Origin of the sequence: Rhodococcus sp. NBC_00294, assembly GCF_036163995.1 — a bacterium.
Taxonomy (GTDB): domain Bacteria; phylum Actinomycetota; class Actinomycetes; order Mycobacteriales; family Mycobacteriaceae; genus Rhodococcoides.
Genome location: NZ_CP108043.1, coordinates 2,927,890 through 2,983,385 on the forward strand (window position 1 = coordinate 2,927,890; position 55,496 = coordinate 2,983,385).

The 55,496-nt window shown below is 68.4% G+C and carries 54 protein-coding genes and 1 pseudogene (2 of these 55 only partly in view); 27 read left to right on the forward strand and 28 right to left on the reverse strand.

All coding sequences use genetic code 11. The features are described from left to right. The 3 genes in view from OHB23_RS13735 to OHB23_RS13745 are tightly spaced (at most 49 nt apart) and all read right to left on the reverse strand, a layout consistent with a single transcriptional unit that may run on beyond the window. Positions 1-331: the 5' end (the start) of a PTS fructose transporter subunit IIABC gene (locus tag OHB23_RS13735; protein ID WP_222649157.1), read on the reverse strand. 1,706 nt of this gene lie to the left of the window's left edge; the window shows 331 of its 2,037 coding nt (coding positions 1-331); its start codon is at positions 329-331; its stop codon lies off the left edge, out of view. A gap of 49 nt (positions 332-380) precedes the next feature. Continuing rightward, positions 381-1,364 (reverse strand): 1-phosphofructokinase family hexose kinase, encoded by a 984-nt coding sequence (locus OHB23_RS13740; RefSeq protein WP_222649155.1) that lies wholly within the window; start codon positions 1,362-1,364, stop codon positions 381-383. Further along, entirely contained in the window at positions 1,361-2,128 is a 768-nt protein-coding gene (locus tag OHB23_RS13745; protein ID WP_027505139.1) for a DeoR/GlpR family DNA-binding transcription regulator, read from the reverse strand. Before OHB23_RS13745 ends, OHB23_RS13740 begins: the two co-directional genes overlap by 4 nt. Positions 2,129-2,309: 181 nt before the next feature. Here OHB23_RS13745 and OHB23_RS13750 point away from each other — a divergent pair, with 181 nt between their 5' ends. From OHB23_RS13750 to OHB23_RS13770, 5 genes are all read left to right on the forward strand, one after another. Continuing rightward, entirely contained in the window at positions 2,310-4,004 is a 1,695-nt protein-coding gene (locus OHB23_RS13750) for a phosphoenolpyruvate--protein phosphotransferase (protein ID WP_222637651.1), read from the forward strand. A 211-nt stretch (positions 4,005-4,215) separates the two neighbouring features. Beyond that, positions 4,216-5,436, forward strand: coding sequence for a uracil-xanthine permease family protein (locus tag OHB23_RS13755; RefSeq protein ID WP_328809719.1), 1,221 nt, complete (start codon positions 4,216-4,218; stop codon positions 5,434-5,436). A gap of 23 nt (positions 5,437-5,459) precedes the next feature. Further along, positions 5,460-5,894: a hypothetical protein gene (locus OHB23_RS13760; RefSeq protein ID WP_328809720.1), complete on the forward strand. Its 435-nt coding sequence runs from the start codon at positions 5,460-5,462 to the stop codon at positions 5,892-5,894. A gap of 9 nt (positions 5,895-5,903) precedes the next feature. Next, a complete protein-coding gene (locus tag OHB23_RS13765) occupies positions 5,904-6,527 on the forward strand; it encodes an IMPACT family protein (RefSeq protein ID WP_328809721.1) in 624 nt (207 codons plus the stop codon). A gap of 158 nt (positions 6,528-6,685) precedes the next feature. Further along, positions 6,686-7,828 (forward strand): acyl-CoA dehydrogenase family protein, encoded by a 1,143-nt coding sequence (locus OHB23_RS13770; protein ID WP_027505144.1) that lies wholly within the window; start codon positions 6,686-6,688, stop codon positions 7,826-7,828. Positions 7,829-7,889: 61 nt separating this feature from the next. Here OHB23_RS13770 and lexA read toward each other — a convergent pair whose 3' ends face one another. Further along, positions 7,890-8,672 (reverse strand): transcriptional repressor LexA, encoded by a 783-nt coding sequence (gene lexA, locus OHB23_RS13775; protein WP_027505145.1) that lies wholly within the window; start codon positions 8,670-8,672, stop codon positions 7,890-7,892. 263 nt (positions 8,673-8,935) lie between these two features. On the opposite strand from lexA, the gene OHB23_RS13780 reads away from it, so the two are divergent. Both OHB23_RS13780 and nrdR read left to right on the forward strand, forming a co-directional pair. After that, complete coding sequence (locus OHB23_RS13780) at positions 8,936-9,352, forward strand: hypothetical protein (RefSeq protein WP_328809722.1); 417 nt, start codon at positions 8,936-8,938, stop codon at positions 9,350-9,352. A 112-nt stretch (positions 9,353-9,464) separates the two neighbouring features. After that, positions 9,465-9,962, forward strand: coding sequence for a transcriptional regulator NrdR (gene nrdR / locus OHB23_RS13785; RefSeq protein WP_027505147.1), 498 nt, complete (start codon positions 9,465-9,467; stop codon positions 9,960-9,962). 1 nt (position 9,963) lies between these two features. Here the strand turns inward: nrdR and hrpA are convergent, their stop codons facing one another. Both hrpA and map read right to left on the reverse strand, forming a co-directional pair. After that, a complete protein-coding gene (gene hrpA, locus OHB23_RS13790) occupies positions 9,964-13,890 on the reverse strand; it encodes an ATP-dependent RNA helicase HrpA (RefSeq protein ID WP_328809723.1) in 3,927 nt (1,308 codons plus the stop codon). 20 nt (positions 13,891-13,910) lie between these two features. Beyond that, on the reverse strand, positions 13,911-14,678 hold the full coding sequence (gene map / locus OHB23_RS13795) for a type I methionyl aminopeptidase (protein ID WP_328809724.1): 768 nt from the start codon (positions 14,676-14,678) through the stop codon (positions 13,911-13,913). A gap of 79 nt (positions 14,679-14,757) precedes the next feature. Here map and OHB23_RS13800 point away from each other — a divergent pair, with 79 nt between their 5' ends. From OHB23_RS13800 to OHB23_RS13815, 4 genes and pseudogenes are all read left to right on the forward strand, one after another. Further along, a complete protein-coding gene (locus OHB23_RS13800; RefSeq protein WP_027505150.1) occupies positions 14,758-15,024 on the forward strand; it encodes a helix-turn-helix domain-containing protein in 267 nt (88 codons plus the stop codon). A gap of 48 nt (positions 15,025-15,072) precedes the next feature. After that, a pseudogene (locus tag OHB23_RS13805) lies at positions 15,073-15,728 on the forward strand (Pr6Pr family membrane protein). A 57-nt stretch (positions 15,729-15,785) separates the two neighbouring features. After that, positions 15,786-16,991, forward strand: coding sequence for an aminotransferase family protein (locus OHB23_RS13810; RefSeq protein ID WP_328811643.1), 1,206 nt, complete (start codon positions 15,786-15,788; stop codon positions 16,989-16,991). A 5-nt stretch (positions 16,992-16,996) separates the two neighbouring features. Further along, positions 16,997-17,338, forward strand: coding sequence for a hypothetical protein (locus OHB23_RS13815; RefSeq protein ID WP_328809726.1), 342 nt, complete (start codon positions 16,997-16,999; stop codon positions 17,336-17,338). A gap of 74 nt (positions 17,339-17,412) precedes the next feature. Here the strand turns inward: OHB23_RS13815 and zapE are convergent, their stop codons facing one another. From zapE to OHB23_RS13830, 3 genes are all read right to left on the reverse strand, one after another. Then, positions 17,413-18,408, reverse strand: a complete 996-nt coding sequence (gene zapE, locus OHB23_RS13820; RefSeq protein WP_328809727.1) for a cell division protein ZapE — start codon at positions 18,406-18,408, stop codon at positions 17,413-17,415. 243 nt (positions 18,409-18,651) lie between these two features. After that, the gene (locus OHB23_RS13825; RefSeq protein WP_328809728.1) at positions 18,652-20,094 is read right to left on the reverse strand and encodes a P-loop ATPase, Sll1717 family; all 1,443 of its coding nucleotides are present in this window, start codon (positions 20,092-20,094) and stop codon (positions 18,652-18,654) included. A gap of 449 nt (positions 20,095-20,543) precedes the next feature. After that, the gene (locus tag OHB23_RS13830; RefSeq protein ID WP_037185345.1) at positions 20,544-20,735 is read right to left on the reverse strand and encodes a hypothetical protein; all 192 of its coding nucleotides are present in this window, start codon (positions 20,733-20,735) and stop codon (positions 20,544-20,546) included. 37 nt (positions 20,736-20,772) lie between these two features. Here OHB23_RS13830 and OHB23_RS13835 point away from each other — a divergent pair, with 37 nt between their 5' ends. Next, entirely contained in the window at positions 20,773-21,471 is a 699-nt protein-coding gene (locus OHB23_RS13835; RefSeq protein WP_328809729.1) for a hypothetical protein, read from the forward strand. On the opposite strand, the gene OHB23_RS13840 is transcribed toward OHB23_RS13835, so the two are convergent. From OHB23_RS13840 to sthA, 5 genes are all read right to left on the reverse strand, one after another. Next, the gene (locus OHB23_RS13840; protein ID WP_328809730.1) at positions 21,468-22,148 is read right to left on the reverse strand and encodes a PhzF family phenazine biosynthesis protein; all 681 of its coding nucleotides are present in this window, start codon (positions 22,146-22,148) and stop codon (positions 21,468-21,470) included. The genes OHB23_RS13835 and OHB23_RS13840 overlap by 4 nt on opposite strands. 10 nt (positions 22,149-22,158) lie before the next feature. Next, positions 22,159-24,657 carry a DEAD/DEAH box helicase gene (locus OHB23_RS13845; protein WP_204867689.1) on the reverse strand — a complete coding sequence of 833 codons (2,499 nt, stop codon included), beginning with the start codon at positions 24,655-24,657 and terminating at the stop codon, positions 22,159-22,161. 9 nt (positions 24,658-24,666) lie between these two features. Beyond that, the gene (locus tag OHB23_RS13850) at positions 24,667-25,704 is read right to left on the reverse strand and encodes an alpha/beta fold hydrolase (RefSeq protein WP_027505158.1); all 1,038 of its coding nucleotides are present in this window, start codon (positions 25,702-25,704) and stop codon (positions 24,667-24,669) included. Between the two features lie 109 nt (positions 25,705-25,813). After that, complete coding sequence (locus tag OHB23_RS13855; protein WP_328809731.1) at positions 25,814-26,782, reverse strand: proteasome assembly chaperone family protein; 969 nt, start codon at positions 26,780-26,782, stop codon at positions 25,814-25,816. A gap of 149 nt (positions 26,783-26,931) precedes the next feature. Beyond that, a complete protein-coding gene (gene sthA / locus OHB23_RS13860) occupies positions 26,932-28,347 on the reverse strand; it encodes a Si-specific NAD(P)(+) transhydrogenase (RefSeq protein ID WP_027505160.1) in 1,416 nt (471 codons plus the stop codon). Between the two features lie 153 nt (positions 28,348-28,500). Between sthA and OHB23_RS13865 the strand changes: the two genes are divergently transcribed. From OHB23_RS13865 to OHB23_RS13880, 4 genes are all read left to right on the forward strand, one after another. Then, complete coding sequence (locus tag OHB23_RS13865; RefSeq protein ID WP_027505161.1) at positions 28,501-29,586, forward strand: S-(hydroxymethyl)mycothiol dehydrogenase; 1,086 nt, start codon at positions 28,501-28,503, stop codon at positions 29,584-29,586. Beyond that, a complete protein-coding gene (locus OHB23_RS13870; protein ID WP_328809732.1) occupies positions 29,583-30,221 on the forward strand; it encodes an MBL fold metallo-hydrolase in 639 nt (212 codons plus the stop codon). Before OHB23_RS13865 ends, OHB23_RS13870 begins: the two co-directional genes overlap by 4 nt. Before the next feature lie 125 nt (positions 30,222-30,346). After that, positions 30,347-31,156 (forward strand): sensor domain-containing protein, encoded by an 810-nt coding sequence (locus OHB23_RS13875; protein ID WP_307108805.1) that lies wholly within the window; start codon positions 30,347-30,349, stop codon positions 31,154-31,156. Positions 31,157-31,159: 3 nt separating this feature from the next. Further along, on the forward strand, positions 31,160-31,810 hold the full coding sequence (locus tag OHB23_RS13880) for a trimeric intracellular cation channel family protein (protein WP_328809733.1): 651 nt from the start codon (positions 31,160-31,162) through the stop codon (positions 31,808-31,810). A 1-nt stretch (position 31,811) separates the two neighbouring features. Here OHB23_RS13880 and dtd read toward each other — a convergent pair whose 3' ends face one another. Continuing rightward, complete coding sequence (gene dtd, locus OHB23_RS13885; protein ID WP_328809734.1) at positions 31,812-32,243, reverse strand: D-aminoacyl-tRNA deacylase; 432 nt, start codon at positions 32,241-32,243, stop codon at positions 31,812-31,814. A 138-nt stretch (positions 32,244-32,381) separates the two neighbouring features. Here dtd and OHB23_RS13890 point away from each other — a divergent pair, with 138 nt between their 5' ends. Continuing rightward, entirely contained in the window at positions 32,382-33,452 is a 1,071-nt protein-coding gene (locus OHB23_RS13890) for a DUF4192 domain-containing protein (protein WP_328809735.1), read from the forward strand. Between the two features lie 9 nt (positions 33,453-33,461). Here the strand turns inward: OHB23_RS13890 and galE are convergent, their stop codons facing one another. Together galE and OHB23_RS13900 are read right to left on the reverse strand one after the other, a co-directional pair. After that, the gene (gene galE / locus OHB23_RS13895) at positions 33,462-34,445 is read right to left on the reverse strand and encodes a UDP-glucose 4-epimerase GalE (protein WP_222637636.1); all 984 of its coding nucleotides are present in this window, start codon (positions 34,443-34,445) and stop codon (positions 33,462-33,464) included. A 48-nt stretch (positions 34,446-34,493) separates the two neighbouring features. Beyond that, positions 34,494-35,180 carry a metal-dependent transcriptional regulator gene (locus tag OHB23_RS13900; protein ID WP_027505168.1) on the reverse strand — a complete coding sequence of 229 codons (687 nt, stop codon included), beginning with the start codon at positions 35,178-35,180 and terminating at the stop codon, positions 34,494-34,496. Positions 35,181-35,342: 162 nt separating this feature from the next. On the opposite strand from OHB23_RS13900, the gene OHB23_RS13905 reads away from it, so the two are divergent. Continuing rightward, positions 35,343-36,608: an acetoin utilization protein AcuC gene (locus OHB23_RS13905; protein ID WP_027505169.1), complete on the forward strand. Its 1,266-nt coding sequence runs from the start codon at positions 35,343-35,345 to the stop codon at positions 36,606-36,608. A 121-nt stretch (positions 36,609-36,729) separates the two neighbouring features. Continuing rightward, positions 36,730-39,336, forward strand: a complete 2,607-nt coding sequence (locus OHB23_RS13910) for a bifunctional acetate--CoA ligase family protein/GNAT family N-acetyltransferase (protein ID WP_235578938.1) — start codon at positions 36,730-36,732, stop codon at positions 39,334-39,336. Between the two features lie 63 nt (positions 39,337-39,399). Here OHB23_RS13910 and OHB23_RS13915 read toward each other — a convergent pair whose 3' ends face one another. The 3 genes from OHB23_RS13915 to OHB23_RS13925 all read right to left on the reverse strand — a co-directional run bounded on the left by OHB23_RS13915 (position 39,400) and on the right by OHB23_RS13925 (position 42,495). Beyond that, positions 39,400-40,368, reverse strand: a complete 969-nt coding sequence (locus OHB23_RS13915; protein WP_027505171.1) for a sigma-70 family RNA polymerase sigma factor — start codon at positions 40,366-40,368, stop codon at positions 39,400-39,402. 147 nt (positions 40,369-40,515) lie between these two features. After that, the gene (locus OHB23_RS13920; protein WP_328811644.1) at positions 40,516-42,006 is read right to left on the reverse strand and encodes a class I SAM-dependent methyltransferase; all 1,491 of its coding nucleotides are present in this window, start codon (positions 42,004-42,006) and stop codon (positions 40,516-40,518) included. A gap of 87 nt (positions 42,007-42,093) precedes the next feature. Continuing rightward, entirely contained in the window at positions 42,094-42,495 is a 402-nt protein-coding gene (locus OHB23_RS13925; RefSeq protein ID WP_056444840.1) for a DUF3099 domain-containing protein, read from the reverse strand. Between the two features lie 94 nt (positions 42,496-42,589). Between OHB23_RS13925 and OHB23_RS13930 the strand changes: the two genes are divergently transcribed. Next, positions 42,590-42,826 carry a DUF3039 domain-containing protein gene (locus tag OHB23_RS13930; RefSeq protein WP_027505173.1) on the forward strand — a complete coding sequence of 79 codons (237 nt, stop codon included), beginning with the start codon at positions 42,590-42,592 and terminating at the stop codon, positions 42,824-42,826. Here the strand turns inward: OHB23_RS13930 and OHB23_RS13935 are convergent. Continuing rightward, positions 42,799-43,941, reverse strand: a complete 1,143-nt coding sequence (locus OHB23_RS13935; RefSeq protein WP_081821180.1) for a YihY/virulence factor BrkB family protein — start codon at positions 43,939-43,941, stop codon at positions 42,799-42,801. The two genes, OHB23_RS13930 and OHB23_RS13935, sit on opposite strands and share 28 nt — an antisense overlap. Next, positions 43,938-44,111 (reverse strand): hypothetical protein, encoded by a 174-nt coding sequence (locus OHB23_RS13940; protein ID WP_328809736.1) that lies wholly within the window; start codon positions 44,109-44,111, stop codon positions 43,938-43,940. Before OHB23_RS13940 ends, OHB23_RS13935 begins: the two co-directional genes overlap by 4 nt. Positions 44,112-44,163: 52 nt before the next feature. Here OHB23_RS13940 and OHB23_RS13945 point away from each other — a divergent pair, with 52 nt between their 5' ends. Beyond that, the gene (locus tag OHB23_RS13945; RefSeq protein ID WP_328809737.1) at positions 44,164-45,927 is read left to right on the forward strand and encodes a DEAD/DEAH box helicase; all 1,764 of its coding nucleotides are present in this window, start codon (positions 44,164-44,166) and stop codon (positions 45,925-45,927) included. 113 nt (positions 45,928-46,040) lie between these two features. Here the strand turns inward: OHB23_RS13945 and OHB23_RS13950 are convergent, their stop codons facing one another. Beyond that, positions 46,041-46,241: a DUF7455 domain-containing protein gene (locus OHB23_RS13950; RefSeq protein WP_027505176.1), complete on the reverse strand. Its 201-nt coding sequence runs from the start codon at positions 46,239-46,241 to the stop codon at positions 46,041-46,043. Between the two features lie 242 nt (positions 46,242-46,483). Between OHB23_RS13950 and OHB23_RS13955 the strand changes: the two genes are divergently transcribed. Further along, a complete protein-coding gene (locus tag OHB23_RS13955; RefSeq protein ID WP_328809738.1) occupies positions 46,484-47,431 on the forward strand; it encodes an EamA family transporter in 948 nt (315 codons plus the stop codon). Beyond that, positions 47,428-47,775: a DUF952 domain-containing protein gene (locus OHB23_RS13960; RefSeq protein WP_328809739.1), complete on the forward strand. Its 348-nt coding sequence runs from the start codon at positions 47,428-47,430 to the stop codon at positions 47,773-47,775. Before OHB23_RS13955 ends, OHB23_RS13960 begins: the two co-directional genes overlap by 4 nt. 12 nt (positions 47,776-47,787) lie before the next feature. On the opposite strand, the gene OHB23_RS13965 is transcribed toward OHB23_RS13960, so the two are convergent. Both OHB23_RS13965 and ppgK read right to left on the reverse strand, forming a co-directional pair. Further along, positions 47,788-49,164: an RNA polymerase sigma factor gene (locus OHB23_RS13965; RefSeq protein ID WP_056444837.1), complete on the reverse strand. Its 1,377-nt coding sequence runs from the start codon at positions 49,162-49,164 to the stop codon at positions 47,788-47,790. A 247-nt stretch (positions 49,165-49,411) separates the two neighbouring features. Continuing rightward, on the reverse strand, positions 49,412-50,224 hold the full coding sequence (gene ppgK, locus OHB23_RS13970; RefSeq protein WP_081821182.1) for a polyphosphate--glucose phosphotransferase: 813 nt from the start codon (positions 50,222-50,224) through the stop codon (positions 49,412-49,414). A gap of 146 nt (positions 50,225-50,370) precedes the next feature. On the opposite strand from ppgK, the gene OHB23_RS13975 reads away from it, so the two are divergent. Beyond that, positions 50,371-51,282, forward strand: a complete 912-nt coding sequence (locus OHB23_RS13975; RefSeq protein ID WP_037185531.1) for an inositol monophosphatase family protein — start codon at positions 50,371-50,373, stop codon at positions 51,280-51,282. 6 nt (positions 51,283-51,288) lie between these two features. On the opposite strand, the gene cei is transcribed toward OHB23_RS13975, so the two are convergent. Further along, entirely contained in the window at positions 51,289-51,969 is a 681-nt protein-coding gene (cei, locus tag OHB23_RS13980) for an envelope integrity protein Cei (protein ID WP_027505181.1), read from the reverse strand. A gap of 628 nt (positions 51,970-52,597) precedes the next feature. Between cei and OHB23_RS13985 the strand changes: the two genes are divergently transcribed. Then, complete coding sequence (locus OHB23_RS13985) at positions 52,598-52,900, forward strand: DUF4193 domain-containing protein (RefSeq protein ID WP_027505182.1); 303 nt, start codon at positions 52,598-52,600, stop codon at positions 52,898-52,900. Positions 52,901-52,915: 15 nt separating this feature from the next. Here OHB23_RS13985 and OHB23_RS13990 read toward each other — a convergent pair whose 3' ends face one another. Continuing rightward, positions 52,916-53,461 carry a DUF3093 domain-containing protein gene (locus OHB23_RS13990; RefSeq protein ID WP_268788562.1) on the reverse strand — a complete coding sequence of 182 codons (546 nt, stop codon included), beginning with the start codon at positions 53,459-53,461 and terminating at the stop codon, positions 52,916-52,918. 141 nt (positions 53,462-53,602) lie between these two features. Between OHB23_RS13990 and dut the strand changes: the two genes are divergently transcribed. After that, positions 53,603-54,070: a dUTP diphosphatase gene (dut, locus tag OHB23_RS13995; protein WP_027505183.1), complete on the forward strand. Its 468-nt coding sequence runs from the start codon at positions 53,603-53,605 to the stop codon at positions 54,068-54,070. A 2-nt stretch (positions 54,071-54,072) separates the two neighbouring features. Then, positions 54,073-54,912 (forward strand): DUF3710 domain-containing protein, encoded by an 840-nt coding sequence (locus OHB23_RS14000; RefSeq protein WP_328809740.1) that lies wholly within the window; start codon positions 54,073-54,075, stop codon positions 54,910-54,912. Positions 54,913-54,936: 24 nt separating this feature from the next. Here the strand turns inward: OHB23_RS14000 and OHB23_RS14005 are convergent, their stop codons facing one another. Next, positions 54,937-55,496, reverse strand: partial view of an alpha/beta fold hydrolase gene (locus OHB23_RS14005; protein ID WP_328809741.1) — the 3' portion only. It continues 145 nt past the right edge of the window; 560 of the gene's 705 nt are visible here — the last part of the coding sequence; its start codon lies off the right edge, out of view; the stop codon is at positions 54,937-54,939.

Genomic DNA, 55,496 nt, shown 5'->3' on the forward strand with positions numbered 1-55,496 from the left:
TGAGGAAGACCAGGTCCGCGTCGCCGTCGGGTGCGCCGAACTCGACCTTCGGGTTCAGGCGAGCGAATCCGAGCGATGCCGTCGTGACCGCGGCGGAGCGGCAGTGTGGAATCGCGATGCCGCCGGGCAGGCCGGTGGCCGACTGGGCTTCACGCGCCATCGCGGCGTCGCGGAGTGCATCGGCATCGGATGCGCGGCCCGCGTCGGTGAGGACGCGAGCGAGGCGGGCGATGACGTCGTCCTTCGTCGAGCCGAGATCGGCGTCGAGCAGGATGAGGTCCTCGGCGATGATGCCGGGCTTGGCATCGTGAGCCGTGGTGGGACTGGACATGTCGTTTCCTCTGGGAGTGGAGTGGAGCTGGGAGATCAGGACTGGGGTTTCAGGACTGGGGTACGGCGGGTGACGAGTCGAGGGTGTGGACGGGGACGGCAGTGACGTCGACGTCGGACGGCGTCGGCAACCGGGTGCCCGGTAGGGCGGCGGCTGCGGATCCGTAGGCGACGGCCCGGGCGAGTCGACCGGCACCGTCCTCGCCGTCGAGATCGGCCAGGATGTATCCGGCCAACGACGAGTCGCCCGCGCCGACGGTGCTTCGCGGGGTGATCGGGGGAGGGGTGGCGAACCACGACCCTGTCGCGGTGACCAGGACGGCCCCGGACCCACCGAGTGTCGCCAGGACGGCAGCCACTCCGCGGTCGACGAGAACGCGCGCGGCCTCGACCGTGGGATACGGGTCACCCTGTGCGGCACTGGCTTCGAGAGCCGCGCCGTCGTGTCCGGTGAGGTGTGCGAGTTCTTCCGCGTTCGGCTTGATCAGGTCCGGTGCCGTGGCGGGGAAGCCCGCGGCGAGCGCCGAGAGGGGATCGTCGGAGGTGTCCACGGCAACCTTGGCCGACACCTCGTGCAGCGCGGTGACGAGGCGGCCGTACCAGGTGGCGTCGATTCCGGGCGGGATCGATCCGGACAGGACGACCCAGTCGGCGCGCTGCGCGAGTTCCAGGACGGACGCCATCAGGGCGTCGACCGTCTCGGGCGCGAGTCCGGCCCCGGGCTCGTTGATCTTGGTCGTCGTGCCGTCGGACTCGCTGATGGTCAGGTTCGTGCGCGCGACACCCGACGTGGGTACGGCGTGGTACCGGACTCCGAGGGTGCCGAGCGCGCTGAGCAGCGGATCGGAACCGCTGCACGGGAGCACCGCTGTGGCGGTCCGTCCGGCGGAGGTGACGACGCGTGCGACGTTGACCCCCTTGCCGCCGGGCTCCGTCGTGGTCAGTGCGCTGCGATGCACCGATCCGCGCACCAACGGCACGTCGAGGGAGACCGTGCGATCCATGCTGGGGTTGGCCGTCAGGGTGAGGATCATGCGACCACCACCTCCAATCCGTGTTGCTGCAGACGGGTGCAGTCGGTGTCGGTGATGCCGTCGTCGGTGACGAGGACGTCCACACAGTCGAGTGCGGCGAAGGACATGAAGAACTGCAGGCCGATCTTGGCCGAGTCCGCGACGACGATCACGCGGTCCGCCGCGCTCACCATCGCGCGCTTGACGGCGGCCTCGTCGGTGTCGGGAGTCGAGAGACCGTGGCCGACGCTGATCGCGTTGGTGCCCATGAACGTCACGTCGACACGCACGGTCCCGAGCACTCGCAGGGTGTCCTCGCCGACGGTCGCCTGCGTGACACCGCGGACGCGGCCACCGAGCAGGTGGAGATCGAGGGACGGAACCGCGGCGAGACGCGTCGCGATGGGAAGCGAGTTGGTCACCACCGTCAGATCCGACTCGACGGGGATCAGCGCGGCGAGGCGACCGGTGGTGGTGCCGGCATCGAGCGCGATGGATCCGCCGGGTGCAGGCAGGTAGGCAAGGGCGGCAGCGGCGATGCGGTCCTTCTCCTTCGCGCGGGTGTGTTCGCGCTCGGCCATCCCTGGCTCCACCGCGGTGACCGACGTGGCGGGCACTGCGCCACCGTGGACTCGGCGCACGACGCCCATACGGTCGAGCGAGGCCAGGTCACGGCGCACGGTCTCGGTGGTGACACCGAACGTGTCGGCCAGGTCGGCGACGGAGACGCGACCGCGCTGTCCGATGAGGCCGGCGATGGCGTTCTGCCGCTCTTCCGCGTACATCGTGTTCACCGCCCCTCCGTCCGATCCGTTGTTTCACTGTTGGTTTATGTTGTTTTACGCCCGTCTCTGTTGACATGTCAAGGGGTTCGAGTAATCTGAGTCACAAGAGCCATCGCGGGAGACGCGATGCACAGCGGGTAGGCGAGATGCCCCCGCACCACCGCGCAGCAGGAGGAAGCAGATGACGGGATCGCTCACCGCGAACGAGGCACAGCCGACGGCCCACGCGGTGCAGGGCACGCCGGTGGTGCCCGGCGTCGGCTACGGCCCCGCGATCCGCCCGGCGCCGCGCCCCTCACGTCCCGACACGGCCGTCGAGATCGCCGAGGACGCGCGCGATGCAGAGAAGGAGCGCTTCCGCGCCGCGGCGGCCGAGGTCGGTCGACGTCTGCAGGCCCGTGCCGCACTGGCAACCGGCTCCGCGTCCGAGGTGCTCGCCGCCAACGCCGCGATGGCCGAGGACCGCGGGTGGATCGGCGCCGGCGTCAAGGCCATCGGCAAGGGTTCCGACGCCGCGTACGCCGCCGTCACCGCGACGGACCAGTTCGTCGCCATGTTCGCCAAGCTCGGCGGACGCATGGCCGAGCGCATCACCGACCTCATGGACATCTGCGACCGCGTGATCGCCGAGCTGTCCGATCTCCCGGAGCCCGGCGTGCCCACCCCGTCGGAGCCCTCGGTTCTCCTGGCGGAGGACCTCGCACCCGCCGACACCGCGGGACTCGACGCCACGCTGGTCGTCGGCCTCGCGACCTCGCTCGGTGGACCCACCAGCCACACCGCGATCATCGCCCGTCAGCTCGGCATCCCGTGCATCGTCGCGGCGACGGGCCTCGACGACGTCCCCGCCGGGACGCTCGTCATGGTGGACGGCACCACCGGCCGCATCGAGATCGAGCCCGATCCGTCCACGGCACGCTCCGCGGTCGAGGAATCGGCCACCCACCTCGCCGAGGTGGCCGACTGGAGCGGGCCGGGCCGGACGTCCGACGGTCACCGTGTCGACATCCTCGCGAACGTGCAGGACGGCGCCGGCGCTCGCGCAGCCCGGTCCACCGCGGCCGACGGCGTCGGACTCTTCCGCACCGAACTCAGCTTCCTCGACCGCGACGTCGAGCCCACCGTCGACGAGCAGGCCTCGATCTACGCCGAGGTGCTCACCGCGTTCGAGGGCACCAAGGTGGTCGTCCGCACGCTCGACGCCGGCTCGGACAAGCCGCTGCGCTTCGCGAACCACGCCGACGAGGCCAACCCGGCCCTCGGAGTGCGCGGCATCCGTATCGCCGAGGGCAATCGCGGCATCCTGCACCGCCAGCTCGACGCCATCGCGGCCGCGGCGGCCTCGACCGAGTCGTCTCCGTGGGTGATGGCCCCGATGATCGCCACGTCCGCCGAGGCACAGGCCTTCGCCGCCGACGTGCGGGAACGCGGGCTCACCCCCGGCGTCATGATCGAGGTGCCCGCCGCGGCGCTGCTCGCGGACCGGATCCTCGATCACGTCGACTTCCTGTCCATCGGAACCAACGACCTCGCGCAGTACACGATGGCGGCCGACCGCATGTCCGCCGACCTGGCCGCACTGACCGATCCGTGGCAGCCCGCAGTCCTGACGCTCGTCGCCCACGCGGCGAAGGCCGGCGCAGCGGTGAACAAGCCTGTCGGAGTCTGCGGAGAGGCCGCCGCGGACCCGTTGTTGGCCTGTGTCCTCGTCGGCTTCGGCGTCACGTCCCTCTCGGCCGCGTCGGCCGCCGTGGCCGGTGTCGGCGCGAAGCTCGGCACCGTGACCCTCGAGCAGTGCAAGGCCGCGGCCGAGGCCGTGCTGTCCACCTCCAGCCCGGCCGAAGCACGCGAGGTTGCCGCCGGCCTGCTCGGGTGATGCGCTCCCGCCCTCCGACCGCCCTCCGGCCTTCCCGGTGACCTGCCGACCGGCCTCCGGCCTTCCCTGTGACCTGCCGACCGGCCTCCGGCCTTCCCGGTGACCTGCCGACCGGCCTCCGGCCTTCCCGCATGACATCATTTCCGCCGTGACGACAACTCGATCCAGGCAGTTTTTCCCTCGCTGGTCCGTCCACGGTGACGGTCGCACCGTGGCGCCCGACGCGGTCGTCGCTCCCGACGAACGGCTCTCGTGGCCACGCACGATCGGGATCGGGATGCAGCATGTCGTCGCGATGTTCGGTGCCACTCTGCTGGTGCCGACCATCACAGGGTTCCCGGTCACGACGACGCTGTTCTTCTCCGGTCTGGGTACCGCGATCTTCCTGTTGGCCACGCGCGGCCGGATCCCGAGCTACCTGGGCTCGTCCTTCGCATTCATCGCACCCTTGGCGGCGACGGCGGGCGACGGTCCCGCTGCGCAGCTCGGCGCGGTGCTCGTGGTGGGCGTGGTGTTGTTCCTGGTCGGCCTGCTCGTCCGGTTGGCGGGGAGCCGCGTCCTCGACGCCGTCATGCCGCCGCTCGTGACCGGCGCGATCGTGGCGCTCATCGGCCTGAACCTCGCGTCCACCGCCGCGACCTCGTACGAAGCTCAGCCGCTCGTCGCGACCGTGACTCTCGTGGCGGTCCTGCTGGTCACCGTCGCGGTGCCGGGGCTGATCGGCCGCCTCGGCATCCTCGTCGGCGTCGTCGTGGGGTGGGTGTTCGCTGCCGTCACCGGTGCTCTCGATCCCGCACGCGTCGACGCACTCGGTAGCGCGTCGTGGATCGGACTGCCCGAGTTCACGGGCCCTTCGTTCCAGCTGTCCGTCGTGCTCGTCGCACTGCCCGTCGTCGTGGTGCTCGTCGCCGAGAACGTCGGTCACGTGAAGGCGGTCGCGGCGATGACGGGTCGGTCCCTCGACGACGTCGCCGGTGACGCCCTCATGGCGGACGGCGCGGCGACCGTCCTCGCCGGTGCCGGTGGTGGTTCGGGCACCACGACCTACGCGGAGAACATCGGCGTCATGGCCGCCACCCGCGTGTACTCCACCGCTGCCTACTGGGTCGCCGCCGCCACGGCGCTGGTGCTCTCGTTCTCCCCGAAGTTCGGCGCTCTGATCTTCACGGTCCCGAGCGGTGTGATCGGCGGCGCGACGCTCGTGCTCTACGGTCTCATCGGCCTTCTCGGCGTGCGGATCTGGCAGGAAGCGGGGATCGACTTCACCAAGCCGCTCAACCTGATGGTCGCGGCGGCCGCCCTCGTCGCCGGTGTCGGTGACTTGACGCTGACCATCGGATCCGTCGAACTAGGCGGCATCGTGTGGGGCTCGGTCGGCATCCTGGTCGCGTACCCGGTGCTGCGCGCGCTGTCGGAGCGGCGACGAGACTGAGCGGTCTGTGCCACGCTGAAGCGGTGAGCCACCCACACCTCGACCCGATGCGACCCGTGCGCCTCGCGCCGGACGAGTGGCCGTCGACGCCGGCGTGGAAGGTTCCGCTGATCGGCGTCGTCTGGGTTGCAATCGTCGTGGCGACCTTCGCGCTGCCGAACTCTGTTGCTCGTGCGGCCGTTGCGGCTGTTGCCCTGATCGTTGCTGTGGTTCTCGCCGTTGCGTCGACGATGCGGACCGTGCGCGAGAGCGGCGACCAGCGCATCTCCTGGTTGCGCGGCCCCGCGGTGCGTCGCCGTGACGTCGACCTGCTGCGGAGTGCCAGTGGTTCGGCGGTGGTCGTCGTCGGCTTCGCTCTGAACGGCGTGCCGGGTCAGTACTGGTGGGTGACTCTGGCAATCGTCGCCTGGGTTCTGCCGCCACTCGTCCTGCAGGCTCGGCACAATCGCCGCGTCTAGGCTGGCTCCGTGCCGCATGCCCTCGTCGCGACCCGACACATCGATGCGGAAACGGTGATCGAGCGGAGCCGGTTCCTCGCCCGCGTGGTCACCGTCCACACCGAGTCCGAGGCGCTCGACGTGGTCGCTGCGGTGTCGGCAGAGTTTCCCGATGCGGGCCACCACTGTTGGGCTTTCGTCGTCGGCGCAGATCAGGAGCACCGCCGTCAGCGCGCATCGGACGACGGCGAACCTGGCGGTACGGCAGGTGTTCCGATGCTCGGCGTGCTGACCGGCCGCGACCTGGTCGATGTGGTGGCCGTCGTCAGTCGGTGGTTCGGGGGCGTCAAGCTCGGTGCCGGTGGACTGGTGCGCGCCTACTCGGGCGCGGTGAGTGCGGCGCTCGACCGCGCGGAGGTCGGCGAGCTCGCGCGAGTCGACGTCCTCGAGATGGACTTGTCCCATGCTGATGCCGGTCGGGTGGAGGGCGTCCTGCGAGTGCACGGATTCGCCGTCGACGACGTCGCCTACGGATCCGACGTGCGGCTCCGGGTGATCGGTGACGGCGACCGGCTCGACGGTGTCCTCGCGTCCGCGACCGGCGGCGGTGTGGTGGCCGAGCGCGTCGGGCACCGGTGGGTGCTCGGGCTCTGAGGCGGCTGGGTGCGTTGAGCCGCGGATACCGCGGCTCAACACACCGGATCCGCCCAGCGACGCCGAGGTCACCGAACGTGCTCGCACTGGTCATCGACCCCGCTCGTACCTGGTTCTAGGCTCGAGACAGATCCGCCGTACGCACGACGAGGAGAATCATGAAGCGCACGTTGTTCGAGCCCGAGCACGACCTGTTCCGCAGCTCGTACAAGAAGTTTCTCGAGCAGCACGTCGCGCCGCATCACGCGGAGTGGGAGACGCAGAACATCGTCGACAGAGGTGTCTGGGTCGAGGCCGGCAAGCAGGGCTTCCTGGGCATGGCAGTGCCGGAGGAGTTCGGCGGCGGCGGAGTCAAGGACTTCCGCTACAACGCCATCGTCACCGAGGAGACCACGGCCGGTGGGTACAGCGGCATCGGGTTCACGCTGCACAACGACGTCGTCGCTCCGTACCTCATCGAGCTGACGAACGACGAGCAGAAGCAGCGCTGGCTGCCCGGCTTCTGCTCCGGTGAGCTGATCACCGCGATCGCGATGACCGAGCCGGGCACGGGCAGTGACCTGCAGGGCATCAAGACCAAGGCCGTCCGTGACGGTGACGACTGGGTGCTCAACGGCTCCAAGACGTTCATCACCAACGGCATCAACGCCGATATCGTCATCGTGGTGGCGTGCACCGATCCGGAGAAGGGCGCGCAGGGCTTCAGCCTGTTCGTCGTCGAGCGCGACATGCCGGGCTTCGAGCGCGGCCGCAACCTCGACAAGATCGGTATGAAGGCGCAGGACACCGCGGAGCTCAGCTTCACCGACGTCCGCATCCCTGCCGCCAACATGCTCGGTCAGGAGGGTATGGGCTTCATCTACCTGATGCAGAACCTGCCGCAGGAGCGCCTGTCGATCGCCGTCGTCGCGGCTGCCGCGATGGAGTCCGCGCTCGCGATGACGATCCAGTACTGCAAGGACCGCAAGGCGTTCGGCAAGCCGATCGGCAAGTTCCAGAACACGCGATTCGTGCTGGCGGAGTGCGCGACCGAGACGACTGCCGTCCGCATCATGGTGGACAAGTACATCGAGCAGCTCAACGCGAACGAGCTGTCGGTCCAGGAAGCCGCCATGGCGAAGTGGTGGACCACCGAGAACCAGGTCAAGCTCATCGACCGGTGCCTGCAGCTGCACGGTGGCTACGGCTACATGAAGGAGTACCCGATCGCCAAGGCGTACATGGACTCCCGCGTGCAGACCATCTACGGCGGCACGACGGAGATCATGAAGGAGATCATCGGTCGCGGTCTGGACCTGTAGGAACCTCGAACACGACGACGCCGGCGCTGGAAATCCAGCGCCGGCGTTCGTGTGTCCGGAATCAGAGCTTGCGCATCACGGTGACGACCTTGCCCAGCACCACGGCGTCGTTCCCGGGAATGGGCTCGAACAGGTCGTTGTGGGGGAGCAGCCAGACGTCCCCACCAGTCCGCTTGAACGTCTTGACGGTGGCCTCTCCGTCGATCATTGCGGCGACGATGTCCCCGTTGTCGGCCACGTTCTGCTGACGCACGACCACCCAGTCACCGTCGCAGATGGCGGCGTCGATCATCGACTCACCGACGACGCGGAGAAGGAACAGCGAGCCGGACCCGACGAGCTCGCGCGGAAGCGGGAACACGTCCTCGACGGCCTGCTCCGCGAGAATCGGACCACCCGCGGCGATACGTCCCAGGACGGGGACGAAGGTCGGTGCGGGCAGGCGATCGTCGTCCGACGACGGTGTGTCCGCGCTGTCGAGGTGATTCGTGGTGTCCGCGGCGACGAGATCGTCCTGCGCGACGGCAGAGACCTCTTCGGGGCGCCCGTTCTCGCCCGGCAGACGCACGTCGACGGCGCGGGGACGGTTGGGGTCGCGGCGCAGGAACCCCTTGCGTTCGAGGGTGCGCAGTTGATGCGCGACCGACGAGGTGGACGTCAATCCGACGGCGTCACCGATCTCCCGGATGCTCGGCGGATAGCCGCGCTCGACGACCGACGCACGGATCACCTCGAGCACTCGCCGCTGACGTTCGGTGAGACCGGACTCGGTGTCGGCGGTCGTGGCCGAGCCGGTCGCTGACGCGCGCCCGCCGACCGTGCCGGATGAGCTGTCGTCCTTCATCGAGATACCTCCATCGGTAGCAGTGGACGTGGGGCAGGTGGTGCTGGTGTCACGTCCGTTGTGCGTGTGTCGAACCTAAACCGAAACGGGACTCGGATCAAACACCTGTTCGAAGCGTGTCGCGTGTTCGATGCACTTTGTCGGACCGGACTGCTATACATCGAACATGCGTTCATTCGAACGCGTGGGCGAATGTGTTGTTCGAACACCTCGGTGCATCGGCGACGCGGACGGCCACCGGCTATCCACGAGGAGTGGTTGCAATGACTCGAAGTGACCTGCTGACTGTCGGCACCGCACGTTCCATCGACATGCATGCACCCGTCCGCACGCGCTGGACCTGCGACGACGATTCCTACTGGGGTATGGCCGACCGCGCGGCCGGGTCCACGACGACCGACGTGCGCGAGCGCACCACGGTCCGCCGCAGCCCCGCTCCGCGCGACTCCCGCCGCCCCGACGGCGGCACTGTCGACTACCGTCGCCGCTCGAACGGTGTCTCGCAGGTCGAACACCGCACTCGTCGGGGACACGGATTCGCGACGCCCATCGCTGTGGCGCTGATCACAGCAGTGTCCGTTCTGGGGCTGGTGGGGTTGGCGAACATGCGCTCCGCCGACGTCCCGGCACAGCCGTCCATCTCGGAGCAGGTGGAGATGGGCGTCGTCTCCGGACGCTGACACCGGCCGGACACGCCCCCGGGGCCGCGGAAGGCCCTCCCGGTACGCTGGACACACCGAGAGCCGCCGTGGCGCTCGGGAAATGCCCGAGCCATCGAGGGGTCTCTGTCCGATGCACTGCCCGTTCTGCCGTCACCCCGACTCGCGCGTCGTCGATTCGCGCGAAGCGGAGGAGGGCCAGGCGATCCGGCGGCGTCGTTCCTGCCCCGAGTGCGGTCGACGCTTCACCACGGTGGAGACAGCAGTGCTCTCCGTCGTGAAACGCAGTGGCGTGAGTGAGCCGTTCAGTCGCGAGAAGGTGGTCAAGGGAGTCCGTCGGGCCTGCCAGGGCCGCCAGGTCGACAACGACGCGCTCGTCCTCCTCGCCCAGCAGGTCGAGGACACGGTGCGGGCTTCCGGGTCGGCCGAGATCCCCAGCAACGAGGTAGGGCTCGCCATCCTCGGGCCACTGCGCGATCTCGACGAGGTGGCCTACCTCCGATTCGCCTCCGTCTACCGCTCGTTCAGCAGTGCGGACGACTTCGAGCGCGAGATCGAGGACCTTCGTCGCCACCGTGCCGAGCACGATGCCGCCCCCGCCCAGGACGCGGAGCCCGCCGCTCAGCGGTGAGTCAGCGCCGCACCGCACGTCGGACGTCGTCGATGGCCTTGCGCACCCGCTTCTCGCTCACCGGGTACAGCGTTCCCAGGGTCTGAGCGAACAGGTTGACCCTCAGCTCCTCGATCATCCAGGCGATCTCCCGCACGGCATCGCTGCGGCCCACCGAGTCCGGTACCGACCCGAGCAGGGCGTCGTAGTCCGCATAGACGCGGTCCAGCACGTCCATCCCCGCCGCGTCGCGGCGAGCGCTGGACGGGAATGCGCGAAGTCGGCGCTCGGCCGCCTCGAGGTAGCGCGGAAGGTGTGGCAGGTGAGCTTCGCCGGTCTCGAAGACGTATCCGGGGAAGATCAGCCCGTCCAGCTGCTGGCGCACGTCGTCCGCGGCATCTCCCGTCGCGTCGTCGAGTGCGAGGCGGACCCTCGTCGCGGCACCGAGAGATGGTTCCGCCACCCGGAGCACCGCGGCCGTCCGGCCGGCGAGCTCGCCCCGGACCGCCTTCTCCAGCACCGCATACGCCTCGGGCGTGGACACCGGGCCGCCGTGCTTCATCATGAGCTCGTCGGCCGCGAGGGTGCGGCAGTCCTCGACGAACGCCTCGATGCTTCCGTGCGGATTCTGCCCCAGCGCGAGCCGCTGAGCCGGGGAGCGTCCGGTGAGCAGGTTCTTCGTCGACAATGGGATGGCGTCGAGCAGGAGGCGTCGGGTGCCCTCGCGCATCGCTGCTCGCTGCTCGGCGGCGGTGCCCAGGACACGAACGGCGACCCCGCCCTTCTCGGGAACCAGGGCGGGATACCCGGTCACCCTCTGCGAGTTGACCGTTCGGGTGACGGTGGGCTCGAGTGTGCCGATGGTCTCGGACGTCCACCGTGTCACCGGGGCCTTCTCCGAGTCCTTGGCGGCGACGCCGACCGCAGCGGCCGCGGCAGCACCGAGTCGGGTGCGCAAGGCGGAGAGGGACGTGTCCTTGTCCAGTCGACGGCCGCGATCGTCGACCACCACGAACGTCATCTTCAGGTGGCGGGGCAGCGCGGACGGGTCGAAATCCGACGGTGCGATCGGCACGGCGCCCATGCGGGTGAGTTCACGCGACAGTGCGACCAGTAGTGGTTCCGTCCTCGGTCGCATCGCCGCGACGGCGGCCACCGCGTGGTCGGGCGCTGGGACGACGTTGCGGCGCAACTCCTTCGGAAGAGTCTTGATCAGGGCCGTCACCAACTCGACGCGCATGCCGGGGACGAGCCAATCGAATCCGACGTCGGCGACGCGGGGGAGGAGGGCGATGGGAATGGTGATGGTGACGCCGTCGTCCTCCTTGCCCGGCTCGAACTGGTAGGTCAGGGGGAACTGCGCCTCGCCCTGACGCCAGGCGTCGGGGTAGTCGCCCTCGACGACCGCGGCGGCGTCCGGGTTGACGACGGTGGCGCGGTCGAAGTCGAGCAGGTCCGGCGTCGTGCGGGACGCCTTCTTCCACCACCGGTCGAAGTGACGGGCCGACACCACGGTCGCAGGTACACGCTCGTCGTAGAAAGCGAAGAGGGTGTCGTCGTCGACGACGATGTCGCGTCGGCGGGCGCGCGACTCCAGTTCCTCGGCGTCGCTGCGCATCTCCTGGTTCGCGTGGAAGAAGCGGTGGTGCGTCCGCCACTCGCCCTGTACGAGAGCGTGGCGGATGAACAAGTCGCGAGACACCTCGGCATCGATACCGCTGAAGGTGACGGGCCGACGGGCGGCGAGAGGAATGCCGTACAGCGTGACGCGTTCGTAGGCCATCGCCACTTCGCGCTTCGTCGACCAGTGCGGCTCCGAGTACTGGCGTTTGATCAGGTGCGGGGCCAGCTTCTCGGCCCACTCGGGCTCGATGCGCGCACCCATCCGGGCCCAGAGTCGGCTGGTCTCCACGAGTTCGGCCGCCATGATCCAGCGCGGCGGCTTGCGGAACAGGCTCGAACCGGGGAAGACGGCGAAGGTCGACCCACGTGCTCCGAGGAAATCCTTCTTGTCGCCCTCACGAAGACCGATGTGCGACAGCAGACCCGGCAGCAGTGCCTGGTGGATCACGGCATGGTTCGGCTCCGAGGAGTCGGCCGTGTCAGGCATGGTCCAGCCCAGGCCACGCGTGATCTGGCGCAGCTGACCGTGCAGGTCCTGCCATTCGCGGATGCGCAGGTAGTGCAGGAATTCCGATCGGCACATGCGTCGGAACTGGTTGGAGGACAGCTCTCGGCGCTGGTCTCCCAGATACGTCCACAGTTGCCACAGTGCGAGAAAGTCCGAACCCTCCACCACGAAACGCTTGTGCATCTCGTCGGCGGCCTGCTGATGCTCCGCGGGCCGCTCGCGCACGTCCTGGATCGAGAGCGCCGAGACAATGACGAGAACTTCCCGCAGGCATCCGTTGCGGTTGGCCTCGACCAGCATGCGCGCCATGCGCGGGTCGACCGGGAGGCCGGCGAGCTCCTTGCCGAGCGAGGTGAGCACGGGCCCGTCCTCGCCCTGCGACTCGAGCGCCCCGAGTTCGTCGAGCAGGCCCAGGCCGTCACGGATGCTGCGCGGGTCCGGTGCCTCGACGAACGGGAACGCGTCGATGCGGCCCAGCCCCAGCGAGGCCATCTGCAGGATCACCGATGCGAGGTTCGTGCGCAGGATCTCGGGATCCGTGTACTCGGGGCGGGCCTCGAAGTCCTCCTCCGAGTAGAGCCGGATGCAGATGCCGTCCGCGACGCGACCGCACCGGCCGGCACGCTGGCGGGCCGACGCCTGCGAGATGGGTTCGATCGGCAGACGCTGCACCTTGGTGCGCAGCGAGTACCGCGAGATGCGCGCGGTTCCGGGGTCGACGACGTAACGGATGCCGGGCACGGTGAGCGACGTCTCGGCGACGTTGGTGGACAACACGACTCGTCGACCGGTGTGGCCGGTAAAGACGCGGTGCTGCTCGGCTGCCGACAGCCGGGCGTAGAGCGGAAGAATCTCGACGTTGCGCAGTCGGCGATCCTTCAGAGCATCGGCGGTGTCGCGGATCTCGCGCTCGCCCGACAGGAACACGAGGACATCGCCCTCCGGTTCGGTGAGCAGTTCCTCGACGGCGTCGCACGTGGCGTCGACCGGGTCGAGTTCGATGGTCTGCTCGCCGTTCTCGACCGTGAGCGGCCGATACCGGACCTCGACGGGGAACGTCCGGCCCGACACCTCGACGATCGGCGCGTCGACCCCGTTCACCGCGAAGTGGTGCGCGAAGCGGCCAGGGTCGATGGTGGCCGAGGTGACGATGACCTTCAGATCGGGACGCTGGGGGAGCAACCGGGCGAGATAGCCCAGGATGAAGTCGATGTTGAGGCTGCGCTCGTGCGCCTCGTCGATGATGATCGTGTCGTACCGACGCAGCAGCCGATCCCGTTGGATCTCGGCGAGCAGGATGCCGTCCGTCATCAGCTTGACGAGGGTGTTGTCGCTGGAGTGGTCGGTGAAGCGCACCGTGTAACCGACGGCGTCGCCGATCTCCTGCCCGAGTTCGTCGGCGATACGTTCCGCGACCGTCCTGGCGGCCAGTCGCCGGGGCTGTGTGTGTCCGATGACGCCCTGGACGCCGCGACCGAGCTCGAGGCAGATCTTCGGAATCTGTGTCGTCTTGCCCGAGCCGGTCTCGCCCGCGACGATGACGACCTGATTCTCCGCGATGGCGGCTGCGATGTCGTCCTTGCGGGCGGACACCGGCAGTGCCTCGGGGTACGTGATCGTGGGAACGGAGGCTCGACGAGCCGCGATCGTGGCTTCGGCGCGGCCGATGTCGGCAGCGATCGATTCGAGTTCGGCGGGCTTGCGGCTGCGGTCGAGCCGACGGCGCAGCCTGTGCGCGTCACGGAAGGTGAGGTCGGACAGGCGGGCCGTGAGGTCGCGGCGGGTGGGTCCGGAGGACGGGGGAGCAGATGTCGACATGGCTCACGCCAGTTTATCCGTCACCGCTGCGTCAGGATGCGTGGCCCGTCGTCCGTGATCGCGATGGTGTGCTCGGAATGGGCGGTCATGGATCCGTCGGCCGACCGGAGGGTCCATCCGTCCGGGTCCATGACGAGCTTCGCCGTCCCGCGGGACCACCAGGGTTCCAACGCGAGTGTCATGCCGGCCCGGAGCGTCAATCCCGATCCCGCACGGCCGGCGTTGGCCACGTGCGGGTCCTCGTGCATCGTCCGGCCCAGGCCGTGACCACCGAAATCGGTGTTGACCTGCTTTCCGGTCGCCCGCGCGACGTTCTCGATCGCCGCCGAGATGTCCCCGAGTCGCCCACCGACGACGGCCGCGGCGATGCCGGCATCCAGTGCGCGCTGCGTGCTCTCGATCAGTTCGACGTCTGCGGGATCAGGGTTGTCGCCGACGACGACGGTCAGCGCCGAGTCGGCGACCCATCCGTCGATGGACACCGCGAAGTCCAGACTGAGGACGTCACCTGCCGCGAGCGTGTGGTCGAACGGGAGGCCGTGCAGCACACGGTCGTTGACCGACAGGCAGATGACGTTGCGGAACGGCCCGCTGCCGAACTCGGGGGCGTAGTCCCAGTAGCAGGACACCGCGCCGCGGGTGGCGACGAGGTCGCGGCAGTGATGCTCGAGATCCATCAGGTTCACGCCGGGCTGCGCCTGCTCCGACAGCGTCGTCAGTGTCTCGGCCACGAACGCGCCGGTCACCGCCATCTTGTCGATCTCGGCAGGGCCCTTGAGCTCGATCATCCGTCCATCGCTTCCTGTCGGTATTTCAATACCAACGAACGGTAGCAGACCGGTACAGGAATACCGCTATGCTGACCTTGTGGTCCGCATTCCGCTGAGTCCCGAGCAGGTCGAGGCCGGTCGTCGCCTCGGCGCCGTCCTGCGCGCCGCACGAGCGGGACGAGACCCCGAGATCGTCGCCCGTGACGCCCGGATCTCACCCGAGACGCTCCGCAAGATCGAGGTGGGTCGGATCGCGAGCCCCAGCTTCGGGACCGTGCTGCAGATCTGTGCGGCACTGGGACTGCCGGTATCCGACGCGGTGGACGCATGGCAGGGCGACAGGGAGCATCGCGTCGCGATCTAGTGCTTCGTTGCTCGGCGCCGAGGACCGCGCTCGTGTGAGGATCGCTCCATGACTCCGCCGGACGATCGCGTCGCCACCCCTGTCGCGCTGCGCGTTCTCCGAGTCGTCGCCGCGCTGCTCGGGCTGGCCGCCCTGATCTGGATCCCCGTCCGGTCCGCGGACGTCGCCGGATTCTCGCTAGCCAACTTCTTCAGCTACTTCACCGTGCTGAGCAACGTGCTGGCCGTCGTGGTCTTCGTGGTCGGCGGGGTCGTCGATCCCCGCTCCGAGACCTTCGACAGGCTTCGCGGGGCGGCCACGACCTACATGGTGATCACCGGAATCGTGTACGCGGTGTTGCTGTCGAACGTCGACGTGCAGATCCAGGACGCGTGGACCAACTCGGTGCTGCACCGCATCGTGCCCGTCCTCATCGTTCTCGACTGGATCCTGGCGCCACCACGTCGTCGCAGCGCGGAGAGCGGGCCGGTGCTGTGGTTGGTCTTTCCCGTGGTCTACGGGGTCTACAGCCTGATCCGCGGGCCCATCGTCGACTGGTACCCGATCCGTTCCTGGACCCGCGGGAGCGGGGGTACGGCCCCCTCGCGATCGGGCTCGCCGTCCTGGTCGTGGCGTTCCTGCTCATCGCCCTGGCGGTCGACAGGGTGGGCGAACTGGCGGCGTCCCGCCGGTCGCGGAAGCACGCCACGAGTGGCCTAGGCTGACCTCTCGTGACCACTCCCCAGCACACGTCCTCCGCGTTCTGGCACGGCTTCGCCGACATGCACACCGTCGAGTCCGGCGGCCGATTCGTCGTCGCCCGAGGTGAGGGCGCGCGCATCTGGGACACGGCCGGCACCGAGTATCTCGACGGCACCGCGGGTCTGTGGTTCATGAACGTGGGTCACGGCCGCACCGCCATCGCGGACGCCGTGGCGCGGCAGCTGTCCACGCTCGCGCACTACTCGACGTTCGGCGACGTCGTTCCCGACGTGACGCTGGAACTCGCCGACCGCCTCGCAGCGATCGCGCCCGTCGCGGGCAGCAAGATCTTCTTCACCTCGGGCGGCTCCGACTCGATCGACACCGCTGCCAAGCTGGCCCGGCGTTACTGGCACCAGATGGGCAAGCCCGGCAAGACCGTCGTCGTCGGCCGCCAGAAGGCGTACCACGGCATGCACGTCGCCGGCACCGCACTGTCCGGACTCCCGCTGAACCGGGAGAACTACGGCGAGCTGATGACGGACGCGCGGACGGTCGCGTGGGACGAGGGCAAGGCGCTGCTCGAACTGATCGAGAAGGAGGGCGCGGACACCATCGCCGCGTTCTTCGCCGAGCCGATCATCGGTGCCGGCGGGGTCTACCTGCCGCCCGAGGGCTACTTGCACGAGGTGCGTCAGATCTGCCGCGACCACGACATCCTGTTCGTGGCCGACGAGGTGGTGACCGGATTCGGTCGTATCGGCGGAGCGTGGTTCGCGTCGTCGAAGCTGGGCCTCGAGCCCGACATGATGTGCACCGCGAAGGGTCTGACGTCGGGCTACGTGCCGATGGGTGCGGTCTTCGTCGCCCCGCGCGTCGCCGAGCCGTTCTACGAGGGCGGCGCCTGGTGGCGCCACGGCTACACGTACGGCGGGCACGCCGGCGCCGCTGCCGCGGCCATGGCCAACCTCGACATCATCGAGAACGAGGACCTGCTGACGCACGCGTCGCGCCTCGAAGCCACGCTGCACCGGCATCTCTCGCCCCTGGCCTCGCACGACCTGGTCAGCGAGGTCCGCAGTGGGATGGGTGTCGTCGCCGCGGTGCAGTTCGCCGATCCGTCCTACGCGATGCCGTTCGTCAAGACTCTGCGCCGCGAAGGTGTCTCCGCGCGAGCGGCCGGAAACGGCGCGATCCAGTTCTCGCCGGCGTTCGTCATGACCGACGAGCAGGTCGAACAGATGGCGTCCGCCACCGCGCGGGCGCTGGACGCCACGGTGAGCTGAGCGTCGTGGCAGTTCCCGATCACTGGATCCCGCACGCCCGCGAGGACGGCGAGGTGGTCGGGTGGATCGACATGCAGACGGCGACTCCGAATCTGATCCCCATCGATCGACTGGGTCGACTCCTGTCGGCGGTGTCGGAGTGGCCCGATGCGGAAGAAGCGTTGGAGCGCCGCGGCCTCCGGTTCCTCATGAACAGGTTCCGGTTCGAGGGGCGCACAGTGCGCATCCGATCTCTGGACGACCACCGCATCGTCCTGACGACCGCCGCGTCCGATGCTGTGGGGGACGTGGGCGAGGAATACATGCTGGACTTCCCCGCGGGGCCGGAGTTGGTGGAGTCGCCGTAGTTCCCACGGACGTCATCGGGAGTGGTGGATGCTGCAGCATCAGCGGGAACCGATTCGATCCGCGGGACGGCTGCTCACGGGGTCGTCTGCAACTGGCTCAGGCGGCTCGCCATACGTTCGGCATCGACCGGAAGATGCCGGCTCCGGAGGAACTGTCCGAGTGGAACGTCCGCGAGAAAATCGGTACGTATCGACGCGTCGTAGAGCACGTCGACGAGGCTGCCGAACCGATGGGCGGCGTCTCGTCCGAGGCGGTCGGGTCCCGGTACCTCGCTGATGACCCACCGAGGAAATCGGTCCGCGAGCTCGAGGAAGTCGGACGGTGCGGTGGGTCGCGCGCACAGAGCGTCGAACGTGAACCACACCAGGTCCGGACGAACAGCTCGAGCGACGACCGTACGTACCCCGATCGAGAGTGAGGCCGCGTCTCCGTCACCTGGTTCTCGCCGATCGGAGAATCGGTCCCCGGTCATCCACCGTCCCGCGGCGAACCCGCTGCGCGGTGTGTCGAGGTCCAGGGTGCGATAGTCGATCGGGCCGTCGACGTGCACGATCGCCAGTGCCTGCTCGATGCGGTGGATGGTAGGCTCGAACATGCTGTGGAACAGAGGGTTCGGAAGCAGCCGTTGCGGAGGGTAGTTCGACGTCAGGATCACTCTGACGGGCCGCCGGAACAACGCGTCGAGCAGTCGGTCGACGAAGATGCCGTCCGCCGGGTCATGGACGTGGAACTCGTCGAAGCACACCAGTTCCGCATCACCGAGCATGTGATCGAGCGCGGCGTCGAGGTCGTGAGCGCGCAGGTTCAGCTCGGCGTGCAGGTCGGTGAAGAAGCGGTGACAGTGTGTCCTCGTCGTCCGGCTGGTGCGTGCCTCCGCGAGGAAGGTGTCCATCAGCCAGCTCTTGCCCCGACCGGGCGGACCCCAGAGGTAGATCCCCTGGCCGGCCATGGTTTCGAGACGGGTTGCGGCCTCGAGCTGAGACGTGTCGAGAACAAGCCCTCGCGTCGCCGCTGCTGCGGCCAGCGTTCCCTCGGGTACGAGAGGCCCGCGCACGCGTCGTCGCCACATCGTTCGACGGTACGAAACCCGGGCCGCGCGCGATACGTGTCCTGTGCCACGCAATGGACGACTCGATGCTTCCCTCGGACAGCGTGGGGAATTTGCGGGTGCTGCAGCGCCCGTGGGAAGACTTTAGATCCACGGCAAGGCGCTGGGTCCGAGAACGCCTCGTGCCGCCGGCGGTGGACCCTAACGCGAACACGATGATCGGCGGAAAGTCGTTCGCCCTTGCGTCTCAAACTTGTGGCGGCTTCAGAACGCTTTTCCTTGGCTTATCTGCAGCCCCCCTCGGTAGAGCATTGGTATTTTGTAAGTAGCTCCAGTTTTTTCAAGAAAACCAATACTCGCTAAATAATCGATCTTCAGTTGAGAGTGTTCGCCAAGGATCGCCGACAGGCTGCTTAGGTTTTGCTCCGCTTTTCCGCCACGGAAGCCTAAGATTATCTCAGAGTATTCACCCGCTTCAGCGAGTAGCGTATCTTGGACGCGTTCCTGGCTTAATGCGTCCAGTCCAAGCTTCAAAGCCTCCGATGTAATAAGCGCTTCGCCCTCCTCGTGTAAGCGGGGCGTCCGATTTTCCGCGCGAAGTTGCGATTCCCGAGCTTTGTTGACTAGGTCGATCAAGTTTCTCGGCGGCTTAACGTTGCTATCTCCAATCCGGCTCAAGATCCAGTTCCAGGTCAAAGGTTTCCGGTCGCCGCGATCGACTTTTTCGGGGAATAGTGCATCAAAATGCGTTTCGGCATCATCGGGTCGAGCGTCCAACATTTTCAGAAAGTTCGTATTCTCAGATACGCGTTTGCTCAGCAGGTTGGAAAGATCCGCGTCGTCCCAAATTATCTCAACTTTTCTTGCGTTGATATGGGTTAAGTTCACGAACCCACCCTGGATTATCCGACCAAATAAGTCACGTCGTACGAAGATTTTTAGTTTTAATGCTTGATACTCCTGCATGTCGAGGTAGGCCCGTAGCAGTCCACGTAGAGCGGGGGTCTCAACAGCCGGGCGTCCTTGGAATGCCTCATCGAGTCTGTCGACTGCAAGCCAGATGGATATCTCTTGCTCGTCGAGTACTTTCGTTAGAGCGGACAGCGCGTGCTCAACGAGTGGGACTCCTTCTACATTCGAACTCTTCTCAAAAAAATCGACGCTAGCATCGACCTCGAACCCGACGGTTTTAACTGAAGCCGTAGCGGTTTTGATGTTAATGGATCGGCGAATAGCCTGGACAATTCTTGCGAATACGCCTTTGGGGGTATCGTCCGGTGTTCTTAATCCGTTCTTTTTTAAGACTTCCTCGATCCATCGGAGCTGCGGCGAGTATTCGTATTCGTCAAGGAGTTCTAGTAGCCAATTGCCGGCTAACGCGACGAAGTATGTCTTCCAAAGTCGTACATAGTCCGATTCTTCTAATAGATCGCCCGCTTCCAGGGTTTGGAAGACAGGCGTTCCCTTGATGTTAAATGCTGAAACTACTTCTACGTTGGCAAGTTCAGGAATGTCGGAGTAGCGTTGGCTTAAGATTCTATAGAGCGCACTCTTGCCAGTCCCTTTGTCGCCCGCAATAATGTCTGCTCTATCGTTGATAACTATATTGAATGTTTCGGTCTCGACGAAATACCGTTCCAGCAGGTCGTCGTGTTCCGCGACCGATGAGCCTAAGTCGAGAGCAGCTAGTAGATCCCGAACGAGCACGTAAGTCCTCCAATGGATTGATTCAGATGCTTGACCTGACTATATCGCCTAAACCGACGTTGGCATGACTCACCGACGCCCACTGGCAGGTCCGGCAGCACACAGTTGGTTTTAACCGGTATCAGAGGTAGTCGTCGCTGGAAGTCGGTGATGGTGCGCCAGCCAAGGGTTGGTCGCAACGGCGTGCTTAAAGCTATCTGAGTTCGGTTGCAGGCTGTTTCTAAGCGGGTGGCGAGGGCATCAAGGCGCATCGACAGACCGGCCTTCATCATTGCGCTTATCGCTGGCATCGAGCATGCCCCACTAGTCCCGCCTGAGAATCTCGAAGGTCGAACGGCGTCATGGGCAGCCTGCGTTTTACGCCGCGTCGGGACGCGAGTCCGGGTCCTGCCGCGCTGCTGCACCGTCGGGTTGACCGGTGCGGCGGACGGTGAGGTGACGATCGAACGCTAGCGCTTCGTGGACGTGGCGACGGCCAGCCGCTGGTGCAAGCGCTCGCGGACCTCGTCCGGCTCGTACTGGCGACGCTGACGCTCGTTTCGGGCGACGAGGACGCCGGACGCTGCCACGCCGACGGCGCCGGCAAGACCTGCGACCTTCAGCAGACCACGCACGGAGATCTTTCGGGATCGTGCAGCCATTCATGAAGGCTAGCGCCACGAACTAGGCTCGTCGTCGATGAGTGTCGACGGAGTGTCCTCAGTCAACCTCGCCACCGCCGTGGAGACCACGCGGACGGGCGATCTCTGGATCTTCCGTGGCCGGTCGGCGGCGGATCGTGCGATCCAGACGCTGACGAACAGCCCGGTCAATCACGTGGGAATGGCCGTGGTCCTCGACGATCTTCCGCCCTTGATGTGGCATGCCGAGTTGGGCCAGTCGTTGCCCGACATGTGGACCGGGCGGCATCAGCGTGGTGTGCAGCTGCACGATCTCCACGATGCCGTCCGCCACTGGGGTGAGCGCTACGACCAGCGGTGCTGGTTCCGGCAACTGCAGACGCCGATCACCCGCGCCCGGGAGGACGAGCTGATGCGCACGATCGCCCGCCTCGACGGAACGGCATTTCCCACGACCGCGCGACTCGCCAGTCGATGGTTCGTCGGCCGACTGCCGTCGCTGCGCCGGTCGGACGAGGACAGTGTCCGCCTCGAGACGGCGTACTGCGCCGAGGTGGTCGCGCTGACCTATGAGGCCATGGGTCTGCTCCACCCGCGCGAGTCACCCGAGCCGCTGAAACCGTTCGACCGGGTAGGACTGAAACCGCCGCGCCGACGAGCCAACTGGTACGACCCCGGCAGGTTCTGGAGCGGTGATCACCTGCCGTTGGCGGAGGGTGTCGAATTGGGGCGGGAGATCGCGGTCGTGCTCGACTAGAAGGTCCGCGACTCGTCCACCACCACGCGCCCGCCGAGCTCCACCCACCCGTCGTCGGACAGCGTGGTCGACAGCACGGAGCCTCGGCCCTGCACGATGCCCAGGTCGCGACCGAGCAGTTCGGTGACGCGGACGGCGGCCGCGCCCGTGGCTTCGTCCTCGGGGACGCCCATGTCGGGTGCGAACATGCGGGAACGGATCGCACCCCGGTCTTCGTCCACCCACGCCCAGACGTAGTGGTGACCCTCGGTGAAGTCGGACGGGTCCACGTCGAGGACCTCGGCAGGCGAAGAGACCCGATGGAACTCGAACTGCGGCGCCCACGCCGGCCGGGCCCGGACGTAGGTGACGCCGTCGGCGACTCGGACGGCAACCTCGCCCGCGGGGACGAGCAACGTCTCCACGGGCGTGCCGCGGTCGGCCAGCCATGCTGCCGTGCCCACGGTGGGGTGCCCCGCGAACGGCAGTTCGACCGCGGGCGTGTGGATGCGGAGAGCGGTGGAGTCGACAGGGCCGGTGGGAACATCGACGAACACCGTCTCGCTGTACTGCAACTCGTGCGCCACGGACTGGCGATCGGACGGGGCGACGGCGGTGGCATCGACGATGCCGAGGGGGTTGCCCCACCGACCCTGGTCGTCGGTGAACACCCGCACGACATGGACGTCGAATGGCATGGTCTTCCTCTCAGCCTGCGGTGACGGTGATGTCGTCGAACACGACCTCGGCGAGGGCGTCGGACTCCTCTACGTCCACGGTCGCGTCCAGCGACCAGCCGTGGTCGCCGTCCGGATCGTCGAGAACCTGACGCGCAGTGGTCTCCTCGCGGGTCTGGACGAACGAGAACAAGTGCGGTCCGCGGGCGGCGGGCGTCATGCCGATCTCGCCGTACTCCTCGAAGTAGGGCTCGAGCTCGTCCTGCCAGTCGACCTCGTCGCCCAGCTCCTCGAGGAGGTCCCAGCGACGACGGGACGCCAGCTCGACGCGTCGGAACAGGGCGTTGCGCACCATGATCCGGAACGCTCGGGGGTTCGCAGAGATGGGTTTCGGTGTGTCGGCTCCGTACGCGACGACGGGTGTGCCGTCCTCCTCGAACGTCGGATCGGTGAGGTTCTCCCACTCGTCGAGAAGGCTGGAGTCGACCTGGCGCACCGTTTCGCCGAGCCATTCGGTGATGTCCTGGACGTCCTCGGTGCGAGCCTCCGGTGGAACCGTCTGTCGCAGAGCGCGATACGCGTCGGCGAGGTACCGCAGGACGGACCCCTCCGAGCGGGAGAGACCGTAGTGCGAGATCAGCTCCGTGAACGTCATCGACTTCTCGATCATGTCGCGCACCACGGACTTGGGGGAGAGGCCGAACTCGGACAGCCAGGGGTGCCCACCGCGGTAGATCTCGAAGGCGGGGCCCAGAAGATCGGCCAGCGGCTTGGGCCACGTGACCTCCTCGAGCAGCTCCATACGCTCCTCGTACTCGAGACCGTCCGCCTTCATCTGCGCCACCGCCTCGCCGCGCGCCGCGTGTTGTTGGGCCATCAGGATCTGGCGGGGGTCGTCCAGGGTGGCCTCGATGACGGACACCACGTCGAGCGCGTAGGACGGCGACTCCTGGTCGAGCAGCTCGAACGACGCGAGGGCGAACGGCGACAGCGGCTGATTGAGAGCGAAATCGCGCTGCAGGTCGACGGTGAGCCGTGCGGTGCGCCCGTCCTCGTCCGGCTCGGGAAGCTGCTCGACGATGCCGGCGTCGCGTAGACCCCGGTACAACCGCACCGCCTGGAGAATGTGTCGCCGTTGGTTCGCCCTGGTCTCGTGGTTGTCCTCGAGCAGATGCCGCATCGCGTCGAAACAACTGCCCGGGCGGGCGATGACGTTGAGCAGCATCGAGTTGTTCACCGAGAACTTCGATGTCAGCGGCTCCGGGCTCGCCGCCACGAGTCGCTCGAAACTGGGCTTGCCCCAGGAGACGAAACCGTCGGGTGCTTTCTTGCGCTGAATACGTTTCAGCTTCTTGGGATCGTCGCCCGCCTTGGCGACGAGTCGGGCGTTCTCGACCTCGTGTTCGGGTGCCTGCACCATGACGGTGCCGAGCGTGTCGTAGCCGGCTCTGCCTGCGCGACCGGCGATCTGATGGAACTCGCGGGCGCGCAACTGGCGCGTGCGAACACCGTCGTACTTCGTCAGTCCGGTGAGCAGCACGGTGCGGATGGGCACGTTGATCCCGACGCCGAGAGTGTCCGTTCCGCAGATCACGGCGAGCAGACCCTCCTGCGCCAGCTTCTCGACGAGCCGCCGGTAGCGCGGCAGCATGCCCGCGTGGTGCACGCCGATGCCGTGACGGACCAAGCGGGACAGCGTCTTACCGAAACCGGTGGTGAACCGGAACCCACCGATGGCCTCGGCGATGGCCGCACGGGTCTCCTTGGAGGCGACGGTGATCGAGGTGAGCGCCTGAGCCCGTTCGAGTGCGGAGGCCTGCGTGAAGTGCACGACGTAGACAGGTGCGAGGTGCGTGGAGACGAGTTCCTCGATGGTCTCGACGACGGGTGTGAGTCGGTAGGAGAACATCAGGGGCACAGGGCGTTCGGAGCCTTCGACGACGGTGGTGACCCGTCCGGTCCGGCGGGTCAGGTCGTCGCGGAAGAAGGAGACGTCGCCGAGAGTGGCGGACATCAGCAGAAACTGGGCGTGGGGAAGTTCGATGAGCGGCACCTGCCACGCCCAGCCGCGATCGGGCTCGGAATAGTAGTGGAACTCGTCCATGATCACCTGGCCGATGGACGAGTCCGGCCCCTCCCGCAGTGCCATGTTGGCGACGATCTCCGCTGTCGCACAGATGATGGGTGCCGACGCATTGACCGAGGCGTCGCCCGTGACCATGCCGACCTTGTCCGCACCGAAGATCTCGCACAGTGCGAAGAACTTCTCGCTGACGAGCGCCTTGATCGGCGCCGTGTAGAACGATCGGATGCCGGCCGCGTACGCGGCGAAGTGAGCGGCGATGGCCACCATCGACTTTCCCGACCCGGTGGGGGTGGCGAGCACGACGTTGTTGCCGGAGACCAACTCGATGACGGCCTCGTCCTGCAGCGGATACAGCTCGAGTCCACGGTCGGAGACCCAGGTGGTGAACGCGTCGTACAGATCGTCGGCCGACGCGGAGTCAGGAACCATCTCGGTCAGCAGCATCACTACAGGTTACGTAGCCGACCTCTCGTCCGACCCCATGGCACCCAGGACCGCCTGCCTCGTCGTCGCACTGCCGGTGATGGCGTCCTCGCCGACACCGGAGACGAGCATCTGCCGCCATCGCTGTTCGTCGAACTTCAGCGGCATCGTCGTCCCGAGGAAGTTCTCCAGGACCTCGAGGAAGCGCATCGGATCGTCGCGGTACGGGAAGTGGCCCGCGCCGGCGAAGACGTCGAGGCGGGAGCCGGGCATCGCGGCGTGCGCGAGCGTCGCGTGGGCGATGGGGATGACCGTGTCCTGATCACCCCAGATGAGTTGCACGGGCAGGTTCTCGGTCAGGTAACACCGGTCGAGCATGGTGACCACCTGCCCGCGCCAGTCGACGACGGCCCGCAGCGTGCGCAGGTAGGCGTCGTAGGCGGTGGAGTCGAGGAGGTTGCCGAGAACGCGGACCAGATCGGGTGTGTCGTGCAGGACGGCCCCGGGGTGCAGAGGAGTGCCGTCCAACTGGTCGATCGCAGCGCCCGCCATGCGCAGCATGCGCATGGCGCCGGGCAGGCGCAGCAACTTGAACGCCTCGTTGACGATGGGCGTGGACATGAGTCGCAGCGCCGGGTGGACGTCTTTGGTGACACCGCCCGCCGAGACGAGGACGAGGCGCTCGACCATGTCCGGATACTGGTAGGCGAACTGCATGGCCACACCGCCGCCGAGCGAGTGGCCCACCACGGACACCGCGTCGATGTTGAGGGTGACGAGCAGATCGCGGATGCCGTTCGCGTATGCGGCCACCGAGTAGTCGGCACGAGGCTTGTCGCTCAGTCCGTGGCCGAGCAGGTCCGGCGCGATGACGGTGTACTTCGACGCGAGATGGGGGAGCACGTCGAGCCAGGTCTCGGAGCTGTCACCGATGCCGTGGATCAGCAGCAGTACCGGTCCGTCTCCCGCCATCCGGAAGGCACGTCGATAACCGTGCACCGTGCGGAAGTGCAGCCGCGGTTCCGCGTCGGGAACCGGACGCAGGGCGCGGCGGCGTGTGTCGGACATCCCGGCCCCTCTCGATCGGCGGCACCGTGTGTGTCGCCGACCGAGCGTAAACCGGGATCGTCACCGTTCACACAGCCGTCGGGTTACGGCTGGGTAAGAACTCGTGACGTCAGGAGCGGTCTGTTCCGTCCTCGGGACCCTCGGGCGACGGCTCGTCCTCGACGAACTCGGTCTGCTCCGCGAGGAACTTCTCGAACTCGGCACCCAGTTCGTCGCCGCTGGGCAGTTCCTCGTCCGCGGCGAGGAGCGTCGACTGCTGCTCCTGCGCCGTGACGAAGGTGTCGTACTGACGCTCGAGTGCCTGGACCACGGACTGGACCTCCGGGTTGCCCTCGACGTGCTGGTCGACCTGCTCGCGCACCCGTGCCGCAGATTCCGTCAGTGCGTTCAACGGAATGGTCAGCTTCGACGATTCAGCTACCAGTTCGAGCAGCGTCTCCGCCGCGCTCGGGTACGCCGTCTGTGCCAGGTAGTGCGGCACGTGCACCGAGAAGCCCATCGATTCGTGGCCGTGCTGAGCCATGCGGTACTCGAGCAGGGACGAGGCGCTGGCCGGCACCTGCAGCTCACCCGACCACTTGTGGTGCTCGCCCACCAGGTCGGTGTCGCTGGAGTGGGCGGTGACGCCCAGCGGCCGGGTGTGCGGCACCGCCATGGGAATGGAGTTGAGGCCGATGGTGCGGCGTACTCCGAGCTGCTCCGACAGCAGACGCACCGCGGCGGTGAACTTCTCCCACTTCAGGTCGGGTTCGAGACCTGCCAGCAGCAGGAACGGGGTGCCCACGGCGTCCTGCACCGCGTAGAGATTGAGGTGCGGCTCGTCGTAGTCGGAGAAGTGGTCGGCGGAGAACGTCATCATGGGGCGACGTGAGCGGTAGTCGAGCAGCTCGTCGACGTCGAAGGACGCCACCAGTTCGGTCTCCAGGGTCTCTCGCAGATGCGTGGTGGCCAGCTTGACCGCGTGACCTGCGTCGGAGAAACCCTCGAGGCCGTGGACCAGCACCGGACCCACGCCGTCCTCGGACGACACTCGGGGCGCTGGAAACTCCAGCTCGTACATTCTCGACTTCTCGTCCATGCCGGTGTCCTTCCTCGTCGCCGTGCGTGTCCTGCCGGGGCACCACTGTGCGGTTACCCCATTTTCCCACAGCGACCCTGCGCGACCGGGCTTCACCCGTTTCTCCTCCCAACGACGGCGGGGACCCCGACATTCCCCGCCGTCGCCGGTCAGCGCGTGAAAGCCTCCAGAGCCCGGATCTTGTTGGCGACGTCCAGCGCCGCGACCTTGTACGCCTCGGACATGGTCGGATAGTTGAAGACGGCGTCGACCAGATAGTCGACCGTGCCCCCGCACCCCATGACCGCCTGGCCGATGTGCACGAGGTCGGTCGCGCCGGAACCGAAGATGTGCACGCCGAGAACCCGACGGTCGACGGTGGACACGATCAGTTTCAGCATCCCGTGGGAGTCTCCCGCGATCTGTCCACGCGCGAGTTCGCGGTAGCGGGACACGCCCACCTCGTAGGGAACGGAGTTCTTCGTCAGTTCCACCTCGGTCGCGCCGACGTAGGACACCTCCGGGATGGAGTAGATGCCGATGGGCTGAAGGTCGGTGAGCTTGTTCCCCGGCTCGCCGAAGGCGTGATAAGCGGCCAGTCGGCCCTGATCCATCGACGTCGCGGCCAACGCGGGGAATCCGATGACATCACCGACCGCGTAGATCGTGTCCACCTTGGTCTGAAAGTCGTCGTCGACGTCGATCCGTCCTCGGGCGTCCGCCTCGAGTCCGGCCTTCTCCAGATCCAGCCCGTCGGTCATGCCCTGACGTCCGGCCGAGTACATCACCGTCTCGGCCGGGATCTTCTTCCCGCTCGCCAGCGTGGTCACCGTTCCCGACGGACCCACGTCGACGGCCGTGACCGCCTCGCCGAAGCGGAACGTGACCGCGAGGTCGCGCAGGTGGAACTGCAGCGACTCGACGATCTCACGGTCACAGAAGTCGAGCATGGTGTCGCGCTTCTCGACCACGGTCACCTTGCATCCGAGCGCCGCGAACATGGAGGCGTACTCGATCCCGATGACGCCGGCTCCGACCACCACCATCGACGACGGGATGAACTGCAGATCCAGAATGCCGTCGGAGTCCAGCACGCGGTAGTTGTCGAACTCGACGTCGTCGGGACGGGCAGGCGCCGTCCCGGTGGCGATCACGACGTTCCGCGCACCGACCGTGATGCGCTCGCCGCGGCTGCGGTCGTCCACCGCGATGGTGTGCGCGTCGAGGAACCTGCCCTCGCCGGTGATCATCTCTATTCGGTTGCGCAGTAATTGCGATCGGACGACCTCGACCTCCTTGCCGATCACGTGGGACGTCCGGGCCAGCAGATCCGACGGCGTGATGTTCGCCTTGACGCGATAGCTCGCTCCGTAGAGCTCGCGTTGATTGAGGCCTGTCAGATAGAGAACCGCCTCGCGCAGCGTCTTCGACGGGATGGTGCCCGTGTTGACGCACACGCCGCCGAGCATGCTGCCCTTCTCGATGATGGCGACGCGCTTGCCCAGTTTCGCCGCCGCGATCGCGGCCTTCTGCCCTCCCGGTCCGGAACCGATGACTACCAGGTCGTATTCGAGTTGGTCCGACATGCCCCAACAAGTAGTCCCGTCAGGAGAATCCGGTGTGCCGTGCGTGTCACGACTGGGTGAACACCTCTCCGATGCAGCAGTTCGCACCTGTGCATCGTTAGGGTGACGGTGAAGTTCGCAGCACCCGGCAGTACCGACAGATGGAGGCAAGAAATGCCACAGCAGGTCCGCGGCGTCGTCGCTCGGAGCAAGGGTGCTCCGGTGTCCCTCGAGACGATCGTCATCCCCGATCCGGGCTCCAACGACGTGGTCGTGCGGGTGCAGGCCTGCGGCGTCTGCCACACCGACCTGCACTACCGCGAGGGTGGCATCAACGACGAGTTCCCGTTCCTGCTCGGCCACGAGGCGGCCGGCATCGTGGAGACGGTCGGCGACGCGGTCACCCACGTCGAGGTCGGCGACTTCGTGGTGCTCAACTGGCGCGCCGTGTGCGGTCAGTGTCGTGCCTGCAAGCGCGGTGAGCCCTGGTACTGCTTCGACACGCACAACGCCTCGCAGAAGATGACACTCGAAGACGGCACGGAACTCTCGCCCGCACTGGGCATCGGCGCCTTCGCCGACAAGACCCTCGTGCACGAGGGCCAGTGCACCAAGGTCGATCCCTCCGCCGACCCCGCCGTCGTCGGACTGCTCGGCTGCGGCGTCATGGCAGGCCTCGGCGCGGCGATGAACACCGGCAACGTCGGTCGCGGCGACTCGGTCGCAGTGATCGGCTGCGGTGGTGTCGGTGACGCCGCCATCGCCGGTGCCCGGCTGGCAGGAGCGGGCACGATCATCGCGGTGGACCGCGACAAGGGCAAGCTCGAGTGGGCGACGGGCCTGGGTGCCACGCACACCGTCGACGCCTCCGACGTGGACGCGGTCGAGGCCATCCAGGAGTTGACGGGCGGCTTCGGTGCCGACGTGGTCATCGACGCCGTCGGACGTCCCGAGACGTGGAAGCAGGCCTTCTACGCCCGCGACCTGGCCGGCACCGTCGTCCTGGTCGGTGTCCCGACGCCGGACATGACGCTCGAGATGCCGTTGATCGACTTCTTCAGTCGCGGCGGTTCACTCAAGTCCTCCTGGTACGGCGACTGCCTTCCCGAGCGCGACTTCCCGATGCTGGTCGACCTGTACCAGCAGGGTCGTCTGCCGCTGGAGAAGTTCGTGACCGAGCGCATCGCGCTGGACGACGTCGAGGCGGCGTTCGACACCATGGCCAAGGGTCAGGTCCTGCGTTCGGTGGTGGTCCTGTGACCACGCCTTCCGGCTTCCGTGTCGAGAAGGTCGTCACCTCGGGCACGTTCGAGCTCGACGGCGGATCCTGGGCCGTCGACAACAACATCTGGATCGTCGGCGACGACTCCGAGGTGGTGATCGTCGACGCGGCGCACGACGCGGCCCCGATCATCGACGCGGTCGGTGGCCGGAAGGTCGTCGCCGTGGTGTGCACCCACGGACACAACGACCACGTGACGGTCGCGCCCGAGCTCGCGGAGCGGCTCGACGCACCGATCCTGCTGCACCCGGCAGACGACGTGCTCTGGGAACAGACGCACCCGGGACTGGCTCACCGTGATCTGGCGGACGGGGACCGGATCTCGGTGGCCGGCACCGAGATCGAGGTCCTGCACACGCCGGGTCACTCACCGGGATCGAGTTGCCTGTACCTCCCCGAGGCCGGTCAGCTCTTCAGCGGCGACACGTTGTTCTCCGGCGGGCCCGGTGCCACCGGGCGGTCCTACTCGGACTTCCCGACGATCATCGGCAGCATCCGGGAACGACTGTTCGCCCTGTCACCGGAGACGGTGGTCAACACCGGACACGGGGACGGGACGTCCATCGGCGACGAATCGCCCCATCTCGAGGAATGGATCGCACGCGGATCCTGAGCCGAGTGCCGGGTAACGAACCGGACACCCCTCGGTGTGGCCCGCGGGCGGGCGGGCGCCGGTGTGGCAGCGTCGAGGCCACGCACGGTCACCGGACGCCCGGGGACCTCACCGACAGGGGAGACATGCAGACGCGAGCGACGAGTACCGGTGCCACCAGCAGAGTGTCCGCGGTGCGTGCCGGTGCGCTCGTCGCCCTCGCCGCCGCCGTGCTGGCGGGATGCGGTGGCTCCACGGTGAGCGGGACGCCGGAGGCCGGCGGTCCGCCGCCCTCCGCCGCGCCGTCCAGTGCACCCGGCTCGTCGTCGTCGACCACCACCACACCGTCGAGCTCTTCGTCCAGCACCTCGGCGAGTCCCGACGCGGCGGGATCGCTGTCGGCCCTGCTCCTCGATCCCAGCACCTTCACGGCGCCGTACCAGGCCGTGGTGTTGCCCCCGCAGGCCGTGGCGCAGGCGGCTCAGGACCTCGACGGCATCGCGGCCGACGCGTCCGTCGAACCGACGGGATGCAAGCCCGAGGCACGATCGTCCGATCCCGACTCGACGGCACTGCTCGTCGCGACCGATCCCGACGACCGGGCCACCATCTCCATCGAGTTGTCGCGGGTGGACACGACGCTGGAGGATCGGAAGGCACTCTGGGAGCAGTGCTCCGAGGTCGAGGCCACCTCAGCCGGTGTGACGAGCCTGGTGACCACCGACATCGTCCCGCCCCCGCCCATCGGTGCCGACGACACCCTCGCGCTACGTCGTACCGTCACCTCCGGTGGCCAGGCGGGCGAGGTCACGCAGTCCATGCTGTCGCTGCTCGCCCAGGTCGACGACGTCCGCGTCACGGCGACGTACATGTCCTTCGGGGAACTGACGCCCGACTCCGCCACGCTCGACCGCACGTTCACCGCCGCGGTGCAGAAGGTCAAGGCCGGGGGATAGCCCATGTCATGGGCAGTGCCCGAGCTGTTCCGGGTCCTCGACCTCACGGGTGTCTTCGCCAACGCCCTTCTCGGCGGCGCCGTCGCTCGGGCCTTCCGCTTCGACCTGGTCGGCTTCTCGGTTCTCGCCATCGTGTCGGGGCTCGGCGGCGGCATCATCCGCGACACGCTGCTCCAGGCCGGGCCGCCCGTCGCACTCACCGACTACCGCTATCTGACGGTGGCGCTGATCGGTGCCGTCGTCGCGTTCGCCGTGCGCTTCGAAGGGCGTGGGTGGGACCGCGTCTTCCCCTACGTCGACGCGCTGGCACTCGGTTGTTGGGCCGCGGCGGGAGCGCAGAAGACCCTGGGCGTCGGGCTCGGGTGGCTCCCGGCCATCGGGCTCGGCGCCGTCACCGCGGTGGGCGGCGGTGCGATCCGCGACGTCGCGGTGGGGCGCATCCCCACCATCTTCGGTGGCAACACGCTCTACGCGTCGTGCGCCCTGATCGCGAGCGCCACCCTCGTGGTGATGCAGGCTGCAGGGCAACCGACGATAGCTCTGATCGCCGCGACCGTGGTCGGCGCGGCCCTGTGTCTCCTCGCGCGCCGTCGCGGCTGGATGTTGCCGGAGGAAGTGGTGTGGCGCCGTCCGCGGCGCCGACGAGGCCGGTGAGTCAGGGGCTGTCGACGAGGACGGTCATGGGCCCGTCGTTCACCGACTGCACCGCCATGTGTGCGCCGAACACACCTGTCGCGACCGTGATGCCGCGCGCACGGAGCGACGCCACCACCGCATCGACCAGCGGTTCTGCGATGTCGCCCGACGCCGCACCGTTCCACGACGGCCGACGGCCCTTGCGCGTGTCCCCGTACAGCGTAAACTGGGACACCACGAGGACCTCGGCTGCGTCGGGATCGTCCGAGACGGATCGTTCGTCCGGCAGGATGCGGAGATCCGCGATCGTGCGGGCGACGTATTCGACGTCCGCGCCGCCGTCCGACGGTGACACCCCGACGAGGGCCAGGAGTCCGGCGCCGATACGTCCGACCTCCACGCCGTCGACTCGAACGGTCGCTTCGCTCACTCGCTGAATCACTGCGCGCACGGTTGCCTCTCGTCGTCTCCTGACGAGTGTGGCAGCCGCGCGAGCGTCCATCCCCGGGCGCGGGCCGATCCACAGGCCGTTTCATCGGCCCAGGTCGACCCCGGAGGACCTGTCGGCCGCACGCGGACAGTCCTCCTCATGACTCGACGCCCGTACCCCGTTCCCCGCCATCGATCCCCGTCGTCCACGACGGCGGACCACCCCGTCGTGACGTCGGTGGGCGACCTCATCGCCGCCGTTCCGGCTCTGCTCGGCTTCGTGCCGGCGCGGTCCATCGTGCTCATCTGCCTCAGCACCGGCAGCCCCACCGTCGTGGAGATGTGCATGCGGCAGGACCTCTCCGACCGGCTCGACTCACCCGAGCTCGCCGACGTGATCGAGCGGTGCGGCGAGGTCTGCACGAGAGAGGGTCTGGACGCGGTCGTCGCGGTGCTGATCACCGGGTCGAAGTTCACGATGCCGTACGAGGTGGTGGCCGATGCGCTGCGGGACACACTCGACCCGCGCGGGATCGACCTGTTCGGTGTGCACCACGTGTCCCACCTGGCGGTCGGTCAGCGGTGGCGCAGCCTGGGTGGTGATCCGCGGTGCGGCACGCTGCCCGATCCCGGATCGTCGCAGGTCGCGGCGTCCCGCGTGATGGCGGGACGGCAGATCCGCACGTCCCGGTCGGAGATCGCGCTGCTGCTGCAACCCGTTCCGGAGTCGGAGTGCGAACGGTTCCGCAACAGCCGACTGCGGGTCGAGCTGGAGGACGGGCCGGTCGGCCACTCGGACCTGCTGGCGGACACGGTCGTCTTCCTCGAGGCACTGCACGCCTCCGACGAGCTCGACCACCTGACGGCGGCGCGCATCATGGTGGCGATCAGCACGATCGCGGTGCGGGACGCCGTTCTCGGCCTCGCGACGACCGCGCTGGGACCCACGGCCGAGGCGGTGTGGGTCGAGCTGACGCGGCGGGTCAGCGGACCGGACCGAGCGCACCCCGCGACGATGCTGGGGGCGTGGGCGTACCTGCGCGGAGACGGACCGCTCGCCGGGGTGGCGCTGCAGACGGCGTTGACCGCGGATCCGGAGTACCACTTCGCGCAACTGCTGGACACGGCTCTGCAGAACGGTGTGCGACCCACCGTGGTGCGTGAGCTCGTGCTGTCCGCGCGGTCACTGGCGGAGGATCTGGGGGTCGAGCTGCCGCCGGACGCGGTGTGAGGCCCGGGGTCAGCGACGGGCGGAATGCGCCCTGTCGCCGAGAGACTGCAGGAACGCCCAGGCGTCCGCGACGATCACGTCGAGATCGGTGAGCTCGGGCTTCCAGCCGAGCTCGGCCATGGCCTTCTCGCTCGACGCGACGAGCACTGCCGGATCGCCGGCTCGCCGGGGTGCGTCCGTGACGGCGATGTCGACGCCGGTGACGCGGCGGCACGCGTCGATGACCTCGCGCACCGAGAACCCTTCGCCACTACCCAGATTGAAGATCCGGTGACTCCCGGGGACGCTCTGGGACAGGGCGCGCAGGTGCGCGTCGGCTAGATCGCGGACGTGAATGTAGTCACGGACGGCCGTACCGTCCGGTGTCGGCCAATCGGTGCCGAACACCGAGATGGACTCACGGTGTCCGAGAGCGACCTGCAGGACGAGAGGAATGAGGTGGGTCTCGACGACACGGTTCTCGCCGAGGCCGGCGTGTGCTCCGGCCACGTTGAAGTACCGAAGGCTGGTCGCCCCGAACCCGTGCGCCGCGGTGTATCCCGTGATCGCGTGGTCGATCGCGAGCTTGCTGGCTCCGTACGGGTTGGTGGGCCGAGTGGGAAAGTCCTCCGTGATGGGCGTGCGCTCGGGCTCCCCGTACGTCGCGGCGGTCGAGGAGAACACGAGCCGCGGAACCTGGTGCTCGACGATGGCATCGAGCAGTTCCAGCGCCGCACCGAGGTTGCCGCGCCAGTACTTCTCCGGCTTCTCCACCGACTCGCCGACCAACGACTGAGCCGCGAAGTGGAGGACCCCGTCGACCTTCTCGCGTCCGAGCACGGACGAGACGACCTCGGCGACGGGGCCCTCGACGAACTCCGCACCCGCGGGCACCCCGTCGGCGTTGCCGGTGGACAGATCATCGACCACGACGACGTCGTGATCGTTCTCCATCAGGACGGCCGCACACACACTGCCGACGTAGCCGGCGCCGCCGGTCACCACGAACTTCACTCGAACTCCGATTCCTGTGTCTGGGAACTCCGCGAGAGACCCGAGCAGCTAGATGGTGCGGACCTGAACGGCGTGCGCCATCTCCTCGGACAAGTCGACGTCGTCGTGGCCCGGCACGGTGATGGTGACCGCGCCCGGCGTGACGGACACGGTGACGCGCGCGTCCGGGACTACTCCGGCCTCGCGCAGGCGCGCGATCGTGTCGGGGTCGGACTGCACGTACTCCGCGAGGCGGCGCACCACCACGGCGGTGGGCGTTCCGGGCGCGATGTCGCTGAGGCGCACCAGATCCTCCGGCTGCTCGGTCGGCCGGGACGAACCCAGCAGTGCGAGACCGGGAATCGGGTTCCCGTACGGCGAGGTGGTCGGGTTGTCCAGCACCTCGACGAGGCGACGTTCGACCTCCTCGCTCATGACGTGCTCCCAGCGGCAGGCCTCGGCGTGCACGTCCTCCCAGCGCAGGCCGATCACGTCCACGAGCAGCCGCTCGGCGAGCCGGTGCTTGCGCATCACGGCGACCGCGAGCTCACGGCCCTTCTCCGTCAGCTGCAGATGCCGGTCGCCCGCGACCAGGAGCAGCCCGTCGCGCTCCATCCGAGCCACGGTCTGGCTCACGGTCGGTCCACTCTGCTCGAGGCGCTCGGCGATGCGGGCGCGCAGGGGAACGACCCCTTCTTCTTCCAAGTCGTAGATGGTCCGGAGATACATCTCGGTGGTGTCCACCAGATCCTTCACAATCACACCCTTCGTCGTCGTGGATTCTACCGGTACGGACGGTTCACCGGTGGGTCCAGGTGCGGCGTGGTGAGCCGCGGTGTGTCCGCCCTGCCACGACCCGTCGAGCACGTGTGCGCGAGTCGATCACGAACGCCGAATCGGACACGTAGGTTGAGGGCCATGACTCTGCAGTCGTCCTCGACATCGCAGTCGCCTCCGGGGCAGCCCGCTCTGGTCTGGAGCGCGGACTACCTGAACTACCGGTGGAGCGACGACCACCCGATGAATCCCACCCGCCTCGCACTCACCATGGATCTGGCACGGGGGATCGGTCTGCTCGAGGGGACCGAACTGCTGCCGCCGGAGGTCGCGTCGGACAGTGAACTGTTGCGGGTGCACACACCGGGGTACGTCGAGGCGGTCAAGCGCGCGCCGCGTGACCTGCCGCTGGGTTCGCGGGCGTCCGAGGTGCTGCACGGTCTCGGATCCGAGGACAACCCGGTGTTCCCCGACATGCACGAGGCCAGTGCGGTCATCGCGGGTGGCACCCTGACCGCCGCGCGGGCCATCGCGTCGGGACGCTCGCGCCGCGCGGTGAGCATCGGCGGGGGCATGCACCACGCCATGGCCGACTGGGCGTCGGGCTTCTGCGTCTACAACGACGCGGCCATCGCCATCTCGTGGCTGCTCGACAACGGGTACGACCGCATCGCCTACATCGACGTGGACGCTCATCACGGTGACGGTGTCCAGGCGGCGTTCCTCGCCGATCCCCGCGTCATGACGGTCTCGGTGCACCAGCACCCGGCCACGCTGTGGCCCAACACCGGATGGTCCACCGAGGTGGGTGCCGACGCCGCGGAGGGCACCTCCGTCAACGTGCCGGTCCTGCCCGGCACGGGAGACCGGTTGTGGCTGAGAGCGTTTCACGCGGTGGTACCCGGAGCGGTGGCGGCGTTCAAGCCACAGATCATCATCAGCCAGTGCGGCGTGGACAGTCATCGGGAGGATCCGCTCGCCGATCTGGGACTCACCGTGGACGGGCAGCGCGCCGCGTTCCGTGCGATGCGCGACCTCGCCGACCAGGTCTGTGAGGGTCGGTGGCTCGCGGTGGGGGGTGGCGGATACGGGTTGGTGCGGGTGGTGCCCCGTGCCTGGACCCATCTCATCGCCGCGGTGCTCGACCGCGATCTCGATCCGACGACCTCCATTCCGGACGAGTGGCACGAGAAGGTGCGGCTCGCCGCGCCGAGCATCGACCTGCCGTCCACGATGAGCGACGACGGCGACGTGGACTACCCGCCGTGGGACGGGCCGGGTGGTTCCCCGGAGTCGGGTGTCGAGCACGTCGATCGCGCCATCCAACGCATCGACACCGCCATCGTGGCCACCCGCCGCGCCGTCTACCCGCTGTGGGGACTCGACCCGGAGGATCCGCGTGACTGACGAGACACCCGCACCCGAGACACCGACAGCGCAGACGGCACCGGACGCGCCGACGCCGCCGGATCCGAAGGAGCTCGAGCGGCAGCGGGCCGAGAACTACCCGCGGCACTGGGCCGCCGACGTGCTCGCGTCCGACGGCCGCGTGGTGCATCTGCGGCCGATCGTGCCCGGTGACGCCGACGCCCTGGTCGAGTTCCACGGCAAGCTGTCCGAGCGGACGCGATACCTGCGCTACTTCGGTCCGTACCCCACCATGCCCAAGCGCGACATCCTCAACTTCACGACGGTCGATCACACGTCGCGGGTGGCCCTCGTCGCGACGCTCGGCGACGAGATCATCGCCGTCGGCCGGTACGAGCGCCTGCCGCAGGGCGACGGCAACTCCGCCGAGGTGGCCTTCGTCGTCGCCGACGCGCACCAGGGTCGTGGGCTCGGTCCGATCCTGCTCGAGCATCTGGCGGGGGCGGCCGCGGAGAACGGGGTGCGCCGCTTCGTCGCCGAGGTGCTCGCGGAGAACCGCAACATGGTCACCGTGTTCCGGCAGGCCGGCTACCAGGTCAGTCGCAGCTTCGACGGCGGCGTGCTCAACCTGGACTTCGACATCGATCCCAGCGACGCGCTCGTCCAGGTGCGCAACTCCCGCGAGCGCGCGGCCGAGGCCCGCAGCGTCCGCAACGTGCTCGGCCCACGCTCCGTCGCCGTCATCGGTGCCTCGACGGACCCCGAGAAGGTGGGCAACGCGGTGCTGACCAACCTGCTGCGCGGGTCGTTCACCGGACCCGTCTATCCCGTGAACGCGGAACACACGTCGGTGCGCGGAGTGCGCGCGTACCCGACGGTGCGGGACATTCCCGACGAGGTGGATCTCGCGGTGGCCGCCGTGCCGGCCGACCAGATCGACGCGGTGCTCGACGACTGTCTCGCCAAGGGTGTGAAGGCGCTGGTGGTGGTCTCGTCCGGGTTCGGTGAGACGGGAGAGGACGGGCGCGCGAACGAACGGCGCCTGGTGCACTCCGCTCGTGCACACGGCATGCGCCTGGTCGGCCCCAATGCTCTCGGCGTCGCGAACCTCGATCCCGCGGTGTCGCTCAACGCCACGCTCGCGACGGACCTCCCGGGTCGCGGACGCGTGGGCTTCTTCTGCCAGTCGGGTGCCCTGGGTATCGCCATCCTGGCGCAGGCGTCGAAACGGCTCCTGGGACTGTCGACTTTCGTCTCCGCCGGCAACCGCGCCGACCTGTCCGGCAACGACCTCCTGCAGTACTGGGACCAGGACGAGGCCACCGAGGTGGTCCTGCTCTACCTCGAGAGCTTCGGCAACGCCCGCAAGTTCTGGCGCATCGCGCGCCGGGTCGCGCGGTCCAAGCCGATCGTCGCGGTCAAGAGCGGACGCGGAGCCGTGCCGCCCGCGCTGGCGACCGGCACGGACATCGACGACACGATCGTGCGTGCCCTCTTCGAGCAGGCGGGGGTGATCCAGGTCGACTCGATCGCCGAACTGTTCGACTGCGCCATCCTTCTGGGTTATCAGCCGCTGCCGGCAGGTCCGCGGGTCGCGGTGGTCGGCAACTCGACGGCGCTCGGCGTCCTCGCCGTCGACGCCGCACGCGACAGCGGCATGACCGCACCGGACCCGGTCGACGTGGGCGCGCAGGCCACGCCCGAGGAGTTCGCGGCCGCGGTCACCACGGCGCTGCGGTCGGACGACGTGGACACCGTTCTCGCGGTCTTCGTGCCTCCGGTCGCCGTCCGTGTCGCCTCCTACGCCGAGGCACTCGGCGCGGCGGTCCGCGGCGCCGACAAGCCGGTGCTGACGACCTTCCTCGCCGCCGAGGGCATTCCGGACGTACTGGCGGTCCGCGGCGACGACGGAACGCCGATCCGCGGATCGGTGCCGTCCTATCCCGACCCGGCGCGGGCGGTCTACGCGCTGCAGAAGGCGTGGCGGTACGCCTCGTGGCTGAATCGACCGGCCGACAGCGTGGTGCGGCCCGGCGGCGTCGACGCCGACGCGGCGCGCGCACTGGTGGCCGGCTGGATGGCGGCCAGTCCCTCGGGGCGGTGGCTCTCGGACGTCGAGACCGAGCAGTTGCTGCGGTGCTACGGCGTGGAGATCGCCGCCTTCCGCACGGTGACGGACGAGGCCGAGGCGGTGGAGGCGGCCCGCGAGCTGGGAGGACCCGTCGCGGTGAAGGCCACCGGCGATCAGTGGCGACACCGCCCCGACCTGAGCGGTGTCCGCCTCGACGTCGTGGGGCCGGACGCCGTCGCCCGCGCGTACCGGGATCTGTTCGAGGCATCGGGCACCCCGGTGATGCAGGTGCAGCGGATGGCGACCAAGGGGATCGGGTGCCTGGTGCGGGTCCAGGACGATCCGTCGTTCGGCTCACTGGTGTCGTTCGGGCTGTCCGGCATCATGTCGGATCTGCTGGGAGACAGGGCGTACCGCGTGCTCCCACTCACCGAGAGGGAAGCCGCGGAGCTCATCGACGCACCGCGGGCCGCGCCGATGCTGTCGGGGTACCGCACCGCGTCCCCGGTGAACAAGGGCGCGCTGGTGGACGTCGTGCTCCGGGTCTCCACACTGGCGGACGATCTGTCCGAGGTGCGCGAGCTGGTGTGCGACCCGGTCCTCGCGTCACCGAGTGGCGCGGAGACCACCGACGCACGGATCCGTATCGGACCCGAGCCCAGCCGTATCGATCTGGGCCCCCGTCGCCTGCGCTGAGCCCGTCATCGACGACAGGCCCCCGGCGAGAGCCGGGGGCCTGTCTCGTGATGCGGGGGACGATCAGCTGGCGTAGGACCGCAGTCGCTCGGCGCGGTCGCCCTGACGCAGCTTGCCCATGACCTCACGCTCGATCTGGCGTACGCGCTCACGCGAGAGGCCGAACAGCTTGCCGATCTGGTCGAGGGTACGCGGCTGACCGTCGTCGAGGCCGTAGCGCAACCGGATGACCTGTTGCTCACGCTCGTCCAGCGTGGCGAGCACGCTGCGCACGTCGGTGTGCAGCAGCCCGGCGATCACGGCGTTCTCGGCGGACGTGGCCTCCGAGTCCTCGATGAAGTCGCCCAGCGGCGCCTCCTCGTCGCTGCCGACGGGCATGTCGAGCGACACCGGGTCTCGGCTGTGGTCGAGCAGATCCGCGATCTTCTCGACCGGGATGCCGGACTCCTCGGCGAGCTCGTCGTCGGTGGCCTCGCGGCCGAGCTGCTGGTGCAGCTCACGCTTGATCCGCGCGAGCTTGTTCACCTGCTCCACCAGGTGCACGGGGAGACGAATGGTGCGGCTCTGGTCCGCCATGCCGCGCGTGATGGCTTGACGGATCCACCAGGTGGCGTACGTCGAGAACTTGAAGCCCTTGGCGTAGTCGAACTTCTCCATCGCACGGATCAGACCCAGGTTGCCCTCCTGGATGAGGTCCAGCAGCGGCATCCCGCGGCCCGTGTAGCGCTTGGCGAGTGAGACGACGAGACGGAGGTTGGCCTCGAGGAGGTGTGCCCGAGCGGACTGGCCCTCGCGGACGATGAGCGCGAGGTCACGCTTCTTGGCGGGGGAGAGGCGCTTGCCGGTCGCGAGCACATGGGTCGCGTACAGACCCACCTCGATCTTCTTCGCCAGATCGACTTCCTCCGCGGCCGTCAGCAGAGCCGTGCGGCCGATGCCGTTGAGGTAGACGCGAACGAGGTCCGCTGCCGGGCTCTGTGCATCCAGGTCGGCATCACTCGGTCGAGGGCGAATGGTGGTGGGGCTGGTCATGACGTGCCTCCTGATCGGTGGTGTCTCACTGGCTACAACGCCGGGACACGTCAGAAAAGTTCCCGAAGCCCACCTCCGTCAAACACTCTGAGCTGCGGTTTCACCACCTCAGCCCTGAGAAGTTGCTGAGAGAAACGACTGCTCGGCTCAGGTGGGGATCACCAACCCGTGCACGACGAGCCCCGCGACCAACGCGACGACCGAGTCCGTCAGCTCCGCGGCGTCCACACCGCGTGCGGCCGCGAGAAGCTCGGTGAGGTCGCCGACCGTCAGTCCGCCCGCGCGCATCCCGGCCAGGAGTGCCGCCCCGTCCGCGTCGATCTCGTGGGACCACGCGGGCCCGTCGCCGCGGTGGACCCGGCGTACGACGGTGATCCACCCACCGTCCGGATCGGGGGTGGAGACCTCCTCGAGTGCCGTGGTCGGGGCGACGGCCACACACTCGTCGAGCAGATCGTGTGTGCGGAGCCAGTCCACCCGGTCCAGGACGTCGAGTGCCTCGTCGCCGAGGGGATCCTCGTACCCGTGCATCAGGTCCTCCGCGAGGACGCTGGTGGGCCGGTCGGTCCGGCGGAGGTACACGAAGCCGAAGCCGACACCCGTGACGCCGGCGGCGTCGAGGTGATCGAGCCAGGCGGTCGCCGTCTCGTCGACGGCCGGGTCTCGCAGATCGAGTCCACCGTCCCGCAGCCACGTGCCCACGTAGAGAGCGGGGTCCGCGATGTCGCGCTGCACTATCCACGCGTCGACACCGTGGTCCGGCAGCCAGGAGGCGACCCGTGACCGCCAGTCCTCACCGTCCACGTGAACCCAGGAGGCGAGCAACGAGGCGGTCCCGCCGGGAGCGAGATGCTCTGGTGCCGCTCCCACGACGAGGCTGCTGGCACCGTCGAGGTCCAGGCCGGAATCGCGGTAGGAATGGGAGACTCGGCCCGATCCGACGACGAAGGGCGGGTTGGCGACGATGCGATCGAAGGTCCGCCCCGCGACGGGTGCGAACCACGAGCCCGGGATCGTCTCGAAGTCCAGACCGTTGAGGGCAGCCGTCATACGGGTGAGGGCGATGGCCCGATCACTGACGTCGGTGGCGGTGATCGACCGGGCGTACGGCGCCGCGTGGAGCGCCTGGATGCCGCAGCCGGTACCGAGATCAAGGACGGTGGGCGGACTCCCGTCGACACGGGTGGGTGTCCCGCGGACCAGCGACAGCGACGCGTGCCCGACGCCGAGCACGTGATCGGATCCGATACGCACGTCGCGCATGCTGCCGTCGATGTCGGACACCACCCACCGCGTGCCCGTGCCGAGATCGAGGGGGCGGATGTCGAGCAGACTGCGCACGGTGTCGCTGCCGGTCTCGAGGAGGCCGGCAGCGACCGCCCCGTCGAGTGTCGTCGGCGCGAGGGCGGTGGTCGCGGCGTCGATCGCCACGTCGTCGGAGAGCAGGAACAGTCGGACCAGCGTGCCGAGGGGACCGAGTTCTCCGCAGCGGCGACGCACCGGTGCGGGTTCGCCACGTCCCAACGCGGCATGGACCGAGTCGCCCAGTGCCTCCAGGATCCCGTCCGCGGTGAAGTCCGCTCGGTCGAACGCGACCCGCAACGTGGACGCGAGGTCGACGAGGCGGTCCGCGTCCACCGGGACGGACGGGGGAGGCGAGGTGCGGTGGTTCGAGTCGGTCACCGCGTCAGTGTGTCAGCAGACCGATCTCGGGACGGACCCGTCTCAGGACGTGGCGCGCGGATTCGAGATCGCGCGGCGGTCGAGATCGGGTTCCTCGTCGAGGTTCACCACCGGGTGGCTGCGGGCCTCCAGCGCGGTGGAGTCGGTCGCCCGCCAGCCGTAGCGGCTGGGCTCGTCCGCAGTCCGCGGCGGTCGGTCGTTGGCTATCAGGACTGCCATCCACGGGAGAGGAATGGACACGCCGACGATGGCCATGGCGATCCACGGATTCTGCCACGCGCCGTACGACAGCGCCGCGAGGACCAGCGCCGGGATACGGAAGGACATGATGAAGAGGTATTTGCGCACGCGCGCTCGGTGCTGTTCCTCGACCGACGTTCGTGCCTCGGTGATCAGTACGGCCTCGCGAACGCTGTCGCGGGGTGAGATGCCGTCGTGTGCCATGACTCCACTGTGTCACTACTGAACGAAGTGTGCAGTAATCGGAGGTGGTGAGATGTGCGACGCGCGTGTCGGGAACAACCGTCATAATCGATGCATGAGCACGCAGACCAAGGAACGCCCCGACGTCAGCACCGACGAGACCACCGACGACGACACTCCGAAGTTCTTCCACTACGTGAAGAAGAACCGCATCGCCGAGAGCGCGGTGATGGGCACCCACGTCGTCGCACTGTGCGGCGAGGTCTTTCCCGTCACGAAGTCGGCCAAGCCCGGGTCACCCGTGTGCCCCGACTGCAAAAAGGTCTACGACGGCTTGCGCAAGGGCGAGTGATCCTGCCGATCACGCGTCACCTGACGCTTCTCCGGTGACTCGCCGCCGTCCCGATCCGACCGTGCGATGCGGATCGGGCCGGTGGCCAGCCGGCCGAGAGCGCCGACGGTGCCCGCACCCGGATCGGCTGCTTTCTCGGCGATCCATCCCTTGACCTGGTCCATGCGTGTGGCGCGCGCCGGCCAGAACTCCTGGACCGTGGCGTTGAACTCCGCCCCCAGCACCACCGCGAATCCCAGGAAGAACGTGAAGAGCAGGAAGGCGATCGGAGCCGCGAGCGCGCCGTAGGTGTAGCCCGTTCCGGTCACCCAGGACAGGTAGGTGCGCAGCACCGCACTCGCCAGCATGAAGAACACTCCGGCCAGCAGCGATCCGCCGAGCAGGCGGTGCCACGGCAGCGAGGTGTGCAGAGCCACCTTGTAGAGCGTCGTCAGGCCGACGATGAGCAGCAGTCCGACACCCGGGTAGTACGCGATGTCGATCACCTGCGAGCCGATCTCGAACCACGACGACGGCAGCACCCGACCGATGATGGTGGGCCCCAGCGCGACGAGGGGCAGGACGAACACCGCGACGATCAGGAACGCGACGTACAGCAGCAGGGCGAAGATGCGCTGCCACACGGGGTTGCGCGCGTCCTGCTGACCGTGTGCCTCGACGATGGAGTCGACGAAGGTGGAGATCGCCGACGAGCCGGCCCACAACGACAGCAGGAAGCCCACGGACACGACGGGACCGTGTCCGCTGTTGAGGATGTCCGTCAGCGTGGGGGCGATGATCTCGTCCACAACGTTGTCGCTGAACAGCGTGGAGCTGAACGTCACGATCTTCGACTCGATGATGTCGAGAGTGTTCGGTCCGAACCACCCCGCGATGTAGGTGAGGCTGCCGAGGAGTGCGAGCACCAGCGGCGGCAGCGACAGGGTCTGCCAGAAGGCGGCGGTGGCGGACTTGCCGAAGATGGAGTCGTCCCACGCCTTGCCCGCCGTCCTCGCGACGACGCGCCAGGCCGTGCGCAGCGGCCGTCCCGGGACGGGACCGGGCCCCGGCTCTCCGTCGGGCGTCGACGCTGCCGCGGTGTCCCGATCGGACGTGTTGTCGGCGGGTGCGCTCATGATGACTCCAGCATGGCCCACCGGCGTCGCTCGGGCACGTCCCGGCCCGGTGTGTCGCCGTCGCGGGCACCGGCGGCGACGTGCGCATTGGTGGGCGTGCCGACGTCCGCGATAGTCTGATCGACGGATGTGCACACGAGACGACGAGCCGAACGGGAGTTCCATGCCACGGGTGGTTCGCATCCTTTCAGGTGGACGTACGGCGCCGGACGAGGCCCGTTCATGACGGCCGAGATCGGCGAGAAGGTCGACAGCGCAGGAGGTCTCCCTGTGACAGGGCCGGCCGGAGTCACCCTGCCGCCACTGCGCGCCTGGCAGCGGCGAGCGCTCACGAAGTACCTGTCGGCGGGTCCGACCGACTTCCTGGCCGTCGCCACTCCGGGAGCCGGCAAGACCACGTTCGCGCTCCGCGTGGCGCTCGAGCTGCTGAGCGACCGCACCGTGGACCAGGTCACGGTCGTCGCTCCCACCGAGCACCTCAAGCACCAGTGGGCGGAGGCGGCGGCGCGCGTCGGACTCGCCCTCGACTCCCGCTTCTCCAACAGCACCGGGCAGACGTCCAGCGACTTCCACGGCATCGTCGTCACGTACGCACAGGTGGCGTCGCACCCTTCCCGCCACCGGGTGCGGACCGAGAACCGCAAGACGCTCGTGATCCTCGACGAGATCCACCACGGCGGTGACGCCAAGAGCTGGGGCGAGGGCATCCGCGAGGCCTACGGCGACGCGACGCGCCGCCTGGCACTGACGGGAACGCCCTTCCGCAGCGACGACAGCCCCATTCCTTTCGTGAACTACGAGCCGGACGACGAGGGCCTGCCCCGGTCGCGCCCGGACCACAGCTACGGCTACGCCGACGCGCTGGCGGACGGTGTCGTGCGGCCGGTCGTCTTCCTCGCGTACTCGGGCGAGGCACGCTGGCGCAACAGTGCGGGCGAGGAGTTCGCCGCCCGTCTCGGGGAGCCGCTCAGCGCCGAGCAGACGGCGCGGGCCTGGCGTACCGCTCTCGACCCGTCCGGTGAGTGGGTGCCGTCGGTGCTCGCCGCGGCCAACACCCGGCTGCACCAACTCCGGCAGGGCGGCATTCCCGACGCGGGTGGCCTCGTCATCGCGTCGGACCAGACCACCGCGCGCGCCTACGCGGGAATCCTCGAGGCGGCGACGGGGGAGACCCCGACGCTCGTGCTGTCCGACGATCCCGGGTCCTCGGCCCGCATCGCCGAGTTCGGCGCGGGAACGTCGACCTGGATGGTGGCCGTGCGCATGGTGTCGGAGGGCGTGGACGTCCCGCGCCTCGCGGTCGGCGTCTACGCGACCAGCGCCTCCACACCGCTGTACTTCGCCCAGGCCGTCGGGCGCTTCGTGCGTTCTCGTCGCAAGGGTGAGACTGCGAGCGTGTTCCTGCCCTCGGTGCCGGTGCTCCTGGACCTGGCCAGCCAGCTCGAGGCGCAGCGCGACCACGTCATCGGAAAGCCGCACCGGGAGAAGGACGGTCTCGACGACGACCTGCTCATCGAGGCGAACCAGCAGAAGGACGAGCCCGGCGAGGAGGAGAAGGCGTTCACCTCGCTCGGTGCCGACGCAGAGCTCGACCAGGTGATCTTCGACGGCTCCTCCTTCGGCACCGCGACGTTCTCGGGCAGCGACGACGAGGCGGACTATCTCGGCCTGCCGGGCCTGTTGGACGGCGACCAGATGCGCGCGCTGTTGCGGAAACGGCAGGAGACGCAGCTGGCACGCCCGGCGACGCCCACGGAGACTCCGGCTCCGGTCACCCTCCCGCCCGCCGGGCGGTCCGCGGACGCCGCGAAGCTGGCCAATCTGCGCAAGGAGCTCAACGGCCTGGTGGCGATGCATCACCACCGCACCGGCAAGGCCCACGGCATCATCCACGGCGAACTCCGACGGAGCTGTGGTGGGCCGCCCACCGCGATCGCGACGGCGGAGCAGCTCACCGAGAGGATCTCGGCCCTGCGTTCGTGGTGATCGCAGCACTGCACGAGCCCCGCGCACGACGAAGGGCGACCACCGGATCGGTGGTCGCCCTTCGTGGTGTCAGGAGTCGAGTGCTGATGCTGTGGGACCGAGTGCCCCGGTCATCACGCCATGGCGTCGGAATCCGCGTCCGCGACGATGGTGGCGTTCATCTCGAGGAGACGCGCTTCGTGCTCATTGGCGTGGTGACGGCAGAACAGCAGTTCTCCGCCGGTGGGGAGGACGGCACGCACGCGCGCTCCCGCTCCGCAACGATCACACCTGTCGGCAGCGGTGAGGGTGGTGTCGGTCAACAATTCGGGCATGACTCCTCCGTACTGACCGTGACTACCACGGTCCTGGGGTCGGTCCGCCACGTCGGTTCGACGCGGTTCGTTCACTCTTACAGACGTATGGGGTTCGTGCGTTGTTCCCACGCGGATGGCCGTGTGTTGTCACAGACACGAAACATGCTGGTGAACCACGTCCCTCCCGAGCATCGTTCGCTGTCGGCAGAACTCACCCGCCCCTGTGCGCCCGTGTCGCGACCGGTGGATACGGTTCGACCATGACGGATGTGGACGCGCGCGGCCTCGCGTCGGTGGGGCGTTCGTTCCCGCCGTGGTCGGTGCCGTTCGTCTTCGTGGTCGGAGCGCTCGCGCAGTATCTCGGTGCCGCCATCGGCGTCCATCTGTTCGACACCATCTCGCCGGCGGCCGTGGCGTGGCTGCGCGCGGCAGGCGCAGCGGCCGTTCTGCTGGCCTGGCGTCGTCCCTGGCGCACGCGATGGACGGCCCGCACCATCGCGGTGGCCGGTGGGTTCGGTGTCGTCACGGTGGGAATGAACCTGGCGTTCTACGAGGCGATCGCCCGCATCCCGTTGGGCACTGCCGTGGCGATCGAGTTCCTCGGTCCTGTCCTCGTCGCCGCACTCGGATCGCGGCGCGCTCGCGACGTGCTCGCACTCGTCCTGGTGGTCGCGGGAGTCGCGCTGGTGGCCGGAGCGCGATTCGACGTGGGCCTGGTCGGGGTGGGTTTCGCACTCCTCGCCGCCGGACTGTGGGCCGGCTACGTGGTGCTCGGGAAGTCGGTCGCGACGGCGGGCGACGGGCTGGACTCCCTCGCCGTCGGCATGGCGGTGGCGTCGGTGATCCTCGCCCCGCTCGCGTTGACGCCCCAGGTCATCGAGGATCCGTCGGTGTTCACCGCGCCGTCCACGTGGCTGCTGGGTGTCGGGGTGGGTGTGTTGTCGAGCGTGATCCCCTACGCGCTCGACCAGGTGGTCCTGCGCACGGTCGGACGGGCACGGTTCGCGTTGTTGCTCGCGTTGCTGCCCACCACTGCGACGGTGGTCGGCGTCGTGGTGCTGAGGCAGGTGCCCTCGATCGCCGAACTCGCGGGCATCCTGTGTGTGATCGTCGCCGTCGCGCTGGGCGGTGTGGAACGACGCGCACGACCGGCGCCGCCGGCCGACACGACGCGACCGCAGGACCCGACACGAGCGGACGGCCGATGACCGAGATCCTGGTGCACATGTGCCCGGCGGCGGACTGGGAGGCGAGTGTGGCCGCGGGGGAGGTGGCACCCGCGTCGCTCGCCGAGCAGGGGTTCGTCCATCTGTCGACGCCGCAACAGGTTCATCTCCCGGCCAACCGGCTGTTCGCCGGGCGCCGGGACATCGTGCTGCTGTCGTTGGAACCCACTCGACTGAAGGACCGGCTGGAGTGGGAGCCGGGAGTACCCGGCGATCCGAGTTCGATGCTGTTCCCGCACCTCTACGGACCGGTCCCGCTCACCGCGGTGGTCGAGGTGCAGCCCTACCTGCCCGACGACGACGGGACGTTCGTCGCCGTCGGGTGAGGTGCGGAACTGTCAGTCGAGGTAGTCGCGCAGCACCTGCGACCGGCTCGGGTGCCGCAGCTTCGACATGGTCTTCGACTCGATCTGTCGGATGCGCTCACGCGTGACCCCGTAGACCTGGCCGATCTCGTCGAGCGTGCGCGGCTGGCCGTCGGTGAGGCCGAAACGCAGTCGCACGACACCCGCCTCGCGCTCGGAGAGGGTCTCGAGAACCGACTGGAGTTGGTCCTGCAGGAGGGTGAACGACACCGCGTCGACGGCGACGACGGCCTCGGAGTCCTCGATGAAGTCGCCGAGCTGGCTGTCGCCCTCGTCGCCGATGGTCTGGTCGAGGGAGATCGGCTCGCGAGCGTACTGCTGGATCTCCAGCACCTTCTCGGGCGTGATGTCCATCTCCTTGGCGAGTTCCTCGGGAGTGGGCTCACGACCCAGGTCCTGCAGGAGCTCACGCTGGATGCGTCCGAGCTTGTTGATGACCTCGACCATGTGCACCGGGATACGGATGGTGCGGGCCTGGTCCGCCATGGCGCGAGTGATGGCCTGACGGATCCACCACGTCGCGTACGTCGAGAACTTGTAGCCCTTGGTGTAGTCGAACTTCTCCACCGCGCGGATCAGACCGAGGTTGCCCTCCTGGATGAGGTCCAGGAACGCCATGCCGCGGCCGGTGTAGCGCTTGGCCAGTGAGACCACGAGGCGCAGGTTGGCCTCGAGCAGGTGGTTCTTCGCCCGGTTGCCGTCGCGGCAGATCCAGGTCATGTCGCGGCGCTGGGCCACGGGGAGCTTCTCGCCCTTCTCGGCGGACTCGGCCATGAGCTGGACGGCGTAGAGACCGGCCTCGATGCGCTTGGCGAGCTCGACCTCCTCCTCGGCGTTGAGGAGGGCGACCTTGCCGATCTGCTTGAGGTAGGCGCGGACGGAGTCGGCGGAGGCGGTGAGTTCGGCGTCCTTGCGGGCCTGTCGCAGCGCCTCGGACTCCTCCTCGTCCCACACGAAGTCGCCCGACGCCTTGTCCTCCGGCGTGGGTTCGGTGGTCGCGTCGTCCTCGACCTCGTCGCCGACGGCGACGACCTCGACGACGTCCGACTCGGCTGCGAGCTCGCCCTCGGGAACGTCGATGTCCTCGATGTCCGCGGTGGGCTCGTCGGCGTCGTCGCCGGTCGCAGGAGACGTCGCCTTCTTCGCTGCGGTCTTCTTCGCTGCGGCCTTGCGCGGCGCGGCCTTCTTGGCTGCTGCCTTGCGCGGGGCCGCCTTCTTGGCCGGGGCCTTCGCGGGTGCGGTTCCGACGGCGCCGGGTGCGGTGCCGTCGGCCGACGCGGTGTCGACGGCCGGAGTGCTGTCGACTGCCGGCGCGGTGTCCGCGGTCTGACGAATATCGATGGCTGCCACGTACGCCCTTTCGTGACGGTGTCGTGCGGCGTCACGCCAGAGTGATGATCCGGCGGAGAGGTCTGTGGATTTCCCGGCGTGAAACCGGGGCGTGGACCATTGTAACGACCGCCGCGAGTGCACAGCACCAACGCGCGGGAGGACGCCGAGGTTCCCGGCTCACCGGCAGTGGGGTGTGAGTCACATCGCGCATCGGCGAGCCGACGCGGCGCAGGTCAGAGGGGCGCGTGTCCGCCCTCGGCGAGAATCAGGGCGCCACACCGGACTGTGCGGCGAGGGCCGCGCCGACGATTCCGGCGGCGTTGCGCAGCGTCGCGGGCTGCACCGGGGTGCGGTTGGTGAGCAGGGGGATCCACTTCTCGGCTTTGCGGCTGATGCCGCCGCCGGCGATGAAGAGGTCCGGCCAGAACAGATCCTCGATGCGCTCGAGCACGCGCGAGACCTCTTTGGCCCACGCCTTGTACGACAGTCCGTTGTCGTCCTTGACCGACGACGCGGCGCGGTGCTCGGCCTCCTTGCCGTCCACCTCCATGTGCCCGAGCTCCGTGTTGGGCAGGAGGACACCGTTCTGCAGGATCGCGGATCCGATGCCGGTGCCGAAGGTCAGCAGGATGACCACACCCTTGGAATCTTTGCCGCCGCCGAACTTGTCCTCCGCGATGCCCGCGGCGTCGGCGTCGTTGAGCACGGTCACCGAACGACCCCCGAGATGGTCGCGGAACAGCGCGCCGGCGTCGGTCCCGATCCAGCCCTTGTCGACGTTCGCGGCGGTTCGCGCCACGCCACCGGTGACGACGCAGGGGAGGGTGATGCCCACGTCCCCGGTCCACTCGAAGTGGTCGACGATGGCCGCGACCGTCTCGGCCACGGCCGTGGGAGTCGACGGTTGCGGGGTCTCGATCTTGTAGCGCTCGCCGATCAGTTCGCCGGTGGCGAGATCGACCACGCCACCCTTGACGCCACTGCCACCGACGTCGACACCGAAGCCTCGGCCCTCGGGGTGCGAGCCCGTCTTCCCGGCGATGGAGACCGGGCCGGGTTCGGTGTGGTCGTTCGTCATGACAGAACCTCCTGGTGGCGTACGCACGCGTCGGCGACCGGCGCGTTCGTGCGAGATCTGGTGCGCGCACGTCACCCTAGTTGCTGACGGCGTTCCCGGTCGCGCGGCACCGCGGCGGGTGGCGCGCCGTACCGTTCCGCCGCCCGATGTGTTCGGATTACCGGGTGACTCCTCATGACGATCTGCCGCAGGACGACTCGACGAGCGCCCTCGACCCGGAGATGTTGCGCCGCATCGCCGTCGACGTCGCACGTGAGGCGGGACGCCACGTACGTCGGCGTCGGCCGGAGGTGTTCGGCGCGGGCGGTGCGGCGGTAGACGCCGTCCGGTCGAAGTCGACGCCCACCGATCCGGTGACGGTGGTCGACACCGAGACCGAACACGTCATCCGGGACCTGTTGAGCCGGCTGCGTCCCGACGACGCGGTACTGGGCGAGGAGGGCGGCGGGGAGGACATCGCCCCGTCCGGTGTCCGGTGGGTCCTCGATCCGATCGACGGCACCGTGAACTTCCTCTACGGCATCCCGGCCTACTCGGTCTCCGTGGCCGCGCAGATCGACGGTGCGTCGGTGGCGGGCGCCGTGGAGGACGTGGTGGGGGATCGCACGTACGCGGCGTCGCTCGGCGGCGGCGCGTGGTGCTCGGACGCGGGCGGAGACTGGGTGCGCCTGCGAGTCAACGACATCGACGACGTGGCACTCACGTTGGTGGCCACGGGATTCGGTTACGACGCGGCGCGCCGCCGCCGTCAGGGCGCGCTGATCGCGGCTCTGCTCCCCGAGGTGCGGGACGTTCGTCGCATCGGCTCGGCGGCACTGGATCTGTGCATGGTGGCGGCGGGGCGCGTCGACGCCCACTTCGAGCACGGGCTCAGCCCGTGGGACTGGGCGGCGGGCGCTCTGGTCGCGGCGGAGGCGGGTGCGCGGGTGATCACTCCGTCGCCGCACTCCCGCAGCGACGACGGCGAGGTGACGATCGCCGTGGCGGAAGGTGTGGCGGACGGGTTCCTGTCCGTACTCGACCGTCTCGGTGGCGTCGCCGCCATCGCCAAGGCCTGACCCGCGTCAGCAGTTGACGCGATGCGCGGCGGCGAGCAGATCGACGTCGAGGTTCGGTGCCGCGGCGCCCGGAGCGACGTCCGCGAGCGAGCGGATGACCTCCTCACCGTCGGTGTTCGGTTCCAGCGCACGGAAGTTGGTGCCCAGCGCGAGATCCACGGTGTCGTCCTCGCGGGTGTCCTGAACGAACTCGGCGCACGGCGCGACCAGTGCGACGGTGCCCGCGGCGGCCACGCCGGCCGCGCCGAACCGGATCTGAGCTATGCACTGCATGTTCTGGTCGACGTAGACCGGGTCGTTGCCCACCTGCACGTCCGGTGCGCTGGCGAAGCCGAAATCGCTGAGATCGGCGGCGATCTCGGCGGCCTGGCCGCCCTGTCCGTTCGCGTTGAACACGCGCACGCGGGTGGCGGACAACGGGGCGGGCTGGGTGTCCGTGACCACCGAGGCGTCCACGACGCTGCCGGGCTCGGCGGCCGCGGGGGCGGCGGGATCGGAGGCCGGCTGGGGGGCGTTGCAGGCGACGGCGTCCGTGCCGGTCTCGGTCGTGGTCAGGATGTTCACCCACACGGCCGCACCGGCGAGGGCGAGCACGACGAGCACCACGAGGATCGGGAAGGCCCGACGCCGCGCGTACGGCCGCCCCTTGTCGTCGGTCGAGGAGCCGTGAGTGATGAGTGAGACCACGGGAGCGTGCCCTTCTGCTGATACGTGTCGCGCTGTCGTGTCACGGGCGGTGACTCGCTCACTGTAGTGGGCCGCGTCGGCATGTGACGCGCGACGCACGGCAGGTGGGAACGTCTGCACGGTCGACGGCGTTGGCCGGGGTGAACAGGGGAGATGCGGTTCCTGCGGGAGCCGTTCGCGCCACGACACACCGCGCTGGGCAGGGTGTTTTCCACACCGGCTCGTCGTCGGCTATTGTCTGGCGGCCCGGCGGATCGAACTCACGGCCGGTCGGGCTCCTCGGGCCTGCACGCCCGCAGCAAGAGAATGTTTCCCGTCACGGGGATTCGGGCACAGTCGGCTCACCCGCACGCCGGCCGTCATCCGTCAGGACGACGGCTGCGAATAGGTGAGCGAGAAGGACGGAGATCCTCCCGGCGGAAGTCGGGAAGAAGTCCGACCGGATCGATGTTCTGCCACGAACAGCAGACGAGGAACACGAACGACCTGCATCGGGATCCGAGGGTGTGAGTCCGACAGAGGACGAGTTCGTCGAACAAGAAGCGGTCGACGTCTTGAACATCCCCCATGAAGGCGATCGAAGGAGACCGGGCACACCCGGTCTCAGCAGGAAGGTAAGGGGAACAACATGGCCACCGATTACGACGCACCACGCCGTACCGAGTCCGACGACGTGTCGGAGGACTCCCTCGAAGAACTGAAGGCACGCCGCAACGAGGCGCAGTCCGCCGTCGTCGACATCGACGAGACGGACACCGCGGAGTCCTTCGAACTGCCGGGCGCAGACCTGTCCGGTGAGGAACTGTCCGTGCGTGTCGTGCCGAAGCAGGCCGACGAGTTCACGTGCTCGAGCTGCTTCCTGGTGCATCACCGCTCGCGGCTGTCGTCCGACAACGGCGGCGTTCTGGTCTGCCGCGACTGCGCGGCCTGACCGAGGAGACCTCCGTCAGGAGGTCGGTGGCTGCGGAGTCAGAGCCGCAGCCACTGCATCCGGGTTCCGGGTGCTCACCAACCAGTACGGTGTCGGGTCGTTCTCGTCGTCGAGGACGACCAACACCATCGGCTTGACCCACGAACGATGCTGAACGAAGGCGGAGGGGTCGAGCTGGCGTCCGAGGGCGGCACTCTTCGCCGTCCCCGGCACCACCGCCACCCGATCGATCACCGATGCGGGGAGCCGAGCCTTGCCGGCGTGCAGCATGCGCTCGCCGTTCTGCTCCGTCACCTCGACGCGCATCCGGCCCAGGTACGTGACCACCCAGATCGCGAACGGCACCAGCACCACGTACGGCAACCAGGCCATCACGCCGGGTGATCCCATGTGCACCTCGGCCGAGAGGATCGCCGCGACGCCGATCGCGGCCACCCAGTACCAGACGGGTACGCGGAGCCGTTCGCTGTAGACGACCGTCTCACCCCCGCCGTCGTGTGCCGTCCCGGACGTCCGGGTGGCGTGATCTGCTGAGGTCTCTCTCGAAGCTGCGTCGGACACGTCTCCAGAGTAGAGGGTCGGACGGGCGGGAGGTCGACGGTGCATCTGCGAGTAATCTCGACCGATGTGAGCGATCTGACGGCCGAGACGGCGACACGCACGACCCGCGGAGACCAGGGATCGGCACCGGCCGTCGAGACGGTGGCCGTCAGACGACTCGATCCGGACATCCCTCTGCCCGTCCGTGCACACGCCGGTGACGCGGGTGTGGACCTGTGTTCCACCGTCGACGTCGTCATCGAACCCGGTGAGCGTGCCATGGTCGGTACGGGCATCGCCGTGGCGCTGCCGGTCGGCACCGTCGGCCTGATCCACCCCCGGTCCGGCCTCGCCGCGCGAGCGGGATTGTCGGTGGTCAACACGCCGGGAACGGTCGATGCCGGTTATCGCGGCGAGATCAGGGTCTGCCTCATCAACCACGATCCACGCACCCCCATCGAACTGCGGCGCGGGGACCGCATCGCCCAGCTGCTGGTGCAGCGGGTCGAACTGCCCGACTTCGTCGAGGTGGCCGAGCTGGACGACACCACCCGGGGTGTCGGCGGCTACGGCTCCAGCGGCGGACACGCGGTTCTCGATGCCGTCACCGCCAGCGAGAAGGAGAACTGAGCATGTTCGGACGCAAGAAGAAGGGGCGCGACGACGTCGACGCCACCGATCTCGACTCCGCGCAGGACGTCGAGGTCGAGGAGGTGGACGAGGTCGACGAGGTGGACGGTACGGCGGACGACACCACCGGGCCGTGGTCGATCGACGACCTGGACGGCGACCGCGAGAGCATCGCGGAGGGACGGCTCGATCTGGGAAGCGTGCTGTTGATGCTTCCGGCCGGCGGACAGCTGCAGGTCGAGATGACGCAGGCCGGCGCACCCCAGGCCGTCCACATCGTCACTCCGAACGGGCGCATCACCGTGGCCGCCTTCGCCGCACCGAAGTCGCCCGGTCAGTGGCGTGACGTCGCCGCTGAGTTGGCCGACACGCTGCGCCGCGACAACGCGCGGGTGGCCACCGAGACCGGCCCGTGGGGCCGTGAGGTGGTGGGCTCCGCGGCCGGCGGGGATCTGCGTTTCATCGGCGTAGACGGGTACCGCTGGATGATCCGCGGCGTGGCGAGCGGACCGGCAGGCAGTGTCGAGGCCGGATCGCCGCTGGTCGAGCAGGCGCGTGCCGTCGTGGCGGCGACCGTGGTCGATCGCGGCTCGGATCCGCACCCGGTGCGGACGCCGTTGCCCATCAGTCTGCCGCCGGCACTCGCTCAGCAACTCGCGGCCGCGCAGCAACAGCAGATGGCGGCCGCACAGGCGCAGGCACAGGCGGCGGTGCAGCAGCAGGTGCCCCAGCAGAAGGTACCTCAGCAGCAGGCACCTCAGCAGCAGGCTCCCGACGCGGACGCCGCCGAGGCGCAACGTCGGCGCGGGCCCTCCGGTTCGGCGATGCAGCAGCTCGACTGAGTTCTCGGCGATGCAGCGGCTCGACTAGGACCCGCCCGTCGCACGGCGGAGCGCGGTGACGCCCAGCCTGCCGAGCTCGCCCGGGGACGCGGCGAGGACGTCGAGCGCGAAGGTGTCGAGGTGCGCCGTGGGAAGAGCCGCGCACCAGTCCTGCGCGACACCGAGCGGATGCACCGGGTCGTCGATCGCTGCCACCACGCCGACCGGCACCGCGAGGGATCGCAGGTCGTCGAGGGTGGGTGCCACGTACCGGGCGGCGTCGTCCAGCGCCGTCGGCAGCATCGGCCACTGTGCTCGCCACGACCGCGTCAGCGCCTCGGCGAGCCACCGCGGACTCGACTGCGCCATCGCCGCCACCGACGCATCGAGGCCGTGGGCCCGCAGCGTCGCCGCCGTCGCGGCGGCACCGACCGCAGCGGGGGAGTCGCCCGGAGATCCGGTCCACGCCGGCATCGCGAGGACGGCGCCCTGCGCGGCGCCCCGACGGTCGAGCGCCCACCGCGCCGCGACCGCCGCGCCGAGTGAGACACCGCCCACGATCAGGTCCCCTCGAACGGCGCCTCGTACGTGGTCGAGCGCCCGCA

Bases quoted from the DNA above. Each gene is read 5' to 3' on its own strand.
- OHB23_RS13855 (WP_328809731.1), bottom strand. From the start codon at position 26,782: ATGGACGAGAAGTCGAGAATGTACGAGCTGGAGTTTCCAGCGCCCCGA.
- map (WP_328809724.1), bottom strand. From the start codon at position 14,678: ATGATCGAGCTCAAGGGCCCTGCCGAGATCGACAAGATGGCGGTGACC.
- OHB23_RS13845 (WP_204867689.1), bottom strand. From the start codon at position 24,657: ATGCTGCTGACCGAGATGGTTCCTGACTCCGCGTCGGCCGACGATCTG.
- OHB23_RS14000 (WP_328809740.1), top strand. From the start codon at position 54,073: ATGTTCGGACGCAAGAAGAAGGGGCGCGACGACGTCGACGCCACCGAT.
- OHB23_RS13935 (WP_081821180.1), bottom strand. From the start codon at position 43,941: ATGAGCGCACCCGCCGACAACACGTCCGATCGGGACACCGCGGCAGCG.
- lexA (WP_027505145.1), bottom strand. From the start codon at position 8,672: ATGAAGGACGACAGCTCATCCGGCACGGTCGGCGGGCGCGCGTCAGCG.
- OHB23_RS13840 (WP_328809730.1), bottom strand. From the start codon at position 22,148: ATGCCATTCGACGTCCATGTCGTGCGGGTGTTCACCGACGACCAGGGT.
- sthA (WP_027505160.1), bottom strand. From the start codon at position 28,347: ATGTCGGACCAACTCGAATACGACCTGGTAGTCATCGGTTCCGGACCG.
- OHB23_RS13750 (WP_222637651.1), top strand. From the start codon at position 2,310: ATGACGGGATCGCTCACCGCGAACGAGGCACAGCCGACGGCCCACGCG.
- OHB23_RS13950 (WP_027505176.1), bottom strand. From the start codon at position 46,241: ATGCCCGAATTGTTGACCGACACCACCCTCACCGCTGCCGACAGGTGT.
- OHB23_RS13960 (WP_328809739.1), top strand. From the start codon at position 47,428: ATGACCGAGATCCTGGTGCACATGTGCCCGGCGGCGGACTGGGAGGCG.
- OHB23_RS13830 (WP_037185345.1), bottom strand. From the start codon at position 20,735: ATGGCTGCACGATCCCGAAAGATCTCCGTGCGTGGTCTGCTGAAGGTC.
- OHB23_RS13945 (WP_328809737.1), top strand. From the start codon at position 44,164: ATGACGGCCGAGATCGGCGAGAAGGTCGACAGCGCAGGAGGTCTCCCT.
- OHB23_RS13865 (WP_027505161.1), top strand. From the start codon at position 28,501: ATGCCACAGCAGGTCCGCGGCGTCGTCGCTCGGAGCAAGGGTGCTCCG.
- OHB23_RS13955 (WP_328809738.1), top strand. From the start codon at position 46,484: ATGACGGATGTGGACGCGCGCGGCCTCGCGTCGGTGGGGCGTTCGTTC.
- nrdR (WP_027505147.1), top strand. From the start codon at position 9,465: ATGCACTGCCCGTTCTGCCGTCACCCCGACTCGCGCGTCGTCGATTCG.
- OHB23_RS13930 (WP_027505173.1), top strand. From the start codon at position 42,590: ATGAGCACGCAGACCAAGGAACGCCCCGACGTCAGCACCGACGAGACC.
- hrpA (WP_328809723.1), bottom strand. From the start codon at position 13,890: ATGTCGACATCTGCTCCCCCGTCCTCCGGACCCACCCGCCGCGACCTC.
- OHB23_RS13985 (WP_027505182.1), top strand. From the start codon at position 52,598: ATGGCCACCGATTACGACGCACCACGCCGTACCGAGTCCGACGACGTG.
- OHB23_RS13875 (WP_307108805.1), top strand. From the start codon at position 30,347: ATGCAGACGCGAGCGACGAGTACCGGTGCCACCAGCAGAGTGTCCGCG.
- OHB23_RS13835 (WP_328809729.1), top strand. From the start codon at position 20,773: ATGAGTGTCGACGGAGTGTCCTCAGTCAACCTCGCCACCGCCGTGGAG.
- OHB23_RS13810 (WP_328811643.1), top strand. From the start codon at position 15,786: ATGCACACCGTCGAGTCCGGCGGCCGATTCGTCGTCGCCCGAGGTGAG.
- OHB23_RS13770 (WP_027505144.1), top strand. From the start codon at position 6,686: ATGAAGCGCACGTTGTTCGAGCCCGAGCACGACCTGTTCCGCAGCTCG.
- OHB23_RS13905 (WP_027505169.1), top strand. From the start codon at position 35,343: ATGACTCTGCAGTCGTCCTCGACATCGCAGTCGCCTCCGGGGCAGCCC.
- OHB23_RS13975 (WP_037185531.1), top strand. From the start codon at position 50,371: ATGTGTTCGGATTACCGGGTGACTCCTCATGACGATCTGCCGCAGGAC.
- OHB23_RS13915 (WP_027505171.1), bottom strand. From the start codon at position 40,368: ATGACCAGCCCCACCACCATTCGCCCTCGACCGAGTGATGCCGACCTG.
- OHB23_RS13780 (WP_328809722.1), top strand. From the start codon at position 8,936: ATGACTCGAAGTGACCTGCTGACTGTCGGCACCGCACGTTCCATCGAC.
- ppgK (WP_081821182.1), bottom strand. From the start codon at position 50,224: ATGACGAACGACCACACCGAACCCGGCCCGGTCTCCATCGCCGGGAAG.
- OHB23_RS13925 (WP_056444840.1), bottom strand. From the start codon at position 42,495: ATGGCACACGACGGCATCTCACCCCGCGACAGCGTTCGCGAGGCCGTA.
- OHB23_RS13850 (WP_027505158.1), bottom strand. From the start codon at position 25,704: ATGTCCGACACACGCCGCCGCGCCCTGCGTCCGGTTCCCGACGCGGAA.
- OHB23_RS13890 (WP_328809735.1), top strand. From the start codon at position 32,382: ATGACTCGACGCCCGTACCCCGTTCCCCGCCATCGATCCCCGTCGTCC.
- OHB23_RS13740 (WP_222649155.1), bottom strand. From the start codon at position 1,364: ATGATCCTCACCCTGACGGCCAACCCCAGCATGGATCGCACGGTCTCC.
- zapE (WP_328809727.1), bottom strand. From the start codon at position 18,408: ATGTGGCGACGACGCGTGCGCGGGCCTCTCGTACCCGAGGGAACGCTG.
- OHB23_RS13745 (WP_027505139.1), bottom strand. From the start codon at position 2,128: ATGTACGCGGAAGAGCGGCAGAACGCCATCGCCGGCCTCATCGGACAG.
- OHB23_RS13880 (WP_328809733.1), top strand. From the start codon at position 31,160: ATGTCATGGGCAGTGCCCGAGCTGTTCCGGGTCCTCGACCTCACGGGT.